This is a genomic window from Thermococcus sp. (genome assembly GCF_026988555.1).
Taxonomy (GTDB): domain Archaea; phylum Methanobacteriota_B; class Thermococci; order Thermococcales; family Thermococcaceae; genus Thermococcus.
On record NZ_JALSLB010000054.1, the window covers coordinates 108,453 to 158,716 of the forward strand.

The 50,264-nt window shown below is 53.7% G+C and carries 56 protein-coding genes, 1 tRNA gene and 1 pseudogene (1 of these 58 only partly in view); 29 read left to right on the plus strand and 29 right to left on the minus strand.

Going from position 1 to position 50,264, the window contains the following annotated elements:
- The 3 genes in view from MVK60_RS08395 to MVK60_RS08405 are tightly spaced (at most 42 nt apart) and all read right to left on the minus strand, a layout consistent with a single transcriptional unit that may run on beyond the window.
- On the minus strand, positions 1–453 hold the 5' portion of the coding sequence (locus tag MVK60_RS08395) for a site-2 protease family protein (protein WP_297438315.1). 813 nt of this gene lie to the left of the window's left edge; only the first 453 of its 1,266 coding nucleotides appear in the window; its start codon is at positions 451–453; the stop codon falls past the left edge of the window.
- Positions 454–495: 42 nt separating this feature from the next.
- Positions 496–897 (minus strand): DUF126 domain-containing protein, encoded by a 402-nt coding sequence (locus MVK60_RS08400; protein ID WP_297438317.1) that lies wholly within the window; start codon positions 895–897, stop codon positions 496–498.
- Between the two features lie 9 nt (positions 898–906).
- Positions 907–2,067, minus strand: coding sequence for an aconitase X catalytic domain-containing protein (locus tag MVK60_RS08405; RefSeq protein ID WP_297438319.1), 1,161 nt, complete (start codon positions 2,065–2,067; stop codon positions 907–909).
- A gap of 236 nt (positions 2,068–2,303) precedes the next feature.
- Here MVK60_RS08405 and MVK60_RS08410 point away from each other — a divergent pair, with 236 nt between their 5' ends.
- From MVK60_RS08410 to MVK60_RS08440, 7 genes are all read left to right on the plus strand, one after another.
- On the plus strand, positions 2,304–2,699 hold the full coding sequence (locus tag MVK60_RS08410) for a hypothetical protein (protein WP_297438321.1): 396 nt from the start codon (positions 2,304–2,306) through the stop codon (positions 2,697–2,699).
- 3 nt (positions 2,700–2,702) lie between these two features.
- Entirely contained in the window at positions 2,703–3,407 is a 705-nt protein-coding gene (locus MVK60_RS08415; RefSeq protein ID WP_297438322.1) for a hypothetical protein, read from the plus strand.
- Between the two features lie 93 nt (positions 3,408–3,500).
- Positions 3,501–3,578 (plus strand) — tRNA-Met (locus MVK60_RS08420).
- Between the two features lie 629 nt (positions 3,579–4,207).
- Complete coding sequence (locus MVK60_RS08425; RefSeq protein WP_297438324.1) at positions 4,208–4,663, plus strand: 30S ribosomal protein S15; 456 nt, start codon at positions 4,208–4,210, stop codon at positions 4,661–4,663.
- Positions 4,664–4,691: 28 nt separating this feature from the next.
- Positions 4,692–6,122, plus strand: coding sequence for a DHH family phosphoesterase (locus MVK60_RS08430; RefSeq protein ID WP_297438326.1), 1,431 nt, complete (start codon positions 4,692–4,694; stop codon positions 6,120–6,122).
- Positions 6,112–6,372, plus strand: a complete 261-nt coding sequence (locus MVK60_RS08435; protein ID WP_297438328.1) for a KEOPS complex subunit Pcc1 — start codon at positions 6,112–6,114, stop codon at positions 6,370–6,372. Before MVK60_RS08430 ends, MVK60_RS08435 begins: the two co-directional genes overlap by 11 nt.
- A gap of 18 nt (positions 6,373–6,390) precedes the next feature.
- A complete protein-coding gene (locus MVK60_RS08440; protein ID WP_297438330.1) occupies positions 6,391–6,993 on the plus strand; it encodes a 30S ribosomal protein S3ae in 603 nt (200 codons plus the stop codon).
- 38 nt (positions 6,994–7,031) lie between these two features.
- On the opposite strand, the gene MVK60_RS08445 is transcribed toward MVK60_RS08440, so the two are convergent.
- The 7 genes from MVK60_RS08445 to MVK60_RS08475 form a co-directional block, all read right to left on the minus strand.
- Positions 7,032–7,754, minus strand: a complete 723-nt coding sequence (locus MVK60_RS08445; protein WP_297438469.1) for a TIGR00297 family protein — start codon at positions 7,752–7,754, stop codon at positions 7,032–7,034.
- A gap of 84 nt (positions 7,755–7,838) precedes the next feature.
- Entirely contained in the window at positions 7,839–8,288 is a 450-nt protein-coding gene (locus MVK60_RS08450; RefSeq protein WP_297438471.1) for an Lrp/AsnC family transcriptional regulator, read from the minus strand.
- Between the two features lie 198 nt (positions 8,289–8,486).
- Positions 8,487–8,777 carry a MazG nucleotide pyrophosphohydrolase domain-containing protein gene (locus tag MVK60_RS08455; protein ID WP_297438332.1) on the minus strand — a complete coding sequence of 97 codons (291 nt, stop codon included), beginning with the start codon at positions 8,775–8,777 and terminating at the stop codon, positions 8,487–8,489.
- A gap of 10 nt (positions 8,778–8,787) precedes the next feature.
- On the minus strand, positions 8,788–9,165 hold the full coding sequence (locus MVK60_RS08460; protein WP_297438473.1) for a helix-turn-helix transcriptional regulator: 378 nt from the start codon (positions 9,163–9,165) through the stop codon (positions 8,788–8,790).
- Between the two features lie 123 nt (positions 9,166–9,288).
- Positions 9,289–9,663: a Mov34/MPN/PAD-1 family protein gene (locus tag MVK60_RS08465; RefSeq protein WP_297438475.1), complete on the minus strand. Its 375-nt coding sequence runs from the start codon at positions 9,661–9,663 to the stop codon at positions 9,289–9,291.
- A gap of 25 nt (positions 9,664–9,688) precedes the next feature.
- Positions 9,689–10,072 carry a Rid family detoxifying hydrolase gene (locus MVK60_RS08470; RefSeq protein WP_297438334.1) on the minus strand — a complete coding sequence of 128 codons (384 nt, stop codon included), beginning with the start codon at positions 10,070–10,072 and terminating at the stop codon, positions 9,689–9,691.
- Between the two features lie 24 nt (positions 10,073–10,096).
- On the minus strand, positions 10,097–10,888 hold the full coding sequence (locus MVK60_RS08475) for a DUF2666 family protein (protein WP_297438477.1): 792 nt from the start codon (positions 10,886–10,888) through the stop codon (positions 10,097–10,099).
- A gap of 112 nt (positions 10,889–11,000) precedes the next feature.
- On the opposite strand from MVK60_RS08475, the gene lonB reads away from it, so the two are divergent.
- From lonB to MVK60_RS08495, 4 genes are all read left to right on the plus strand, one after another.
- The gene (gene lonB / locus MVK60_RS08480; RefSeq protein WP_297438479.1) at positions 11,001–12,914 is read left to right on the plus strand and encodes an ATP-dependent protease LonB; all 1,914 of its coding nucleotides are present in this window, start codon (positions 11,001–11,003) and stop codon (positions 12,912–12,914) included.
- A 113-nt stretch (positions 12,915–13,027) separates the two neighbouring features.
- Positions 13,028–13,774 (plus strand): Fe-S cluster assembly ATPase SufC, encoded by a 747-nt coding sequence (gene sufC, locus MVK60_RS08485; protein ID WP_297438336.1) that lies wholly within the window; start codon positions 13,028–13,030, stop codon positions 13,772–13,774.
- Positions 13,767–15,107, plus strand: coding sequence for a SufD family Fe-S cluster assembly protein (locus MVK60_RS08490; protein WP_297438338.1), 1,341 nt, complete (start codon positions 13,767–13,769; stop codon positions 15,105–15,107). Before sufC ends, MVK60_RS08490 begins: the two co-directional genes overlap by 8 nt.
- Positions 15,108–15,124: 17 nt before the next feature.
- Positions 15,125–15,769 (plus strand): class I SAM-dependent methyltransferase, encoded by a 645-nt coding sequence (locus MVK60_RS08495; protein WP_297438340.1) that lies wholly within the window; start codon positions 15,125–15,127, stop codon positions 15,767–15,769.
- On the opposite strand, the gene MVK60_RS08500 is transcribed toward MVK60_RS08495, so the two are convergent.
- Positions 15,754–16,224, minus strand: coding sequence for a hydrogenase maturation protease (locus MVK60_RS08500; protein WP_297438342.1), 471 nt, complete (start codon positions 16,222–16,224; stop codon positions 15,754–15,756). The two genes, MVK60_RS08495 and MVK60_RS08500, sit on opposite strands and share 16 nt — an antisense overlap.
- Positions 16,225–16,333: 109 nt before the next feature.
- On the opposite strand from MVK60_RS08500, the gene MVK60_RS08505 reads away from it, so the two are divergent.
- Positions 16,334–17,056, plus strand: a complete 723-nt coding sequence (locus MVK60_RS08505; protein ID WP_297438344.1) for a hypothetical protein — start codon at positions 16,334–16,336, stop codon at positions 17,054–17,056.
- 76 nt (positions 17,057–17,132) lie between these two features.
- On the opposite strand, the gene hydA is transcribed toward MVK60_RS08505, so the two are convergent.
- Genes hydA through hydB form a run of 4 tightly spaced genes read right to left on the minus strand, consistent with a single transcriptional unit; the run spans position 17,133 to position 21,193 of the window.
- Positions 17,133–18,419 carry an NADPH-dependent hydrogenase/sulfhydrogenase 1 subunit alpha gene (gene hydA / locus MVK60_RS08510; protein ID WP_297438346.1) on the minus strand — a complete coding sequence of 429 codons (1,287 nt, stop codon included), beginning with the start codon at positions 18,417–18,419 and terminating at the stop codon, positions 17,133–17,135.
- The gene (hydD, locus tag MVK60_RS08515) at positions 18,416–19,207 is read right to left on the minus strand and encodes an NADPH-dependent hydrogenase/sulfhydrogenase 1 subunit delta (protein ID WP_297438348.1); all 792 of its coding nucleotides are present in this window, start codon (positions 19,205–19,207) and stop codon (positions 18,416–18,418) included. The genes hydA and hydD overlap by 4 nt, the downstream gene beginning before the upstream one ends.
- A gap of 10 nt (positions 19,208–19,217) precedes the next feature.
- The gene (gene hydG / locus MVK60_RS08520) at positions 19,218–20,093 is read right to left on the minus strand and encodes an NADPH-dependent hydrogenase/sulfhydrogenase 1 subunit gamma (protein ID WP_297438349.1); all 876 of its coding nucleotides are present in this window, start codon (positions 20,091–20,093) and stop codon (positions 19,218–19,220) included.
- Entirely contained in the window at positions 20,090–21,193 is a 1,104-nt protein-coding gene (hydB, locus tag MVK60_RS08525; RefSeq protein WP_297438351.1) for an NADPH-dependent hydrogenase/sulfhydrogenase 1 subunit beta, read from the minus strand. Before hydB ends, hydG begins: the two co-directional genes overlap by 4 nt.
- A 348-nt stretch (positions 21,194–21,541) precedes the next feature.
- Here hydB and MVK60_RS08530 point away from each other — a divergent pair, with 348 nt between their 5' ends.
- Genes MVK60_RS08530 through MVK60_RS08585 form a run of 12 tightly spaced genes read left to right on the plus strand, consistent with a single transcriptional unit; the run spans position 21,542 to position 32,748 of the window.
- Positions 21,542–23,413, plus strand: coding sequence for a molybdopterin-dependent oxidoreductase (locus tag MVK60_RS08530; RefSeq protein WP_297438353.1), 1,872 nt, complete (start codon positions 21,542–21,544; stop codon positions 23,411–23,413).
- Positions 23,394–23,888, plus strand: coding sequence for a 4Fe-4S dicluster domain-containing protein (locus tag MVK60_RS08535; RefSeq protein ID WP_297438355.1), 495 nt, complete (start codon positions 23,394–23,396; stop codon positions 23,886–23,888). The genes MVK60_RS08530 and MVK60_RS08535 overlap by 20 nt, the downstream gene beginning before the upstream one ends.
- Positions 23,885–25,156 (plus strand): hypothetical protein, encoded by a 1,272-nt coding sequence (locus MVK60_RS08540; RefSeq protein ID WP_297438357.1) that lies wholly within the window; start codon positions 23,885–23,887, stop codon positions 25,154–25,156. Before MVK60_RS08535 ends, MVK60_RS08540 begins: the two co-directional genes overlap by 4 nt.
- Positions 25,157–26,893, plus strand: coding sequence for a proton-conducting transporter membrane subunit (locus MVK60_RS08545; RefSeq protein WP_297438359.1), 1,737 nt, complete (start codon positions 25,157–25,159; stop codon positions 26,891–26,893). It begins immediately after the preceding gene.
- Positions 26,890–27,762 (plus strand): NADH-quinone oxidoreductase subunit H, encoded by an 873-nt coding sequence (locus MVK60_RS08550; RefSeq protein ID WP_297438361.1) that lies wholly within the window; start codon positions 26,890–26,892, stop codon positions 27,760–27,762. The genes MVK60_RS08545 and MVK60_RS08550 overlap by 4 nt, the downstream gene beginning before the upstream one ends.
- A gap of 2 nt (positions 27,763–27,764) precedes the next feature.
- Positions 27,765–29,399: an NADH-quinone oxidoreductase subunit C gene (locus MVK60_RS08555; protein ID WP_297438363.1), complete on the plus strand. Its 1,635-nt coding sequence runs from the start codon at positions 27,765–27,767 to the stop codon at positions 29,397–29,399.
- Positions 29,390–29,884 (plus strand): 4Fe-4S dicluster domain-containing protein, encoded by a 495-nt coding sequence (locus MVK60_RS08560; RefSeq protein WP_297438365.1) that lies wholly within the window; start codon positions 29,390–29,392, stop codon positions 29,882–29,884. Before MVK60_RS08555 ends, MVK60_RS08560 begins: the two co-directional genes overlap by 10 nt.
- Positions 29,881–30,651, plus strand: a complete 771-nt coding sequence (locus MVK60_RS08565) for an NADH-quinone oxidoreductase subunit B family protein (protein ID WP_297438367.1) — start codon at positions 29,881–29,883, stop codon at positions 30,649–30,651. The genes MVK60_RS08560 and MVK60_RS08565 overlap by 4 nt, the downstream gene beginning before the upstream one ends.
- Positions 30,602–30,856: a hypothetical protein gene (locus tag MVK60_RS08570; protein WP_297438369.1), complete on the plus strand. Its 255-nt coding sequence runs from the start codon at positions 30,602–30,604 to the stop codon at positions 30,854–30,856. Before MVK60_RS08565 ends, MVK60_RS08570 begins: the two co-directional genes overlap by 50 nt.
- A complete protein-coding gene (locus MVK60_RS08575; protein WP_297438371.1) occupies positions 30,849–31,181 on the plus strand; it encodes a hypothetical protein in 333 nt (110 codons plus the stop codon). The genes MVK60_RS08570 and MVK60_RS08575 overlap by 8 nt, the downstream gene beginning before the upstream one ends.
- On the plus strand, positions 31,178–32,239 hold the full coding sequence (locus MVK60_RS08580; protein ID WP_297438373.1) for an FAD-dependent oxidoreductase: 1,062 nt from the start codon (positions 31,178–31,180) through the stop codon (positions 32,237–32,239). Before MVK60_RS08575 ends, MVK60_RS08580 begins: the two co-directional genes overlap by 4 nt.
- 2 nt (positions 32,240–32,241) lie before the next feature.
- Entirely contained in the window at positions 32,242–32,748 is a 507-nt protein-coding gene (locus MVK60_RS08585; protein ID WP_297438375.1) for a 4Fe-4S dicluster domain-containing protein, read from the plus strand.
- Positions 32,749–32,784: 36 nt separating this feature from the next.
- Here the strand turns inward: MVK60_RS08585 and MVK60_RS08590 are convergent.
- A pseudogene (locus tag MVK60_RS08590) lies at positions 32,785–32,934 on the minus strand (hydrogenase); the annotation flags it as partial.
- Between the two features lie 259 nt (positions 32,935–33,193).
- On the opposite strand from MVK60_RS08590, the gene MVK60_RS08595 reads away from it, so the two are divergent.
- Genes MVK60_RS08595 through MVK60_RS08605 form a run of 3 tightly spaced genes read left to right on the plus strand, consistent with a single transcriptional unit; the run spans position 33,194 to position 35,972 of the window.
- Positions 33,194–34,339, plus strand: a complete 1,146-nt coding sequence (locus MVK60_RS08595; RefSeq protein WP_297438378.1) for a PQQ-binding-like beta-propeller repeat protein — start codon at positions 33,194–33,196, stop codon at positions 34,337–34,339.
- A complete protein-coding gene (locus MVK60_RS08600; RefSeq protein ID WP_297438380.1) occupies positions 34,336–35,265 on the plus strand; it encodes an ABC transporter ATP-binding protein in 930 nt (309 codons plus the stop codon). The genes MVK60_RS08595 and MVK60_RS08600 overlap by 4 nt, the downstream gene beginning before the upstream one ends.
- Positions 35,253–35,972, plus strand: coding sequence for an ABC transporter permease (locus MVK60_RS08605; RefSeq protein WP_297438382.1), 720 nt, complete (start codon positions 35,253–35,255; stop codon positions 35,970–35,972). The genes MVK60_RS08600 and MVK60_RS08605 overlap by 13 nt, the downstream gene beginning before the upstream one ends.
- A gap of 5 nt (positions 35,973–35,977) precedes the next feature.
- Here MVK60_RS08605 and MVK60_RS08610 read toward each other — a convergent pair whose 3' ends face one another.
- From MVK60_RS08610 to MVK60_RS08640, 7 genes are all read right to left on the minus strand, one after another.
- Positions 35,978–36,148, minus strand: a complete 171-nt coding sequence (locus MVK60_RS08610) for a hypothetical protein (protein ID WP_297438384.1) — start codon at positions 36,146–36,148, stop codon at positions 35,978–35,980.
- A gap of 49 nt (positions 36,149–36,197) precedes the next feature.
- Positions 36,198–37,220, minus strand: a complete 1,023-nt coding sequence (locus MVK60_RS08615; RefSeq protein WP_297438386.1) for a hypothetical protein — start codon at positions 37,218–37,220, stop codon at positions 36,198–36,200.
- A 94-nt stretch (positions 37,221–37,314) separates the two neighbouring features.
- Positions 37,315–39,180: an ABC transporter substrate-binding protein gene (locus tag MVK60_RS08620; protein ID WP_297438388.1), complete on the minus strand. Its 1,866-nt coding sequence runs from the start codon at positions 39,178–39,180 to the stop codon at positions 37,315–37,317.
- Positions 39,181–39,262: 82 nt separating this feature from the next.
- Positions 39,263–40,498 (minus strand): hypothetical protein, encoded by a 1,236-nt coding sequence (locus tag MVK60_RS08625; RefSeq protein WP_297438390.1) that lies wholly within the window; start codon positions 40,496–40,498, stop codon positions 39,263–39,265.
- Between the two features lie 81 nt (positions 40,499–40,579).
- Complete coding sequence (locus tag MVK60_RS08630) at positions 40,580–41,158, minus strand: CBS domain-containing protein (protein ID WP_297438392.1); 579 nt, start codon at positions 41,156–41,158, stop codon at positions 40,580–40,582.
- Between the two features lie 267 nt (positions 41,159–41,425).
- Entirely contained in the window at positions 41,426–42,295 is an 870-nt protein-coding gene (locus tag MVK60_RS08635; protein WP_297438394.1) for a DMT family transporter, read from the minus strand.
- Between the two features lie 188 nt (positions 42,296–42,483).
- Complete coding sequence (locus tag MVK60_RS08640; protein ID WP_297438396.1) at positions 42,484–44,196, minus strand: hypothetical protein; 1,713 nt, start codon at positions 44,194–44,196, stop codon at positions 42,484–42,486.
- 115 nt (positions 44,197–44,311) lie between these two features.
- On the opposite strand from MVK60_RS08640, the gene MVK60_RS08645 reads away from it, so the two are divergent.
- Complete coding sequence (locus MVK60_RS08645; RefSeq protein WP_297438398.1) at positions 44,312–45,772, plus strand: DHH family phosphoesterase; 1,461 nt, start codon at positions 44,312–44,314, stop codon at positions 45,770–45,772.
- Between the two features lie 4 nt (positions 45,773–45,776).
- On the opposite strand, the gene MVK60_RS08650 is transcribed toward MVK60_RS08645, so the two are convergent.
- The 5 genes from MVK60_RS08650 to MVK60_RS08670 form a co-directional block, all read right to left on the minus strand.
- Entirely contained in the window at positions 45,777–45,986 is a 210-nt protein-coding gene (locus tag MVK60_RS08650; protein ID WP_297438400.1) for a PRC-barrel domain-containing protein, read from the minus strand.
- A gap of 92 nt (positions 45,987–46,078) precedes the next feature.
- Complete coding sequence (locus tag MVK60_RS08655) at positions 46,079–46,603, minus strand: hypothetical protein (RefSeq protein ID WP_297438402.1); 525 nt, start codon at positions 46,601–46,603, stop codon at positions 46,079–46,081.
- Positions 46,604–46,607: 4 nt separating this feature from the next.
- Entirely contained in the window at positions 46,608–47,243 is a 636-nt protein-coding gene (locus tag MVK60_RS08660) for a CTP-dependent riboflavin kinase (RefSeq protein ID WP_297438403.1), read from the minus strand.
- Complete coding sequence (locus MVK60_RS08665; protein ID WP_297438481.1) at positions 47,240–47,806, minus strand: endonuclease V; 567 nt, start codon at positions 47,804–47,806, stop codon at positions 47,240–47,242. Before MVK60_RS08665 ends, MVK60_RS08660 begins: the two co-directional genes overlap by 4 nt.
- 27 nt (positions 47,807–47,833) lie before the next feature.
- Complete coding sequence (locus tag MVK60_RS08670) at positions 47,834–48,454, minus strand: haloacid dehalogenase (protein ID WP_297438405.1); 621 nt, start codon at positions 48,452–48,454, stop codon at positions 47,834–47,836.
- Positions 48,455–48,780: 326 nt separating this feature from the next.
- Here MVK60_RS08670 and MVK60_RS08675 point away from each other — a divergent pair, with 326 nt between their 5' ends.
- The gene (locus MVK60_RS08675) at positions 48,781–49,998 is read left to right on the plus strand and encodes a methionine adenosyltransferase (protein WP_297438407.1); all 1,218 of its coding nucleotides are present in this window, start codon (positions 48,781–48,783) and stop codon (positions 49,996–49,998) included.
- A gap of 64 nt (positions 49,999–50,062) precedes the next feature.
- Here the strand turns inward: MVK60_RS08675 and MVK60_RS08680 are convergent.
- A partial coding sequence (locus MVK60_RS08680) for a hypothetical protein (protein WP_297438409.1) occupies positions 50,063–50,264 on the minus strand: 202 nt, incomplete at its 5' end.

Here is a 50,264-nt window from a genome sequence, read left to right on the forward strand (position 1 = left end):
CGTTGTTGCTATAGTGGCCAAGAGGAAAGCGATCGGAAGCCAGAGGTTGTCCTTTTTAGGTGCCTGGGCTGGAAAAACGAAGAGAAGGGTCTTGCCTTCGCGTCTTTTGAGGGCCGCCCAGTAGCCCGTCTTCTCCAGTTCTCCAAGGATCATCTCAAAGTTCCGCTCAAATATCTCATGAACCTCATAGACAAACACGCTGCCGTCCGTCTTAATGAGTTCTGCATTGTAAAAGCGTTTGATTGTCTCCGCGACCTCCCGGGGAAGGACCGGAGGGCCGGCGGGTACCGGGAGCTCCAACGGCTGTACGGGCACTTTCTCCCCGTTCCTCGCATAACCCACCAGCACCATGTCCCCGCCGCACTTGGGACAGGCCCCCTCAAGCAGGGGTTCGTTTGAATCCACTTCCTCTCTGTGGCCGCAGTTTATGCACTCGTAAATTCCCCGGACCATTTTTGCCTCCCGATAAGGAAGAAGGTGGAGGGGTTAAAAACCCTACTCCCCAGAGTTGAGAACCTCCACCTCCCCCGAGTCTCCGTTTACCCTAACCCTCGCCCCGTTCTTAAGCTTCGAAACGTCTATTCCATCCACCATCGGAATCTCCGCTATTATTGCTCCGGTTGCGACTATGGTCTCAGCCTCACCAACTATTATCGCTCTGGGGGCCTTGCCGTTCTTTTTAAGCGCGTAGATGACGTAGGACCCAACGGTCGAACCCTTTCCCCGGGGAAACGCCAGAACCTTCCCGGCTATGTTCTGTCCTTTAATATCGCTCTCCGCGTCGGTCACCACCCCAGTCTCAGGGTCAACCCCACCCAGAAACGAGAGGGGTTTTTTAGAGACCACAAGCTCCCCCTCAGCAGTTCCTCCCACCACTCTTCTTCCCTTAAGTCTCATGCTCTCACCTCACGGGGATTCCATGATCAGCTTCTCGACATCGTCGAGTCTCACACTGAAGCCAAAGGAGCGGAAGTAGAATGCGCTCTTCCCGCTGTTGGTCGCTATGCCGTTATACCAGCCCCTGACGGGTGAAACCACAAAGCACGCATCAACTAGGATCCACCCGTTGTACCTCTCTATAACCTCCGTGTAACCAAGGGAATCCGCCAGGGCCTTCACCGCCCGACTAGCGGTTATGAAAAGGGGTATCCTGAGAGGTCTTCCACGCAGTCTCAGGAGTTCCGCGATCTCCTTAACCTCGGGAAGCGACGCGTGTGGACACCCAACGAGTACCATATCTATCTCGCTCCAGTCATCCGAGAAAGCTTCTTTTACGGCCCGTATGTCGCTCCTCTCCACTGATATCGTTTCAAGTTTATCGACAACGACCTGGCGATACTCCGGGGTCTCCCCCTCCACGTGGTAGAGCGCTATCGAACCGCTCGCTGCCATAGCCGCCCCCATCTCCTTGAGAAACTCGGTTCTCTCAGGCTTCAACCCTTTAAAGTAAGGCACATCGTTGCCGAGCGTCCTGCCCAGGTGATAGCCAAGGGCCGCGTAATCAACGAAGGTCCTAACTTCAGCCCCCACGTCCACGACCACGGTCGCCCGTCTGTTCTCATCAAGATGTAGACCGTAATTTGGGGTTTTACCGACTATTGCGGCGGCCAGACTCGATGGGCCACCCTCCCTGTTTGTTCTGGCCCCAATTATGGAGTTTGCGAAACTCACCGCGGAACTCTCACTCCACGCAAGATGATCGCCGAACTTTGGCAGGTTGGCACCGTAGTAGGGGGTGCAGGTGGAGGTTGTTTCTACACCCATTGATCTGTAGAGCTCAAGCACCCTTTTCTGCTTCTCCATAAATCCTTCGTCACCTATTCCGGCTGGATTCAATGTTGTGTAGACCGAGACCCTTGCCCCAGTGTTAACAAAATCCTCCAGAAACTCTATTCCTGCATCCCCGATGTTCTTATAGGAAACGCCGGCAACCTGAGCACTCTTGATGGGAATGAGGCGGTCGGCATCGTAGATCTCCCCAAGCGCCACGAGTATCTCCATCGCCTTCTGGAGGGCGTAGCCATACTCTCCCTCCAGAACCATCTCCTCCTCCTTGGTCAGGTACATCACACCACCTATATCCCTGAGATTTCAGGGTTTATAGGCATTTTCTTCCAAATATCGTGAACATTCAATTTGTGCCATATGCTCAATTTTGGGATTAACTAAAACTAATAGTTCAATGTCAATTTGTGTACTTATAAACTTCGAAAGGTTTTTATACTTTGAGCACAAAGAACAGGATGAGGGGGGCTCTATGAATATGTTGAAGTTGGGGACAATTGTTTTTTTTTGGAACAGTTATGATGTTGTTGGCTGATACCGCCGCCGTGGTAGCTTACGCTCCAACATACGATGTTGTTCTCTCAGACAACGGCCCCGATTTCTACGCAACTACCACCGTTGGGATATGGCCATTCCATTACGAATTCAAGATGCAGGGTACGTTAGGAACATACACAACATCCTGGTATCAAGGTTCTGGATGGAGTTCAATATTCATCCCGTTCTTGGGCACATTTTCCCTCGACGTTGCAACTGCCCATCTGACCAACACAGAAGGATTTGATATGTTCAAGACGTACTCAGCACCCGGATTCACGGAGAGCTTCTTCTATCCCTACCCTCGGGACGATGAGGGCGGTCCCAGCTCAAAGCTGGTTATTGGATGGCATTACGTTAACGTTCAGGAGGAATGAGGTATGAGAAAGATTCTGGTCGCGTTTGGGATTCTGCTCCTAGTGGGGAGCACCTTGGGGGTGGCTTACGCCCTCGCGGAGCCGCCGTCAAAGGAGGCCCTCCTCAGGGGCATTGAAGGAGTGAACCACTACTCATTCACCAGGGAGGTCACCTTTGAGCAGTTCCACGTTAAGGGCATATACAACGGAACCTCAGGGCACGTGGAGAAGAGGTTCGCGTACGCCGGGAAAGTCGTGGCTAGGGGTAAGGTTGATCTAACCAGCGGGACGGTGGAGGAATACGAGGAGTTCTACATGAATGGTACGCTCGTGATGAGCGGGAACGTTACGGTCAACCTCAGGACCGGAAACGTAGGCGGCAGGGTGAAGCTGGCCAACGGAACGGTGATGGACGTCGTTGACTTCTGGAAAGGATACTTCGGAATCTCTAGGGAAGAAGCCATGCTGATGTTTCAGGAAAACCTCCCTCTCGTGTCCCTCCGTGAGAGGCTCCAAGAAGGTGGGAAGATTGAGATAGTCGAGAACGATCCGGTTGGGAACAGAATTCTGAGGGGTCTCGGCCTTGAAGGAAAAACGTATTCATACGACATAAAAACGCCCTCCGGAACGACCTGGACCCTCACAGTGGACAACAGAGGAAGACCTGTGAGGTTCGCCTCCGAGGGGAGGAACGCAAAGGTCGCGGTGGTGATAGAACCCACCGGGTGAAAGTCTTTTCTGTTTGCCCTTATTTACCGGTGTCTCGGTGATCCTCCGCAAGATTTATAAACCCTGCACGGTTCACTACCTAACGGGTCGAGCAGCGGGGTGGGGCAGCTAGGAGTGCCCGCCGGGCTCATAACCCGGAGGTCGGAAGTTCAAATCTTCCCCCCGCTACCAGTTGTTTACCGGGATGATATTTTTCTGGTGTCCTGTACTAATAGCTCTCAAGATTACAATTGTGGAGCACAGTGATGATCTATGGGGCGGGCCAAGGTTTAATTGAGTACCCGTTTATGCTTACCGCTGCAATTGGCATAGTTGCCTTTACAATATTACGTAGTGATAGAGCTCTTGTCCACAAATTCCGAAAACTCCAAGGTCGTTATTTCCTATGTGGAGTACAACCCCCGGCAGCGACGTGAGCGGTGGATACATCCTTATAACGAACGAGGGATCCGCCGACGTTGGGATGGGTGGAGGGAGGCTGATGGACGAAAGCAATCATGTTTATATTTTCCCCGCAGGTTTTATTATAAAGACGGGGGCCGAGTGTTAAGGTTCACCCGGCGAGGGTACGGACACTGAAACGGATCTATACCGGGCAGGAAGCAAGCAGTATGGAACAACGACGGGGACACCGCCTGCCTGTACGATGTCGAGGGAAACCTTGTGGACAGTTGCAGCTGGAGTGGAAAGGAAGGAGGAGCCGTCAGCTGTCACTGACGGCAAACTTTTTAAACTCCTCCTTCTACGCCGATGCGAAGGGGCGGCTGGCGGGAGCTGGCCGTCACCAGGAGGGGTATGATATGGCAAGGATACACGCGAGAAAGAGGGGTAAGTCTGGTTCTAAGAGGCCACCGAGGACCGCTCCGCCGACCTGGGTCGAGTACACGGCGGAGGAGGTCGAGGGGCTCGTTATCAAGCTCAGGAAGGAAGGCTACAGCGCTGCCATGATAGGGACGATCCTCAGGGACCAGTACGGCATTCCGAGCGTCAAGCTTATCACCGGCAAGAAGATAACCAAGATCCTTGAGGAGAACGGCCTCGCTCCGAACATCCCCGAGGACCTCATGTCACTCATCAGGAAGGCCGTCAAGCTCAGGAAGCACCTTGAGATGCACCCGAAGGACAGGCACTCAAGGCGCGGATTACAGCTCACCGAGAGCAAGATCAGGAGGCTCGTCAAGTATTACAGGAGAACCGGCAAGCTGCCCGCCAAGTGGAGGTACGATCCGGAGCAGGCCAAGCTCTTGGTTCGCTGACCTCTCTCCTTTCTTATAAGGTGGTAAAATGGACAGGGGCGCTTTCTTAGAAAAGGCCCGTGAGGGAGCAGAGCTAATCAAAATGCACATCGAGTTAGGACACACTATCCGCCTCATCTCCCACCGCGACGCGGACGGTATAACAGCGGGTGCAGTGCTGGCGAAGGCCATAGCCAGGGAGGGAGGAAGCTTCCAGTTAAGTATCGTGAAGCAGGTCAGTGAGGGCCTTGTTAAAGAACTTGCACGCGAAAAACACCGAATCTACGTTTTCAGCGACCTGGGTAGCGGGGCGATGGGCTGGATAGAGTCATACCTGAACGATGCCACGGTCGTCGTTGCCGACCATCATCCGCCTGAGAGAGAGGAGTTCACGAATGACTCCCATCTACTCGTGAATCCAGTACCCTTTGGTGCCAACAGCGTCCGGGATCTCAGCGGTTCCGGTGTTGCCTACTTCGTCGCCAGGGAGATGAGTGATAAGAACCGTGATCTGGCGTATATTGCCCTCGTCGGTGCCGTTGGTGATATGCAGGAGATAGACGGAACCTTCCACGGGATGAACCTCGACATTATCGAAGACGGTAAAGGGCTTGACATCCTAGAGATCAGAAAAGAGCTCAGACTCTTCGGCAGAGAGAGCCGCCCTCTGAGACAGATGCTTGCCTACGCGACTAACCCGGAGATACCAGGGATAACTGGGGATGAGAGGAATGCGATCCAGTGGTTAAGGGCCAAGGGCTTTGACCCCGATGCCCACTACTGGCAGCTCCGTGAGGAGGAGAAGAGAAAGCTCCACGACGCCCTCATAATCCAGATGATAAAGTATGATGCGCCCAAGGAATCCATAGACCGCCTCATTGGAGACGTGGTCGTAAGTCCCCTGTATCCGGAGGGGGACGTGAGGCACGAGGCCAGGGAGTTCTCCACGCTGCTGAACGCCACCGGAAGGCTCAACGCTGGAACGCTAGGGGTTGCGATATGCCTCGGGGATGAGGAAGCCTACAGGAAAGCCCGGAAGATGTTAGACGATTACAAAAAGGAGCAGGTTGAGGCCAGAAGGTTCATAATCCAGAACTGGAACATGGCTGACGAGGGGGAGCACGCCTACGTGTTCTATGCGGGCAGGAACATCAGGGACACGCTGGTCGGGATAGCCGCCAACATGGCCATAAACTCCGGGCTGGTGAACCCCGAGAAACCGGTTGTGATCCTGGCCGACAGCGACGAGGATGAGAACCTGGTGAAAGGATCTGCAAGAACCACAGAGAGGGCCCTCGCGAAAGGCTACCATCTTGGGGAGGCCCTGAAATACGTTGCAGAGAGGCTGGGAGGAGAGGGAGGAGGACATGCAATAGCTGCTGGAATCCGCTTCCCGAAATCAAAGATCGACGAGTTCGCCAGGCTCCTCAACAGAATTCTAGGGGAGCAAGTGGACGGGGGAAAGACGAATGGAGATTGAGGCAAACGTGGAGATAACATGGCATTACGGGGGCGAGGAACTCGCAAGGGCAATAGCGGAGGCCATCCACGTTGACAACACCTCAATACCAGGCCGGCTAAAGAAAAGTTTAAATGTGAAAACCCTATGGGTTGATGGAGACGCCATAACAAAGGTTAAATACTCGGGTGAGATTGAAACCCTCATCAAAGCGCTGGATGATTTGGTGTTTTCGATCAAAATCGCTGAAGACGTCACTGAAAAGGTGTGAAGGATTGGAGGTGTTAAGATGGCAAAGACTAACCCAAGGAAAAAGGCTGCCGCAACCAAGGATAAGTGGAAGTCGAAGGAGTGGTTCGTGGTTTACGCTCCAGACTTTTTCGGAAGCAAGGAGATAGGTTTGACCCCGGCGGATGAACCGGAGAAGGTTGTGGGGAGGGTAATCGAGACAACACTCAAAGACCTCACCGGAGACTTCACCAAGGGACAGGTTAAGCTCTACTTCCAGGTTTACGACGTCAAGGGACAGAACGCATACACCAAGTTCAGGGGACACACCCTTGCGAGGAGCTACATAAGGAGTCTCGTCAGGAGAAGAAGCACGAGGATCGATGGCATCTACAACGTCACTACTAAAGACGGTTACAAGCTCCGCGTAATGGGTATGGTCATAGCCTACAGGCGCATCCAGACCAGCCAGGAGAGAGCCATACGTGACATCATACACGACATCATCTACAGGAAAGCCGAGGAACTTACATACAGGGATTTCGTAACCGAGGCCGTAACCGGCAAGATGGGCGCTGAGATGGCCAAAGAAGCCAAGAAGATATACCCAATAAAGCGCGCCGAGATCAGAAAGATAAAGGTTCTCGCCGAACCGGAGGCTTGACGCCTCCACCCTCTTCTAGGTTTGAAGTCTTGGTTCCATTATCCGCTGGGCATCAGGAGATAGTACACAACCGCCCCGGTAAGGCCGCCAAGGAAAGAGGCTAAAAAGTTCGTGGAGTTGTTATCAGTTATCCCCCGGTTCTCAAGGGTTGCACCTATCAAACTGTCCAGATTTACCCCGATGAAGCCTCCCACAACAACGGCCAGGAGCATCAGCATTTTATTTCCGGTTAGGGGAAGGGCAAAGATAGCAATTGCAAATGAGCCGGCAAGGGCAAACAACTCGCCGACAAGGGTGACGCCACCGTTGGTCCCCGCTTTCACGGGTTGGAGGTTCGTTATAAGGCGGGGCCTCCCACCAAATATCTTACCCAGTTCGCTTGCTAGGGTGTCCCCGTTGGCAGTGGCTATCGCCGCAAAGGACGCCGCCCAGAATACGTCCCTCCGGGAGACGTACTCAAACAGGATAAAGATGAGGGCACCAAGCCCGTTCCCCAGAACGTTGCCCCAGCCCCTGACCCCGTGGTTGTGTTGGGCTATACCAAGCCTGGATTTCTCATGAAAACGATACTTCGTGGCCATGACGCCAAGGATAACGAAGAACAGCAGTGCCAGGAATGGATAAACACCACCGAACTCCAGTATTAAAAGGCCCAAAAAGGCAGCGGCAAGACAGCCCTTTCTATCGAGGGCCCCCGATCTGTACGCAAGTGTAGCCAACAGGCCAACTATCACCGAGCTCTCTGCCAGTCCCTGGAGCACCAATACCACCTTGTCCTGATTCAAGCGATGCTTTATTACCTTTTCTGCAGACCATCGTTAAAAATAAAAACTGAGCCCGAACGCTCAGAGGGTCTCGAATTTAATCGTGTCAGTAACAAACGTTATGTCAAGGCAGTCTATCGCGTGCACTTTCTTAGTTATCTCAGAGAGTATTCTATCCATCTCCTTCATGTCCTTTGGACCCGCCACGTGGAGGATGAGGTTGTGTGACCCTATCGCCTTCTGGATCACCTTCACGTTCTCGTTTTCTTTCAGCACCTCGATGACACTATCTACATCCGTGCCGGGCTTTAGTGTTATGCCCAGGAGGGCGTACATGTACCCCAGGGAATCATAATCGGGGATAACGGTGTACTTCTTGATGATACCGTTCCTCTCGAGCCGGTCCATCCTGCGGGAGACCCTCTGCCTGGTAGTGTCAAGAAGCTCGGCCAGATCCTTATAGGTAAGCCTAGCGTTCTTTGCCAAGAGCTTCAAAATCCTGATATCGATGCCGGTTATTTTATCGGCCATCTCACCCACCTCGACCATCTTTAGTTTTCAATAATGCCGGAGCTATATAAAAGTTTTTCCGTTATCTTGTAAACTTTTCAACAACTTAACCTTTAGTTCACAACTTTTAATAAAATGCAACGTATCCCCTGACAGGAGCATGACATTACGTCACTATTTAGGACCTTGAAACGGGGGAAAGGGGGGCCAAATGTTACTTTAAGTTCCATTTCTCATATCCCGCCGCCTGTACTTCTCAATGCTCTCTCCAAGGGCCTCTTCCAGGTCAATCCCGTAGTGGTTGGCTATGCAGGAGAGGGCGAACATAACGTCACCCACCTCTTCCCGAAGCCTCACCAAATCCCCACCACTTTTTACGCCCTCCACCTTTAGCATCTCATCCGCCAGTTCTCCAACCTCCTCAACAAGCGCAGCTATCATCTTAAATGGTGTCCAGTACCCACCCAGTTCCTGGATCAGCTCATCAACCTTGACCTGCTCATTTTTCATAACGGCACCCTCAAACGATCTCGGTCGTTATTCGTTCAAGATAGTTCTTGATGGCCTCGGAGTTCGTTCTGTAAAAACGCATTTTTCCCTCTCTCCTCTCCTCCAGCAGCCCTGACTCCTTCAAAACACGCAGATGGTGGCTTATGAGAGTCTGGTCTTTTTCAAGTATCTGCGATATAAGACAGACGCACAGCCATGTGTCCTTAAGAAGCTTGAGCATCTGGAGGCGTGTAGGGTTTGAAACGGCCTTCAGGAAAGTAAGGGCATTGGGATTGACGTTGGGGTCTACCTCAGTGTCGAGGTCAAGGATATCGCATGATTCTGCACAGCGAAGCACGGTGCTCTTCTGACCGGCACTCAGTTTCTCAACGACTTCCGCAAGTCTCATCTTCCTCACCGTAACCAGTTAGTCCTCAAACCTTTAAGAATTTTTGCTCACATGAAAATAATTAGGGAGTACGGGACGATCAACATCTCGCTCTTTCAGGCCTCACCTTGTGGTGTGAGAGGATCAATCAACTATCAACACCTTCATAGGACCGCCATCACTTCCGTAGGCCACGATGCTCTCCTCGGTGAAGGGGTACGCGATTATTATATGGACTCCCCCAAACTTCGAGAAGAACTGGAGATCCGCCGTCGAAGGGCGTGCGTTTGGTACTGGATGTGAGTGCACGGTACCCTTGATGTTCTCGTCCATGGGAAGCATCCAAGTGTTGAAAAAGGCGGAGTTCCTCCCAAAGTGGCCCGCAGGGGCTATAAGGACTTCCTCAAACACCCCCTCCCTCTCCCGCAGGAACCCTGCAAACTCGTTGGGGTAGAAGTCCCTAGCGAGTTCAAGCAAGTACTCCAAGAGTTCTCTTCTTATCCTCACGCTCGTTTTCATGCCACTCACCTATTTAACCGCAACCTTAAAGAACGGCAATGGCGTCGATTTCAATTTTTGCCCCTTTTGGGAGATGCGACACCTCAACAACCGCTCTGGCTGGTCTGGAAGTGCCGAAGTACCCTTCGTACACATTGTTGAACTTCTCAAAGTCCCTCAAGTCGATCATGTACACGGTCACCTTCACGACGTTATCGGAGCTTCCACCGGCGGCCTTAACAGTAGCAAGGACGTTCTCTATAGTGATCCTCGCGGCCTCCTCTATGGGCCCCTGCACGAGCTCCCCCGTCCTAGGATCTATGGGTATCTGGCCGGAAACGAAGAGCAGCTGCCCTTCCCCCACTACTCCCTGGCTGTACGGGCCTATCGGTTGAGGGGACTCGTTCGTGGATATAAAGCTTTTACCCAATGGTATCACCCCGTTAGTGTGCCGTCACCCTGCCTTTTCAAGGTACTTCTCAAGGGACTTTGCCGGGATATCGAGGGGTAGTCCTATCTTTTCGAGGGCTTTTCTGAGTGCGTAAATCCTGGCGTGTTCCACAAACTCCCTCCCAGCGTAGTTGGAAGGGACAAAATGCCGGTACTTTTCAAGAACGAGCGGTATCTCAGACTTTCTCACCTTTTTAAACTCCCCAAACCATGCGTCTATGCCCTTCACATCGATCCCAGCGTAGGTGGGGAGCTTGAGGGTTACCGTCTCGTTTATACTTGCTAGTAGCCTCGCTACCTCCGCCATTGGGGTGTTCTCGTCTATCATGATTCTTTTAACCACTATCCATCCTCCATGTTTGGCCGTGAAGTTCACGTGATCCTCCGGAAACGGAAAGACGACACTGACATCGGTAATCGGCCTCTCAGGATACTGAACCGTCATCTTCCTGGAAAGGGTTTCCCTGACGAGCAGGGCCCTCGCCACGTCCACAAGATGCTTCCTTATCTTCTTGTTTTCCTCAAAGACCAGCGAGCCCAGTTTCCTGGAGATCCCCGGTGATTTCATGGCGACTACCGCGTCCGCAAAATCCTTCGTTGAGAGCTCCTCCGCCAAGCTCAGAATACCAGCGACGTTCATGATCCCAGTCAAATATTCGGGTATCTTGGGGTTTACCGTGTTGGCAACACTCGCCAAGAAATGGGCCACGTTTTCATCCCTTAAGTCCAGGAGCTTGTCTCCAGCCTTCCATTCTCCATGTCTAACCGTGAACATTACATGATCCTCTACCCTCATCGTCTCCACCATGAATACTTTCGGGTCCCCGTATTTTAGCTTTTCCTCTCATTGAAAAAAGTTATAAATCGCCCTGAGAATGCGGGTTCAGAGGGTGAGAGAGGGAGAGACTATGGGCGAGGACGAAAGTATCAATATGGAAGCTCAATCTCAGCCGGTATACGGGGAAACCCTTGATTTGGGACTCGATTTCAAAACCACCGAGGACATAGAGGTACCTGAGAAACTCATAGACCAGGTCATCGGTCAAGAGCACGCGGTTGAAGTGATAAAGACCGCCGCAAACCAAAAGAGGCATGTCCTTCTTATCGGTGAGCCGGGAACCGGAAAATCTATGCTTGGTCAGGCGATGGCCGAGCTCCTTCCTGTTGAAAGTCTGGAGGACATCCTCGTCTTTCCGAATCCAGAAGACGAGAACATGCCCAAAATAAAGACCGTACCAGCGTGTCAAGGAAAGCGTATAGTGGAGCGTTACCGCGAGAAAGCCAAGGGACAGGAGAACATCAAGTCGTACCTCCTTCTGATGGTGATATTCACCGTGATGATGGCCCTGTTTCTGCAGTTCAATGCAACGACGCTCCTCATGGGTATCTTCGTTATAATAATAACCATAATGGCTTTATCCAACATGCGCATGCGGACGTCCGTTCTGGTTCCAAAGCTCCTTATAGACAACTGTGGGAGGGGTAAAGCCCCATTCGTCGATGCAACAGGTGCCCATGCTGGGGCGCTCCTCGGCGATGTGCGCCATGATCCGTTCCAGAGCGGTGGTCTGGGTACACCCGCCCATGAGAGGGTTGAACCCGGTATGATACATCGCGCCCACAGGGGCGTCCTGTTCGTGGACGAGGTGGCAACGCTGAGTCTCAAAATGCAGCAGAACCTCCTCACCGCAATGCAGGAAAAAAGATTCCCAATAACCGGACAGAGCGAGATGTCCAGCGGCGCCATGGTCCGGACGGAACCGGTTCCCTGCGACTTCATCCTGGTGGCGGCCGGGAATCTCGATACCGTCGATAAGATGCATCCAGCACTGCGTTCCCGTATTCGCGGATACGGTTACGAGGTGTACATGAGGACCACGATGCCTGACACAATAGAGAACAGAAGAAAGCTCGTTCAATTCGTTGCACAGGAGGTCAAAAGGGACGGCAAGATACCTCACTTCACCAAGGAGGCCGTTGAAGAAATAGTCCGCGAAGCCCAGAAGCGCGCCGGCAGAAAAGGGCACCTCACGCTCCGCCTTCGTGATCTGGGCGGTATAGTAAGGGCCGCAGGGGATATAGCAATTAAGAAGGGCAGGAAGCACGTTGAACGCGAGGACGTCCTAGAGGCAATGAAAATGGCAAAACCGCTTGAGAAACAGCTCGCAGATTGGTACATAGAGATGAAGAAGGAGTACCAGGTCATCAAAGCGGAAGGGAACGAGATAGGCCGTGTCAATGGTCTGGCGGTCATAGGGGAGCAGAGCGGTATAGTCCTCCCCATAGAGGCGGTCGTTGCCCCGGCCGCGAGCAGGGAAGAGGGCAAGATTATAGTCACCGGGAAGCTTGGCGAGATAGCAAAGGAGGCCGTGCAGAACGTTTCGGCGATAATCAAGAGGTACAAAGGAGAGGACATCAGCAAGTACGACATCCACGTTCAGTTCCTGCAGACATACGAGGGTGTTGAGGGGGACAGTGCTAGCATAAGCGTTGCCACCGCAGTTATCTCGGCACTTGAGAACATCCCAATAAGACAGGATGTTGCGATGACCGGCTCCCTCAGTGTCAGGGGTGAGGTGTTACCGATAGGGGGCGCCACGCCGAAGATAGAAGCGGCGATCGAGGCGGGAGTAAAAACCGTCATAATCCCCAAGTCCAATGAAAAGGACGTTTTCCTGAGCAGGGACAGGGCAGAGAAGGTGGAGATAATCCCCGTTGAGACGATAGATCAGGTTCTTGAGATAGCGCTGGAAGAAGGGGGGAGAAAGGAGACCTTGCTCCACCGCATAAAAGATGCCCTCCCACTCAAAGGGGCGGATTGATCCCCCCTTTCCCTTTTCACAGTCGACCACCTATTGGGTTCTGCGGCTGGTTCACAAATGTGGCCAGAAATTCTTAAAAACGTCCTATCAACGTTACCCACGGAGGTGAGATAATGCTCAAAGTTGAGAACCTTCACGTCACCGTAGAGAACAGGGAGATTCTTAGGGGAGTTAACCTCGAAGTTAAGTCAGGAGAGTTTCATGTTGTCATGGGACCAAACGGGAGCGGAAAATCAACTTTGGCCCTCACGGTAGCCGGTCACCCGAAATATTGGGTTACGGGGGGCAGGATACTCCTCGGGGAGGAGGATATAACTGCCCTAAGCCCCGACGAAAGGGCAAGGCGTGGGGTGATGCTGGCATTTCAGAACCCTCATGAGGTGGAGGGCGTTAGGATCATTGATTTCCTTCAGCAGGTCCTCGTTGAACTTAAGGGTATGGATCCGGTCCGGGCTTATGACGTTATACTCGAAAAAGTTAGGGACCTGTGGTTCAAAGAGGGGGACATCTACCGCTACGTCAACGTCGGATTCTCAGGAGGGGAGAGGAAAAGACTTGAACTTCTGCAGGCCCTTCTTATGGAGCCAAAGCTGCTCATCCTGGACGAGCCGGACAGCGGCGTCGACGTTGATTCACTCAGCATCATCAGCCGGAAGATAGACGAGCTCCACAGGAACGGAACTGCGATCCTGCTAATAACGCACTACGGAAGGATACTCAGGCACCTCGACCCCAGCAGTTTCACCGTGCACGTGATGAGGAACGGCAGGATAGTCCTTGAACGGGGTGGGGAGTTCGTTGACGAGATAGAGAAGAAGGGTTTCCAGACCATATTTGAGGAGTGTGGTTGCGATGAGTGAGACCATAACGGTTAAAGACGCCAAAGGCATCATTGAGGGCGAAATAGAGAATCTTGCGAAGAGAAACGGCGAACCGGAGTGGATGACGCGGATAAGATACAGGGCCGTAGAAGCCTTCGAGAAAGCCCCTCACAACGATCCAATGATAAGTGAGGAAGAGTTGCTCAAGTTCATCGCAAAGCCGGAGATAGCAGGCATCCCAGAAAAAGTTGAGAGCCTTGAGGACCTGCCACCGGAGATGAAGGCCCTCCTTGACAGGCTAGGGATAAACGAGGTCGAGCAGAAGTACGTTGCCGGCCTCGCAGTCCAGACAGATACGGGCATAGTTTACAATCAGTTCCTTCAGGAGTGGGCAAAAAAAGGGCTGATAGTCCTTCCGATGGAAGAAGCCGTTAGGAAGTACCCCGATGTCGTTAAGAAGCATTTCCTTCGGATGTTCCGGGCGGAGGAAAGCAAGCTAGCGGCATACCATACGGCCGTTTGGAACGGGGGGATATTCCTCTACGTCAAAGAGGGGTTGAAGGTGCCTTTCCCTCTTCATCTGTTTTTCCTCATTCAGGAAAGCGCACTTGCGCAGGCGCCCCATATAATGATAATCGCGGAACCGAAAAGTGAGTTCCATCTTATAGAGGGGTGCACGGCGCCGATACTCGTAAGACACTCACTCCATCTTGACATGACGGAGGCCTACATCCGTGATGGGGCAAGGGCCCAGCTCACCGTGCTCCAGAACTGGCCTGAGTACGTTCACACGAGGCCGATGACGAGGGCGGAGCTCGGTAAAGGGGCCCGTTTCATAAACACCACCGTGGGCCTCGGAACGGGCAGGAGCAACGTGGCCAATCCAAAGTACTGGGTCGATTCTGGTGGTTACGTTGAGCTCAACGGGATTCTTCTAGGCCAAAAGGACTGGTACGTTGACCTGGGTGGGGAAATGTACCTCCGGGGCGAGGGCGCGGCAGGGATAAACGCCAGCAAATCCGTTATAATGGACGAGAGCACCATCATAACTAGGGGCAAGATAGTGGCCGAGGCGCCGAAAACGAAGGGACACATAAGCTGCGACGCGCTCCTCATGAGCGACGGGGCGACGATGGAGACCTACCCCGGCCTGGTCAGCAGGGTTGACGACGCCGAGCTGAGCCACGAGGCCGCGATAGGCAAGATACGTGAGGAGGAGCTGTTCTACCTGATGTCGCGCGGTCTCAGCGAGGAGAAGGCGACGCAGCTCATAGTCAAGGGTTTCCTTGAGCCCATGCTCAAGGACATCCCAATGGAGTTCCTCGTGGAGATAAGGCGGATAATTGAACTTGCAGTGAGCGGGGGCATGTGAGCCCCCCGGTGATCCTCATGTATCGGGAAAAGTACAACAGGCTAGGGCGGCAGTACGACATCCTGGAGAGGCCGCTTGAGGGATTCTTTGAACCCCTCAGGGAGAGGGCCCTCTCGTTTGCCCGGGGTAGAACCCTTGAGGTGGGCGTTGGGACGGGTAAAACACTCCCCCATTATCCCCAAGGAGTGGAGATTTACGCCATCGACGGTAGTGAGAAGATGCTCGAAGTTGCCAAAAGAAGGGCTAAGGAGCTCAGGATTGACGTGAAGTTCTACCTCACGGAAGCTGAGAATCTCCCGTTTCCGGACGCGTATTTTGAGACCGTTGTCTCCTCGTTCACCTTCTGCACGGTTCCTCATCCGGAGAGGGCTATGAAAGAACTTCACAGGGTTTTAAAGCCTGGAGGACGGGCCATCTTCCTCGAACACACAAAAAGTGACAGCACCACCATTAACGTCCTCTTCCTTTTGCCCCTGAATCTCTTCCTGAAGTTCCTTGTCGAGGACAGCACTTTGAGGGAAACTCACGTCCTTGTGAGGCGGTTCTTTGAAGTCGAGCTGGAGGAGACCCATCACCACGGGATTGTACGCCTTATACTTGCCAGGAAAGCGAGCAAAAGAACCTTCCGTGAGAAACCTTTCGATCGTTACATGTCTTTTTGATCGGTGGTTAACCCACACAATCTTTCAACGAGCTCAACCACCTCGGGGATGGCCCCCTCAACCTCATCGCTCAGGTCCATCCCGAGGTCTATCTCCTTGGCAACGACGCCGATGAAGTGAATATCTGCTTTGGCAAGGCGTTCGTCCATCGCCATCAGGAGTTTGAGGCCGTCGATGGCTCCCATAAAGTGGGCACTCCTTATCTCGCCCTTGAGCTTCTCAAAAACTTCCTTTCCTCGCAGATGCACTATCTCCCCCGACGGGAATTCCCCGCTCAGAATGGCATCGATGATTATCAGCCTTTCCTCGCCGTTGTAGTGGTTTGAAAGCTTGAGGATGTCGGTGCCGACTTCTAAGACGTTGCAACCCCTCCCGACGAGCCTCCTTCCAACCTCAAGGCCAACGCCGTCGTCCTTCATTAGCTCGTTGCCGAGGGCGAGGATGATGGTTCCCATCTTGCTTCCCTTCAGAAGTTCTCCCCGGTGTTTATAAGTCTTGTCGGAACCTTTATATACTATGATTAATAGTTATAACTACCCCGGATTCAAAAGGAGGTATGTTCCAATGCTGAAGAAGGTTGCACCCCTAGTGCTGGTGCTCGTCGTTTTTTCTGCTGGATGTCTCATTCATGTGGAACGGGAAACGACTGCCCCCGGTTTCTCCCTTAACGTCACCTACGCTCCTTTCAAGGCCCCCGTTAATGTGACCGCCCTCACCGTTAACATAAGCGCGAACTTCATTGGGTATCGCCATATCGTCGTCAACTACTCCTATCCTGTGATTCTAATAAAGGCTGGCCCGGGCGTCCGCAACGTCTCGGCCTTCAGGCTCTCGAAGGATGTCTACCTCGTTCCCTACTACACCTTCAATAACACCGAAGGAATGACGTCGGTGACCCTGCAGTTGGAGAACGGCTCGATGACATTTGCAAACATCAAGGTTTTCGGAACGCCGGCGAAAGTCGTTGACATTACCGTTAACTACGAGGTTGAAAAGAACGGAACGCACCACATCGTTAGGCCCCTGGGCTGGTCGGTGAATACCCTGAGGCTCTGGAACGAGACGTTCAACGCCACGGTGGAACTGGGGGAGCCAATCCAGATTGCCAACGCTCCAAGGGTGGAGTTCAAAAACGGCACCTACGTCCTCCCAACGGTCTGCAAATCCACTGACGGAGGTCTCACGGTCATCTACAGGTACTCCGTTGCCTCGGTCTACATCGTTGGACCCGCTGGAGACGGCTTCGTCGGGAAAGTCTACTTCCCCTGCGAAGAGACAACCGGGTGACTTATGAAACCAGCCCTACATTTTCATTTCTGCCGGCTCAGTGTGAAATAATGACAAAAATTGAGAGGCGAAAAACTCAGAGCCTCGCCACGTGAACAGAACAGGAGATGCACGGGTCGTAGGCCCTTACTACCATCTCGGTGAGGTACTTGAGCCTTTCTGGGTCGTCGTTGTAGTGCTTCTCCGCCATCATCCTGACGTGGACCTCCATCATGGCGAGGTTAAACGCTGTGGGAGTTATGATGTCCGCGTAAGCTACCCTTCTGTCCTTGATTCCGAGGGCGTAAACGAGGATTCCGCGCGGGGCCTCGGTCGTGCTAACGCCGAAGCCATCCCTTATCTCGACCTCGTCCTTCGGCCTTATCAGCCACTTCGCGAGGGCCTCGTCTATGAGATCTATGCCACGCTCGATGAAGTAAACCAGCTCAAGGGCCTGAGCCAGGTTGTTGGCGAAGGGGTTGGTTGACCTGAGCAGGTCTCTGTGGCTCTCGTAGAGCTCCTTCGCCCTTCCGTAGAGTGTCTCCGCGTTGTTAACCAGCCTCGGAAGTGCACCGACCATGAAAGGCTTCTCGCGATAGAAAGAGTGCTTGGCGAAGCTGTGCTCCACAACGCGCTCGACGATGTGCTTCTTGTAGTCCTCGCTCGGGAACTCGAAGCCATCGCTGACGCTTATGGCGTCGCCGTATATGCCGTAGACGCCTCCCCTCGGCTTCACAGCCATGTGAATTATCGGGCCCTCGACTTCAGCGTACTGCTCAAGCTTTGCGAAGAGCTCGAAGGTGTACTCGGCCTTGGGGAGTGCCTCGCTGAGGCGCTTCTTCATGAGCTCAAGGGTGGCCTTGTCCGGAAGTTTTCCAAATCCTCCGAGTACCGCGTTCTCCTGATGTATCGCCCTGCTTCCGAGCTCGTCCATCATCCAGCTTCCGAGGTTTTTAAGCTCCAAGGCTATGCCTATCTCCTTCTTGTACTCGTCCACCATCTTGAGCGGGCTGGAGTAGCCGAGGTAGTCCGGGAGGACGAGAAGGTAGAGGTGGAGCGCGTGGCTCTCTATCATGTCTCCGATGTAGAGAACCTCCCTGAGGGCCTGGATTTCCTCGCGCGGAGTGAAGCCTATCGCCTTCTCAGCGGCTTCCACCGCGGTGAGCTTGTGCGCCGCCGAACAGAAGGAGCATATCCTTGGATAGACCGCCAAAGCCTCGTCAAGCTTCTTGCCTATGGTTATCGCCTCGAAGAACCTCGGCCCCTCGATGATGTTGAGCTTGACTTCCTTGACGCCGTCCTCACCGACGATTATTTCAACGCCACCTTTGCCCTCTACGCGAGCTATGTGATCGACGGTGATTGGAAGATAGAGATTCTTCATTCTTTCACCTCCCGGAAGACTTTCTCGACCATCTCTTCCAGCTTCGGGTTGTGGGCATTGAATATCTTCATGCGCTCGAGGATTTCTTCCTTGGTCAGGCCCTTCTCCTTGAAAACTCTCGCCAATGAGTCGAACCAGGCAACGTCGTAGCCTATCGCTCCGCGGCAGCCAATGCACGCCATGCCGTAGGCGGGACAGCGGGCGTTACAGCCGGCCCTTGTTATCGGGCCGAGGCACGGCTCGCCTTTCTCGATGAGGATGCATGGGTTGCCGTTTAAGCGACACTCAAGGCAGACCGGGTAGTCGATGTCCTCGGGCCAGAAGCCTATTAGAAGGGTTCCGAGGGTGTATATGAAGTCGCGCTTCTCCGGGGGACAGCCGTAGATGTTGTAGTCAACCTTGATGTACTTCTCGAGGGGTTCGGCCTTCTTGGGCTTGAACTTGACCTTTCCGTCGCCATAGACGGTTTTCCACAGCTCCTCAAGGGACTTTTCAGTCCAGCTCTGCACACCGCCTTGTACCGCACAGGAACCGACGGCTACAACGATCTCTGCGTTCTCACGTATCTTCTTCACCAGCTCGACCTCTTCCTCCGTTGAAACGCTTCCCTCAATGAGGGCTATATCAACGGGTTCATCCTCAAAGCTGTCCCTTTCAAGCATGTACCAGCAAACCACCTCAACGTTCGGAAGGAGCTGGAGGAGTTCGTCCATCATTGCGAACTGGAGCTGACAGCCGTAGCATGACGTTAAGGCGTAAAACCCAATCCTCAGTTTCTTCTTCTCCATCGCAACCACCTCAGTCCAGTAGGCCGGGCGTTGATACTATGTCGAAGTACGTGAAAACGGGTCCATCCCTACAGACGTACTTCCAGCTCGTACTTGTTCCGACGTTGCAGTGGCCGCACTTGCCTATTCCGCATTTCATCTTCCTTTCGAGTGTGACGAAGATGTTCTCTGGCCTATATCCATAGTTGATGAGGTATTCAAAGACTGCCTTGTACATCCTCGGCGGGCCGCAGACCGCTATGGCCGTGTTCTTTGGATTTGTGTTTGCCTCAACTATGAAGTTCTGGGGCCTTCCGTGGAGGCCGGGCCAGTCAGGGTCTCTGGTTACGCTCTGGATTATCTTGACGTTCTCGGCCTCAGCCAAATCCTTCATCGCTTCAAGCTCCTTGTAGAAGAGGAGGTCTTTGCCGTAGCGGGCGGTGTTGATGAAGGTCATGTTTCCGTACTTCCAGCGGTTGTCCATTGCGTAGAGAAAGACGCTCCTGAGCGGTGCCGTTCCCAAACCAGCGGCGATGAGGAGTATGTCCATTCCCTCCCAGTCGTCGACCGGGAAGCCGTTTCCGTAGGGGCCGCGGACGAGTACGGTATCGCCGGGCTTGAGCTTGTGGATGACGGTGGTTACCCTCCCAGCTTTCCTGATACAGAGCTCGAAGAAGCCCCTCCTCATCGGCGAGGAACAGATGCTTATCGGCACCTCCCCAACTCCAGGGATGGTGAGCTGGACGAACTGTCCGGGCTTGAATGTCCATTTCTCAGCTATCTCTGGGTCTTCAAACCTGAACAGGAAGAGCTTCTCCCTTTCTGTCAGCTGATACACCTTGAGAACCTTGACTCTGTCGAGGGCGTAGGGGTTGTCGTGGCAGGTGCAGACGTGGGTCTCGCTCATATGTCCCCACCCCTAATGTTAGTGGCATACGCAAAACCTTTCTTTGGAATTTCCTTGCTCAGCTTCGACGGACAGGATGGGTCTTCCAATCCGGCTATAATCCTAAGGTTCTTCACAAAATCAATGCCCGCCGGACAGAAGGCAGTGCACCTCCCACAGCCGACACAGAAGTTGATTCCAAGCTTCCAGTGGAAGGACATCTTGCAGAGGTAGCGGTTTATGAAGCGGTCCTTCTTCGTCGGCCTGAAGTTGTGACCGCCCGCGACCAGTCCGTGGCTCCTGAACTTACACGAGTCCCAGCGCCTCTCCCTGTATCCCGTGTCCCCGTCGAGGTTGACGATGTCCTGAACTTCATAGCAGCGGCAGGTCGGGCACACCGTGCTGCAGTTGCCGCAGGCAAAGCACTTCTCGGCCTCCCTCTCCCAGAGCGGGTGCTCCATCTCCAGCTCGAGGAGGTAGTGGATGTTGTCCCACTCCTCATGATACTTGAAGGCCTGGGCGCGCTTCCTCTCGAACTCCCTGAAGTTGCAGATGTCCTCCTGTGTGACTTCAGTGAAGAGTTTGATGTTCTTATCAACTATCCTATGGCCTGTGGGGGTTCCTATCCTAATCAGCCAGCCGTCGGGGAGCTCGTGGAAGAACAGGTCGAAGCCATCATGCTCGAAGTCCGTCCTGAGCAGGTTGCAGAAGCAGTACTCGTCGGGCATACAGCTTATTCCGATGATTATGCCTTTTTCACGCCTGACTTTGTAGTACTTGTCGGGGTACTCATCCAAGTACACGCTGTCGAGTATCTTCAGGCCGTATATGTCACAGGCGTGGAGACCGAAGAGGACGAAGGGCTCGACTTCGGGGATTACTTCCTTATACTCTGCCTTTGAGATGCTGAACTCGAACATCTTCTCCCTTGGTGCGAAGAAGAACTTCTTCGGCGGCATTAGGGTTCTGGTATAGTTGAATTCAATCTTTCTGACATCATCGATTTCCCTGAAGTCATAGAACTTGTCAGAGATTTTCACCGGAGCATACAGTTTTCCGAAGTTCTTTAGCCTTTCTAAAAATTCGTATGTATTTTCTTTTGGAAGCTTGACGTATCTCATATTACCGCCCCCCAATGGACATAAACTTACGCGTGCTCACATTTGTCCCCTCGATCTTGGCTTGGTTAGATAGATAAAAAAGCGTTTTTAAACCCGGAAATTGTAAACCAAAGGTTAAAACTCTTTTGTTTTCATATCCCAAAAAGAATAACAAAATTGTTGTAGCGTTGAATGGAGGGCGTAAAACCGAGAATGAACCAAAATAGATTTTAATGGCCACTTAAAAGCATAACCAAAGGTTCTGTATGTTCGGTTTGAGAAATGAATTTAAGATAGGAAAATTCACCCATTACTGAAGATGAACAAAACTAGTCATATGTACTTAAATGATCCTCCGGAGGGGAACCGATGAGGCCTGTCATAACATGCCCCCACTGCAGTATGGGATGCAGGGTGGATGTAAAAAAGGCAATTTCTCGCCCCTTTAGTCTGGAATACCTTCTCCTTGAAGACATTCCTAACCCCCAGGGGAAACTCTGCGCGAGGGGAAACTTGCTCAGGGAGTTCCTTTTCTCAAAAGGGCGCTTAAAAAAACCATTAAAAGTCACTGAGAGCGGTAACTTCATTGAAATCAGCTGGCAGAGGGCGGTTGGAGAGGTCGTCTTAAGGATTTCAGAGCTTTCAAAGGATGACCCTGAGAAGGTAGGGTTCATATCAGGGGAGATGGTCTCGAACGAATCGGCGTACCTCTTCCAGAAACTCGCTCGGCTTCTCGGAACGAACAACGTTGACAGCACGGCGGCCGTATCGCACGCCGTCTCCATCAGGGCACTAAACGAGACAAACGCCTGGAAAATGTGGGCGCCTTTTTCAGCCATAGAGCAGAGCGATTTGGTTATTGTCTGGGGGTTCAACCCCGTTGGAACGGCCCCGGTTCTGCTCACATGGCTGGTGGGGGCAAAGGAAAAAGGTGCCCGGATAATCGTCGTTAATCCAAGGCTAACGTCAGTTGAAAAGCTCGTGGATTCGGTAGTTCAGCCCCTTCCCGGAACGGACGTTTTCTTAGCGCTCTCCATCCTTAACGTCGTTGTGAATATGGATCCGGATGCCAGCTCCAGACTTTCACCGGAAGCGTTGAGGCTAATTTCGCTCTATCCCCCCGAAAAGGCAGAGAAAATTACAGGGGTGTCGGCTGACACGATAATCTCCATTGCGGGGGAAACAGAGCTCAGCTCCAGCGGTGTGCTCCTGTGGGGTTCGGGGGTTACAATGACCGCCAACGGGTATCCAGCCGTTCTGGCCCTGATAACCCTTGCAACACTCACGGGACTCTCGATAATACCAATGGGAAGATACGGTAACTCCCAGGGAGTCATAGACATGGGGATAACCCCCTATCATCTTCCTGGGTATACGGATTACAAGGACGCCGAGCCGTTCCTAAAGGCCTGGCTTGTTGGATATATCAACAGGAAAGAGGGTCTGAGTCTCGTTGAGATGCTCTCCCGAGGTCTCTCGGCGTTCTATATCCTCGATACTGACATCGTGGCATTCATGCCCCACGCGGAGAGAGCCCTCAAAAGGGCGGAGTTTGTGGTGTTTCAGAGTGCTTTCCAGGGGGAAACAATGGAATTCGCCGACATAGTTTTACCGTCGGCACTCCTGCTGGAGAGTGGGGGGACGACGACAAATTCAGAGGGTAGGGTCCAGTGGTGTGAGAGGGTAAAACGTCCCCCGGGAGAGGCGAGATCGGACTTTGAAATAATAGCCCAACTCGGAAGGGGGATGAAGCTTCCGGGATTTTCGTACGCGTTTCCTGAAGAGATTTTGAGGGAGATAAGCCTTCTCGTTCCTGGTTACCCGGAGCCAAAGGACGTGAAGAATAAAACCGGTGGAGTCCTTATTCCAAGGCGTAAAATGGCCGTAAGGCCAAAAATCGAGCCTCCCTTGAACTTCGAAGGCAAATTCAGACTTTTAATAACGGATCAGTCCATGCGCTTTCTCCCGGAGGTAATTCAAAGGGAGAGTGTTGCAAAAATAAACAGAGAAGACGCCTCACTGCTTGGTCTTGAAGATGGGGGCAGGGTTACCGTCGAAACCGAGGCTGGAACGGCCACCTTCAGGGTTGATGTCTCATCTTCAATACCGCGGAATACAATCGTCGCTCCATGGTCCGATGAATTGAGAAGGATTATCCCGCTGAAGATTTCGAAATGGGGCTGCCTTGAGCTGAAGTCCCTTCCATGTGTGGTGAGAAAGCATGAGGAAGATATTCATTGACTTCCGGAAGTGCGTTGGCTGCGGCTCCTGCGTTGCAGCATGCGCGCGGGAGCACAACGGAGAGCCAAACATAACGCTCATCGAGGCATCTGAGATAATGATGATGTCCCTGAACTGCAGGCACTGTGAGAACTCCCCCTGCATGCTCGTCTGCTCCGCTAGGGCAATCTACCGGGACGAGGACGGAGCGGTGAGAGTGAGGCATCAGGACTGCGTGGGGTGCATGCTCTGCGAGATAGCCTGTCCCTTCGGAATGCCCCGCTTCGATGAGAGGAGGAAGGTCATGGTGAAGTGCGACCTCTGCGCCCACAGGAGAAAGGAGGGTAAGCTCCCGGCGTGTGTTTCAACGTGCCCCACCGGTGCCCTCGTGTTCGCAACGGAGGATGAGATAACCCGGATAAAGGTAACCCAGAGCCTCATGAGGAGAGAGGAGCTCCTGAAGAAGGTTGAGAGGATAATGGGGGGGTTTAGGTGATCGAGCTTGTCCTCATGGCGATAATCATGGTCTACGCGGCGGCTTTCTTCCTTCTCGAAAATCTCGAGAGGGCCGCACTTTCGCTGGTATGGAGCTCCCTGCTCTTACAGGCGGCTCTTTACCCCCATGTCTCGCACAATCCCTGTGCTATCCTATGGGGTGGAAACCTCGGCCTTCGAGTCGATTCCACGGCGGTACTCACGGCGCTCGTCCTGACGGCTCTCGGCGCGATTTTTCTGACCTACGCCCTAGAAAGCGGTAGGAGGGATAGTTATCTTCCTTGGGCGGCCGTTCTTTTGGGTTCAGAACTGGTTGTAGTGTACTCCCCAAGCCTGCTCCAGATGTTGATTTTCCTCGAGCTGGTGGCTCTCTCATGCTGGCGTCTCGCGGGGCCTGAAAAGAAAGCCGGAACCAAAGCCCTCGCAACGTTGAGCCTTGGAATAGCAATCGGCGTCTGTGGCGTCCTCACCAAGAACGCCCCCGGAGACACTCGCTTCCTCTGCATCGCCTTCACGTCACTCGTTATAGGGGCCCAGTTTCCGCTCTACTCATGGTTTATGGATGCCGCCGCGACGTTTCCAGCATCGGCCTTCATAGGCACGGGAACCACTGTTATGGGACCGTACCTGCTTATGAGGTCGCTTTCAGCCCTCAACCCTTCTGAGCGGGCCTTTGCGCCGGTTGCGGTTGCCGTGGCCGTGACCCTCGTGCTTACGGGATTGGCATACCTCGGACAGAGGGAGGGCAGGAAGCTCCTCATGTACGCGGTTATTGCGAACACAAGCACGGTGTACGTCGCCCTGCTCGTAATCCTGCTCGGCGGCCAAGGAAACGAAATCGCGAGGCACCTAGTTATAATCTCCACCCCCGTCGTTGGGTTGGCCTTTCTGACGACAGACGCCATAAAGAGGTGCCACGGAACCACCGACATTGACCGCGTGAGGGGCCTTCGTGAGACGCCCCCGCTCGCCTATTCATGGGCAATCTCGGTGTTCGGCCTCGCGGGGCTTCCCCCCTTCGGCAAGTCACACCTCCTCATAGAGGCCGCTTCCCTGTACTCGAACCCGCTGGGAACATTACTCGCCCTTCTCCTGCTTGCGAACTCCGTGGCCTTCCTGTATTCGGGAATCCGGAGCATCAACCTGATGGTGTTCAGCGACGGGAGGGAGGAGCCCTTGAAGAGAACGGTCGGCGTTCCTCTAGCCCTCTTGGCTACACTCTCATTCGGGCTCGCGGTTGCCCTCAACTACCTCATGGGGGTACCCTGAATGCTCTCGGCATACCTGTTCCTGCTCGCGGTTATGGTTGGACTGGTCAAAAGGAATGGGAAGGTAGTGAGTGCAATCTCTGCCATTGCGTCAGCGGCCGTTCTGCTTGAGGCCACCGGGAGCATCCCCCAGCTGTCCCTCCAAGCGGACGAGCTCTCAAGGTTCTTCCTCTTGCTCCTCGGCACGGCGGGGGTGGCTGTTTCAATCTACTCCTACTCGTACATGCGGCCCAAGCACCTCGTAACGGCCGCTTACCCCCTGTTTCTCCTCTCCATGGAGCTCATCCTCCTGAGCAGGGACTTTCTGCAGTTTATAGCGTTCTGGGAGCTGATGACGCTAACGTCCTACGTTCTAATCGTCGCTAACTACACCGAGAGCGCAACGAAGAGGGCGAGCCTGATATACCTCGTTACAATGCAGGCCCTGAACACCGCACCCCTCCTGCTAGCTCTTGGATACACGTATGCACTCTTCAACACCCTGAGTTTCGAGACCCTGAAGGGTAACATTCCACCAGCGTGGGTCCTCTGGCTGTTCCTCGTGGGCTTCATGACGAAGGCGGGCATCTTCCCGCTCCACTTCTGGCTCCCCGAAGCCCATCCAGTCGCTCCGAGCAACGTTTCGGCGTTGCTGAGCGGGGTAATGCTAAAGATGGCAGTTTACGGAATGCTAAGGGTCGCCAGTATCTTCCCGAATACTTCAACGCTCGCCACACCGATTATAATTCTCTCAATGGCAACCATAGCCATAGGAGCGTTGCTGATGCTGGTTCAGAGAGACCTGAAGCGGATGATAGCCTATTCCAGCGTTGACAACCTCGGGTACATCTTCCTCGCCTTCGGGGCGTACCTTGCCCTACACGGAACACTTAAAACCGTGGCCCTCGCGGCGTTGCTCCTACACAGCTTCAACCACATGCTCTTCAAAAACCTCCTTTTCATGGTCTCCGGCAACGTCCTGCACGCCACGGGGCGGAAGGACCTCGGATTGAGGGGACTTGGAAGAAACATGCCCTTCACCTTTGCGCTCTCGATAATCGGGATTCTCGCGGTTTCAGGAGTCCCACCGCTCAACGGCTTCGTCAGCAAGTGGCTGATATACCAGGCAACGTTCCTGTCGAGGAGTCCAGTCCTCATCGCAGGAGGTGTAATAGCACTCTTTGGAAGTGCCGTGACCCTCGCGGCGTACCTAAAGATGTACCGCATCTTCACGGGAGAGCCCGAGGGAGAGGTTCACGAGGTCGAAGCGCCAATGCTCGTCGGTGAGGGCATGTTAGCCCTTCTCTGCGTCCTCCTAGGGGTGTTCCCGTGGCTCGGAATAAAACTGACCGGAACCGATATCGGGTTCGAAATTGACATGCCCCTTCTAACGATAGTCCTCGCCCTCTTCAGTGGGATGCTGTTCATCGCGCTGCCCCCAAGGGGAAGAAGGGACGCCGTGTGGACGAACGGAGAGAGAGTTGAGGACTTTGACATACTACCGGAGCACATGTACTATCCCCTCAACCACATCTCCGAGGGCCTCTCGAAGGTGGGCTCCTCCGCGGGAAAGGTTCTCACCCGGGTCGGGGGAGCGGTGACCTCGGTGGAGGTTGACTACATAGACGAGGCGCTCTTTCTCCCGCCGGCGCGGCTGCTTCGAGGCATGATAGCCCTCTTGAGGGAATGCCCCCTCGGCGTGATGATTGTAGTGCTCCTACTGATTGCCTCGGCGCTAATCTGGGGGTGGCTTGGATGAGGGAGCTCTTCCCGCTCACGGTTTCACTGATTACGCCCCTGCTGGATGGTGTTGCGAGGAAAATCCGGGCGCGGATACAGGACAGGATAGGGCCCCCGGTGCTCCAGACTTGGTACGATTTGTTAAGCCTCCTCGAGATGGAGAGCATCCGGCCTGTGGAGTCCGCCACGTTTAGGATTGCCCCCTACCTCGCATTTGGGAGCGCCCTCACGATGCTGTTTCTCATCCCTTGGGGAGAAGAGACACCCCTTAGAACCCCGGCCAACGTCATAGCGTTCCTATACTTCTTCACCCTCTTTTCAGCCTCGGTAGTGATGGGTGGTCTAAGCGTGAGAAGCTCCTACACTGCCTCGGGTGCAAGCAGGGAGATAAGTCTCTCGATGGTCTTTAAGCCGGCCTTCGCAGTTGTGATAGCGGTGTTAGCCCTCAAGACGGGCTCCCTTGACATAGCCTCAATCGCCCGCTCCGTGGACTTCTCGCCTTCAGTCGTCGGGGCTTACATCCTGCTCATTTACCTGACCTATGTTGAAGCGGGATTCATACCCTACGACATAGCTGAGGCGGAAACCGAGATACTCGGCGGTGTGCTCTCGGAATACAGCGGAAGGGCACTGGCCGTGTTCCTGTGGGCGTTTCAGGTTAAGAGGTTCGCGATGCTCTGGTTGTTGTCAGCGATGCTCGTACTGCCGTTTGCAAGCGGAATCGGAGCACTAATCCTTCAGTCCCTGGCGGTACTCACAATATTCGTCCTGATGGTGGTCTATGAGTCCATGAACGCCCGTTACCGCGTTGATCAGGCCCTGAGAAAAGGTGCCAAAGCCCTTGCGGCTGGTTCCATTCTGTTGGTTCTTGCCTTCGCAGGGTGGTGAAGATGATAGAGGGATTCGAAAGAAAGTTTGGGGCCGTGCTCGAAAAGAAAACGCTGGGCGAGAAGAAGGTCGTTTATGCCCCCATGATCAGTCAAGAGGACTTTCCGGAGATGGTGAAGTTCCTCCTATCGATGCCCACGGTGAGACTGTTCACGATGGTTGGAACGGATGAGAGGCCTTTTGAGGACGCCTTCAGCGTGACGTACTGGTTCGCCGACTGGAAGAAGGGAGAAATCCTGGGGATAAGGCTCTACGTTCCAGAGGATAACCCAGAGTATCCGAGCGTTGCGAGCTTCCACAAGGGTGCCCTCTGGTTTGAGAGAGAAGTTAAGGACCTGCTCGGGCTCAGGGCAAAAGGACTCCCCGACCCCAGGAGGCTGGTTCTCCCCGACGACTGGCCTGAAAACGATTTTCCCCTGAGGGAGGATTTTGAATACCACAGCTCTCCGCCGGGGGAAAGGGGGCCCCAGCACCTTCCCAAGATGGAGGGAACCTCAGTCCACGCCATAGGGCCGTACCACATAGCCCTCGACGAGCCGGCGCACTTCAGGCTGTTTGTCAGGGGAGAGGAAATAGTTGGTATCGATTACCGCGGCTTCTATTCCCACAGGGGCATAGAAAAGCTCGCCCGCGGGAGGATGAACTACAACCAAGTGTGCTTCATAGCTGAAAGAGTTTGCGGCATCTGCGGCTTCTGCCACTCCACTGCCTATGCCCAGGCCCTGGAGGAGGCCGGAAAAATCGAGGTTCCCGACAGGGCGAGGTACATAAGGACGATACTCCTTGAGTTCGAGAGGCTTCACAGCCACCTCCTCTGGATTGGCGTCGCCGCCCATCTGACGGGCTTTGACACCGCGTTCATGAAGGTATGGGCGGTCAGGGAGAAGGTTATGCAACTCGCGGAGAGGCTCACCGGAAACAGAAAGACCTACGGGCTGGTCGTCGTTGGCGGGGTTAGAAGGGACCTTCTGGACTACCGCGTCTCCATGATTGAGAAGTTCATAGACGAGATGAGGGAAAAGTTCGATGAGGTGGTTAATTTTCTGCTTTCTGCCAGGAGCTTCGTTGACAGGTGCAGGGACGTTGGGGTTCTCACCAAAGAGCTGGCTAGGGAGTGGGACGCGAACGGGCCGGTGGCAAGGGCGTCGGGAATCGACTACGACGTCAGGAGGGACTTTCCGTACGCGGCTTATCCCGAGCTAAGCTTTGACGTCCCAGTTTACACCGAGGGAGATGTCCTCGCAAGGGCCATGGTCAGAATAGACGAAGTCAGGGAGAGCCTTTCGCTGATAGAGCAGGCAATTGACGCCATGCCGTCCGGACCTATAATGGCGGAGTTCGACGAGATTCCAGGTGGAGTTGAGGGCATCTCCGCGGTTGAGGCACCGAGGGGTGAGAACGTCCACTACGTGATGACGGAGGACTCGAACGTAATCTACAGGTGGCGCATAAAGGCTGCAACTTACAACAACCTCCAAGCGGCACCGGACATGCTCAGGGGGTACACGATAGCAGATGCCCCGCTCATCATTGCAAGCATAGACCCGTGCTATTCCTGTACAGAGAGGGTTCAGGTCGTGGACGTTAAGACAGGAAAGGTCAGTGTGGTAAACCTGGGGGTGGGACTTTGCCCGTAACAAAGGCCTACCCATTCGAGCCGGAGGAGGCGCCGCCCGAGTACAGGGGACTGCCGAGGATAAACCCCCTGCTCTGCATAGGATGCGGTGCCTGCGCTAACGTCTGTCCCCCAAACGCCGTGATAAGGATTGACGACTACTCGACCGGAACGAGGAAGATAGTCCTCGACGTTGGGAGATGCATAAGGTGTGCGCGGTGTGAGGAGGCCTGCCCGACCGGGGCCATAAAGCTCACGAGGGAGTTTGAAGCCGCAACCGACGATAGAAACGACCACATTGAGGTCGTTGAGATGAGACTCGCGAGGTGCAGGAACTGCGGGAACTTCACGGACTACACGGAGAGGCAGGTGCAGAAGGTGCTCTCAGTTATACCCCCTGGGATACTCGACTTCGAGAGGGTTAGGGACAAGCTGCCGCTTTGCTCGAAGTGCAAGAAGAGCTTAACCATCATAAACGCCTCCCGGGTCGGAGGGGAGTGGAGATGAAGCTACGCTCCCTCTGGGTCTTCCACCTCAACACTGGAGCTTGCAACGGCTGCGACATAGAGATACTTGACGTTCTAACGCCATACCACGACATCGAAAGGCTCGGTGTAAAACTCGTCCCAACCCCGAGGCACGCGCATGCCCTCCTCGTCACAGGACCATTAACGAGACAGGCATACTACGCAGCCAAGAAAGCTTACGACGCAATGCCTTCAAAACCGCGCATAGTTATAGCCGTCGGCACCTGCGCCTGTTCCGGTGGGATATTCTACGACAGCTACGCCATCAGGAGAGAATCAGACAGGTTGTCCCTCGAATATCCACGGAAAGGAGGGGCATCGGAGTTCCTGCCCGTGGACATCTATATCCCCGGCTGTCCCCCGAGGCCGGAGGAAATACTCTACGGCATCGCACTGCTCAAGGGACTCGTTGAGAAGAAGGTGAAGGGTGAGCACTACACCCTTAAGGAACTCGTACTTCCAAGGAGCCAGTTCAACGCCTGGATCGAGCTCCTCCTCAGGGAGAGGATAAGGAAGGAGATAGGCTACTTCGACGGCTACGCGCTGTTGGAGGAATTCATGAGACTGGTCGAAAAGTCGAACGACCCAGGGGAGTTCAAAGAACTCGTGGAGCGGATGAAAGACGAGGTGAAAGACTCCCGCCTGAGGTACGGGCTCGATATGCTGTACAAACACTACATCGAAGTGGTGAGGATGTATGAGGGCATACTTGCTGAGAAGAAGGTCGTACTTGGAGTTTCAAAATGAGGTTTCAAGGGTGCTCGACCACTTTGAGGGTAACGCCCTGGTTGAGGAAGTGATATGCGAGATAAGCCCTGAGACTGCGAGGTTGATAGAGCGGGGAACCCTCGACCTTGAGCTGTTTCCTGAAGAGGATAAGAAGCTCGTAGGCCCGCTCCTCGACGAGATAAAGAAAGGTAAAGTTACCGTGGGGTGGCTTCCAGATGAGTGAGGGTCTCCTGGAGAAGTTCAAGCGGCACTACGGGGAAAACCTCCTCGGAGTTGCCCTCCTCGAAGACACCTGGCTCGTTGTGGTTAAAGAGGGGGACAAAGTTGAGCTGTTGATTGAAGCTTCACAGCTCTGGGAGGGAATTGATGTTATAGTCTATCCCAAAAACGCCCTGATAAACTTTCACACGGAGTTTTTTGGGAAGTTTAAGGTTCTTTACGACCCCTCTAGATACCTGAGAAAGACCCTCTCGGAGATTGAGAGTATGAAAGGCCTCTATTCAACGATAAAGAACCTTGAGTTTGAGGTCGTGGAGGTGAAAAAATGAGTGGGATGAGATTTGCCTTTCTCTGCAGGGAAAAACCCGCCCCAACTGGAAAGAAGATAGCCATTGTAGGGGCAGGACCTGCAGGGTTAAGCGCTGCAGGCTACCTCGTCTGCCAGGGACACGAGGTGCACGTCTACGACAAGCTTCCCGAACCTGGTGGGCTAATGCTTTTTGGTATCCCGGAGTTCAGAATACCCGTGTACAGAGTGAGGGAAGGCTGCAATGAGCTCGAAAGTGCCTTTGAGGTGAAGTTTTTCCCAAGGACAAAAGTTACCTGTGGGACAGAAAAGAAGGAAGCCGGAGACGAGTTTGTCGAGAGAACGGTCAGCCTGAAAGAGCTCGCCGAGAACTATGATGCTGTCATCATAGCCACCGGCACCTGGGAGTCCTGGATACCAAGCATTGAAGGTGCAGACCTTGATGGCGTTTATCCCGCCCTCGAATACCTCTTCAGGATAAAGAGCGCCAAGCTCGGTCACATGGACTGGAAGGACATAATCTCTCCGGAGGGCAAAAAAGTCGTGGTAGTGGGGGCAGGGCACACCGCGGTTGATGCCGCCCTCGAGAGCCTCCTCCTCGGTGCCGAGAAGGTCTATATGAGCTACCGCAGGACGATAAAGGAGGCTCCAGCCGGAGCGTATGAGACAAACCTCCTTAAGCAGAGGGGAGTCCAGTGGCTTGAACTCACAATGCCGGTGAAAATAATCGGAAAAGGTGGAAAGGTAAGGGGGATAGAGCTTGTGAGAACAAGGCTCAGTGAACCCGACGAGAGCGGCAGAAGAAGGCCCGTGCCCATTGAGGGATCCAACTTCACACTTGATGTTGACTACGTCATCTTTGCAGTTGGACAGACGCCCACCCCCCCAGCGGGGGAAGAGCTCAACATAGCGGTTGACAAAAAAGGCAGGATTGTTGTGGATGAGAGGCACATGACGAGCGTTGAAGGGATATTTGCCGCAGGAGACGTTGTTACCGGTCCATCCAAGGTCGGTCAGGCCGTGAGGGACGGCCTCTACGCGGCAAGAAGCATGCACGTCTGGCTTATGGGGGGTGAGTGAGTATGGAGAAGAAGATACTCCACGTTGATTACAGCCTGTGCATAGGGTGTGAGACCTGCCAGAGCGTCTGCGACTTCCTCCACGACGGCAAGCCCAACATCAGGATATACTACACCGTCTCTAGCCTTCCGGTTCCGATAAACTGCCGCCACTGCGAGAGGGCCCCGTGCCTTGAGATATGTCCCGTTGGAGCGATATCCAAGGACGAGGACGGGGCGGTTATAATAGACCCGAAGAAGTGCATAGGCTGTTTGATGTGTCTCGCCGTCTGCCCCTTTGGAGCCCCCAGCTTCGATGCAAAGATAAAGGTTATGACCAAGTGCGATATGTGTGCCAACAGGAGGAAAGAAGGCATGAACCCCGCGTGCAGTGAGATGTGCCCCGCTGAAGCAATATTCTTTGGAAGGCCGGAAGAAGTTGAAGACAGGATAAGGGCAAGAACAGCTGAAAAGATAGCCAAGGAGAGAATTTCCTCTATGGGTATGGAGGGTGTTGGGAGGTTACTTTAGTTGCCTCCTGGTTGACTCTTTTTATCATCCTCTTGTGTAGTTGAACTCGACCTTCTTGACGTCGTCTATCTCCCTGAAGTCATAGAACTTCTCCGAGATTTTCACGGGGGCGTAGAGTTTGCCCCACTCCTTGAGCCTTTCAAGGAAGGCATAGGTGTTCTCCATGGGAAGTTTAACGTACCTCAACCCAACCACCTCCAGTGAACATAATTATACGCATGCTCACATTTATCCCTCAACTAAAACTTTGAAGGGGCCTAAAAAAGCGTTTTTAAACCCGAAACTTCTAAACCAAAGGTTGGGAAGGGTTCGTTAAGTCTAATGCGCAATCTTTTGGAAAATCCAGGGCAGTGACTGTTGGCACGTCCTGAACAGTCCATCACTGTATTAGGCTTCTGAACCACTAACCCTTTAAACTGAATGTTGAAATTGGCTGGGGAAAGGTATGAAGGGGACTGCGCTAGCTATCCTCCTGCTCATTTCGATACTGCCACTTGTTGGCGCCCAGGTGAACTGGAGCTGGACCTACAGTGACCAGTGTATAGTCTTTGGGATGGCCCTCAACGAGAAGGGGTACATCGGACTCGCCTTTGGTTACTACGCTGAGCTTCTTGGCCCGGATGGAAAACTGATTTTTAAGGAGCCCACGAGGGGGATAGCCTACACTGTTGGAGTAAGCGGGAACAACGACGTCGTCATAGGGACGGAGGGGGACTGGTTGCAGTACTTCGATGCTAACGGTTCCCTGGGGTGGGAGTATAAGGCGGCCGGGGCGGTAGTCTCCGTGGATATCTCCAAGGACGGGGAGACCGTGGTGGCCGGGGATAGCTCCGGATACATCTACCTCTTCAGGAACGGGAAGTTGATATGGAGAAAAAAGGTCGGTGGATACGTTTGGAGTGTTGACCTGTTTGGAGACAGGATAGCGGCTGGCGTGGATTACAGTGTTGTGGTCCTGGATCTATCCGGGGGAGTTGTCGTTTCCAGGGAGTACAGGGGCTACGTGAGGAAGGTGATCGCAAGCGACGACGGCATATACGTTTTAATCGCCGCAAAGGGCGGGAGCTGGGGAGAGGTAAGGAAGATAAGCTGGAGCGGCAAGGAGCTCTGGAGCAGGCACTTCAACAACCTGATCCGTTCTATTGATTCCGATGGAAAGAACGTGGCGGTGGGGGGGGATATAGGGTACCTCGTCCTCCTTTCGTCAAACGGGAGCACCGTCTATAAGGTTCCGTTCTTGGTGTCAACCCTTCAGGTCTCCACGGCCAGGGGCTACCTTTTGGCAGGCGGTGCGAGGGAAGCCATCTTCGTCGCGCCCAACGGGAGCGTGCTCTGGAACGAGAGGTTCAACTGGAGTGTCAGGAACGTTGCTATCTCCAGGGACGCGAGCTTTCTCGTTGTCGGCTACGGGTACCACTCCATTGAGAACTGCCAGGAGAAGATAAACGTCCTGAGGCTCAGGGGCACTGTAACCCCAACCAGAGCAGCGACGAGGCCGTCCTTCCACCTGCCGGGTCTGCCGCTCCTGGTGGTCGTAACGGCAGGTTTGGTGATCGTGGGATTCTTCTTGATGAAGGAGTTGAGAGAATGATAGAGGCTGTAGGGCTGACGAAGAGGTACGGGGACTTCACGGCTGTTGACCACATCAGTTTCAAAGTAAAGAAAGGCGAGATATTTGGGTTCTTGGGACCGAACGGTGCCGGTAAAACAACGACCGTTAGGATGCTCTCAACCCTGACGAGCATAACGGAGGGGGAAGCTTACGTTAACGGCTACGATGTCAGACGGGAGAAGGTCGGGGTAAAGAAGAGTATAGGCGTCGTCCAGGACGTGTCCAACCTCTACGATGAGCTAACCGTTGAGGAGAACCTACGGTTCCTCGCAAGGTTGTATGAAGCACCCCTCGAAAACGTCTCGAAACTTGTAAGGGATTTCAACCTGCCGGCCAAGAAAAAGTTTGGGAAGCTCAGCTCGGGGTACAAGAGGAGGGCCTCGATAGTGGCCGCATTGATCCACGACCCCCCGGTTATCTTCCTGGACGAGCCCACGATAGCCCTCGATGTGAAGTCGGCCAGAATGGTCAGGGAGATGATACGGGCCCTGAACGTGGCGGGCAGGACAATTTTTCTCACGACCCACAACATGGTGGAGGCAGAGACCCTCCCCCACAGGATAGCGATAATCAACCGGGGTAGGATAGTGGCAATGGGGGGAAGGAGTGAGATAAGAAGGTTGCTGGGCAGTGAAATACGGGTGAGACTGAAAGTTGAACCCCTGAAAACCAGCCTCATCCATGCCCTTGAGGGATACTCACCTGTGTTCGACGAGGACGCCTTGGTTCTGAAGGTTGATGACATCGATGCATTTATGGAGGAACTTGCCGGGATTAAGGGGAAGCTTGGCTTTAGAATCGTCCATCTGTCTACTGAGCTCCCCAGTATCGAGGACGTGTTCCTTGAACTCACCGAGGAGGAGGGCGAGGAGAGGGGCTGTGCCTGTGGGGGATGTCCAATATGAAGGTCTGGGCAATAATAGTAAAGGAACTTAGGGAGTACATGCTGAAGCCGGGTTCAATAAGCTGGGGGCTGGTATTCCCCCTCGTTTTCAGTCTCGCGTTCATCGCTAGGTTCGGGGACATCGACCACCTCGTACCGGGACTGCTGAGTATCTCCGCCCTCTTCGGGACGACGTCCTTCGTGGCCTCTTCGATAATCTTTGAGAGAAGGCTCAGGACCTTTGAACGACTTCTCCTTGCTCCTGTGAGCTATGGGGAGGTAATACTGGCAAAGGTACTCGTTGGGGCCATTTTTGGCCTCTTGGTCAGTTTGGTGACCCTGGTTCTGGTCTCCCACTTCATGGCTTACTCCATCTGGAGCCTTCCGCTCGTGTTGCTCTACCTTGTCCTCTCAAACCTAGCTTTCTCGGCGCTTGGGGTTTATATCTCCCTCGCCATCTCGAACCCGATAAACGTCATGACATGGCTCAACCTCATACGGCTTCCCATGATGTTCACCAGCGGTGCGATAGCCTCCCTCACGCTATTTCCGAGGTGGTTCCTCATCGTGGGCTTGATAACGCCGATGACGTACTCAGTGGATGGCCTGCGATACGGTTTGCTCTACTACTACGACGTGATCCCGCCGCTGGAATCGATGCTGGCCCTCGTCATGATGTTCCTTCTCTTCATGCTCCTGTCCATACGGGCACTCAAAAAGCTGTACTGAGCCTGCTAATTCCTTGAGTGGTACTCAATGCGGAGGATAACGAAGAGCACGAGCATGAAGAGTGTGATGTAGTAGCTTACCCTGAAGGGAATGATACCAAAAAGGCCGAGGGTGTAAAAGAACGCCAGTACTAAGACGATGCTCAGCATCAGCCTGTAAGCGTGTTTTCTTTCCATGCTCCCACCTTTGAAGGATAGAGGGAGGAGTTTTTAACGTTATTGAATTTTAGTAGACGTCATCCTCCAGTACCAAAAACGCCGAGGAGACTTTGAACGGTAACCCCCTGACCCTTCCCTCGCTCTCAGCGGCGGTTAGGCTTCTTCCAATCTCCCCAACGATCTCCACGTCACTTCTCGATCTTGACTTCCTGGATGTGCCAATGGCGACTTTGAACTCACCGCTTCCTACCGGGGAGACCCGAATCCAGTTCACTTCAACCTCATCGAACCTGGAGAGCTTTTCCAGCAGGAACGCCTCCAAGGTTCTTGCTGAAACTCCCTTTCCGCCTCCGTCTCGGAGTTTTCCAGCGAGCTCCCCGATCCCCGCCTCACGAAAGATCTTCTCCACCTCTTCCTCGACTTTTTTCCGGTTTATTGGTGCAGTACCTCTTTCTCTGAGGGGCACCTCAAGAATCCGCCCTCCCTTAACATGGGTCCACGGTGCGGGCACCTTCAGCAGGGGTTTTTCGGAGGTTCTGGCCAGGTTGAACTCGTTGATCACGATCTTGGCGTCGAAGCCAGTCTCCATTGAGATAACATCCGACAAGAATCGTGCCAGCTCGGCTTTTTTCACTTCACCGGCCGAGAACGCCTCCAGGTTTCCCCTGATGAGCAGTATGTCCCTGCCGGTTGCACCGTACCTCACGGAAGCCTTTAGTCTGGCCGTTCCAATGGCAACACCGAGGGTGGTGTAAGCCCTCGAAGCGGCCTTCAGGATTGCCTCCTCGAGGTGCAGGTAGATGTCATCCGGCGCATCGAGGGAGTATGATAATTCAACGGCCTTCGGAACATTTTGAAATTCCATCGTTCCCTGGAGGTACTCAAGGAATTCAAACTTGTCCAGTTCCACCATCTCGACGTTTCTCAGTTCCTCAGGGGGTTCGGCGTATTTCCTCACGATTCTGCCGCTCCCGTATAGGAGGATCTTCTCTTCGGAAGTTCTGACGAGGAGGAGCCTGTTTTCCATGCTTTTGAGTCTCTCGGCCAGTTCGTCGAAGGTAATGGAGTCAAAGGATTCTATTACCCGCATGGTATCACCGCGAGTGTTATATGCATCCAAGTATAAAACAGTTACCTGAAGTATATGTTATAACATTCAATGAACAAAAGAGAAAGTGGAAGGTTCAGCTCCCTGTTGAGGCCGTTGCGTTGCAGGCGAGGGGCTGTGGCTGGAACTTGAACGCCCCTGGATGTAAGAGCTCAGCTATTTCCTCAAGGCCCAGGACGATCCTCGGGCCAGGACGCACCACAAGGTTCTCGTCGCTCAGAACGTAAACATGCCCGGTTTTCACCGCCGTGGTCGTGGAGAGGGGTCCGTGACACAGGTCACTCGGTTTCAGCCCGGCGTTCGGTGAGATTATTATGACCTGCGGGTCCCTGTTGATTATCTGTTCCTCGCTTGCCACGCCCCAACCTCTGACGTCGTCGAATATGTTTTTTCCTCCGGCCAGGCTCAGCAGTTCGTTGACGAATGTGCCCTTTCCGGCCGTCCAGTAACCGTTGTAGTAGCTGAGGATGAAGAACACCCTGAGTCTGCTCGTGTTCCCGATGACTGAGATAACGTAGCTCACCTTTGCCCTCATCTCGGCGACTACGAGTTTCGCCTGCTCTTCATGGTTGGTAATACTGCCCAGCAACTCCAGGTTTCTGTATATGTCACTTAAATTATTGGCGGAAAGGATGACTACGGGGGCTATCTTCGTTAGGGAGGGGAGGATTGACTTGGAGAAGTCATCGGCAACTATAAGGTCCGGGTGGAGCGCGGCTATCTTCTCAAGGTTCGCGTACTTCCCATAGCCTCCAATGCGGCTTATGTTCTTTACCGCTGGCGGGTAGTCAGCGTAGTTTGTCACACCCACTATCTCGTCGCCGGCACCGATGTAGAACAGACTCTCGGTCAGGCTTGGGGCCAAAGAGACTATCCTTTTCGGTTCGGGGGAGAGCGTAATCTTCCGCCCCGTTGAGTCGGTTAAAGTCAGCGGGTACCTGCTCCTGAACGCCTCTGGATGCAGAATCCGGGCGAGTACCTCGAGACCCTTGAGGAGGCGTGGGCTTGGATGTATTATACCCGCCTCGTCAGAGGAGTTCAACATTATGACGTGTCCGTCCTTCGCCGCGGGGGTGTTTGCAAGGGCACCACCGTAAACGTCCTCAGGGCTCATCCCGCAGTGGGGGGTGAGTATTATGTAGTCAGGTTTTCTGGCCAGGACCTGCTCCGCGCTCACCTGGGGCCATCCGGTGGTGTCGTTGAAGATGTTTATACCCCCAGCGAGCTTTATTATATCACTGATGAACGTGTCGCCCCCGATGCTCATCAGGGGTTTGTTCCAGACGACGTAAAAAACCCTGACTTTGGTCTTATTTGTCACTAAGGAAGATATCTCTTTGATCTGACGGGTGAAGAGAGCGCTCTCGTACTCCGCGAGGGACTCCCTGTTGAAGATCCTTCCGAGTAGTTTTAGGGCCCTCGGCACGTCCCCAACCCGATGCGGGTCTATGATGACCACCGGGGCTATCTCCTCAAGTTTGCTAAGGATTTCAGTGGACATGCTGTCCGCGAGTATCAGATCCGGGTGAAGCGCGGCTATCTTCTCAAGGTTCGCGTACTTCCCGTACCCGCCGATCCGTGTCGCGTTGGCGACCTGTGGGGTGTCGTCGTAGATGGTCACTCCCACTATCACGGGACTCAGGTTCAGGTACTCCAGATCCTCGGTTATGCTGGGGGCAAGGGTCACAACCCTCCGTGGCTCCTTTTTGATCTCAACCGTGCGGTTCATGAAATCCGTGACCTCTATCGGGTAGTAGGGTCTTTCGGTGGTGGTCGTCTGCGATGGGGTCGCTGACGTCAAGCCCGGTGCCGTCGATGAGCTGGAAAACGTCGTTGAAGTCTGGGAAGGTTGAGTTTGGGTGGTTGAGGAGCCTATGCATCCGGCGGCCAAGACCGCGCCCAGTAGAAGAACCAACAACACTGCAGTTTCCGCCTTCTTCATGACGCTCACCTGGATTATTTGTCCAGTAGCTGATAAGGGGGAGGGTATATAAAATTGTTGGATAAAAGTGCCAGGAGGTATATCATCCATTCCTCCTGATGAAGAGCACTGCTAAACCCGCCAGGATAAAGATCAGTCCCGCCAGCCCCAAAAGTAGCTTCCAGCCAAAAACAGAGCCTTTTTTCGCGGGGGTTGAGGTCGTTGATGGAGTTGTGTGGTTGGGGGATGGTGCATTTCCAGTCGTGGCTGGGGTGTGAGGGAGGGATGAGCTGGGGGTGGTGAAGGTTGAAGTTGTGCTGGGGGTGGCCGTGGTCGAGGTCGGCGAGGGACTGGAGGTCGTTGTGGGTGTGAAGCTCTTCGCTTCCTGGAACGCCCAGGCTATCAGGTTTTCCACGAAGCGTTCACCGTCGAACACGTAGGGGCCGAACTGGTTAATGGACAGCGGGACGGGACTACCGTACGGACTTTCACCGCTCACGATTAACACACCGGTCCTTCCGTTGGGCAGCTTAACGAACTCCACGGCAAGGAGGGTGAACACACCCGATTCCCAGACCTTGTACGTCATGGGCTCTGGGGCGGAGTTGTCCTCTATGACACCGTCCCCACTGGTGGTCACTATCCTATAAACCCCTTTGGGGATCTCCCCCACCGTGAGGGGGTGCCACTTACCGGAATCGTCTACCCACGCGAGGACCCCTGTGGTGTAGAATAGAACCTTGCCGACTTCCGAGGTGTAACCCTTGAGCAGTGTTTCCGAATTGGGTGTGCCGAGATCTGGACGAACGTAGCCGGCCACGTAGAGGTCCTTCCCAGCGTTGCTGAAGGTGTCTGTGGCTGTTGCATAGTCCAGCCGCAGATGAGCATTGGGAATCTTATCTAGGAGGTCATCGACGTTCTTCTGTACGTACGCACCTTCCCCGATATCGGCGTCACCAGAGACCCACAGTATTCTCCCGCCTTCTGAGAACCAGCCGGTTATGGCGCTGACCTCCTCGGGGGATAGTGGCTGTTTAAGCTGCCCTATGATCAGCATGTTAACACCTTTGAGCGATTCGGGGGTTATAGTCCTGCCGAGGCATTTCATCTTTCCGTTCAGTTCCGGGGCGGGGCCTATGTACCCCCAGTTGTACCAGGACAGAACGTTCACAATACCGTGGTATACCAGTTTTCCGGTCGTTGGGTCCACCACGGGCGTTACCAGGGCCACCGTGCCCTCACTGTGAGAGACGTCGACCGCTATGGTGGCGGCGCTACTTACTCCAGCAATCATCCCGATGGTGATCAGCGGGAACAACGCAAGGATCAGCACCCTCATGCTCGTCCCCCTCCATGCCTATCTAAACATGCGTTAGCGCCGGCAGATAAAAAGAAATTTTGGTGCAGTGGAAAGCGAGATTCACCCCGATTTGGCTTCTCTTCCCACTTTAAAGAGATCTACACGGGTTATTATACCCACAGTTTTTCCCTCTTTGTCCTGAACCAACACCGCGGGATGCTCCTCAAGGAGGTATTTGACGACCTCTATATCCTCGTCCTTGTTAACTATTGGAAAAGGCTCGTCCATTAGCTCCATGACCTTGTGATCGTAGATGTTGTCGTACTCAAGGCTCTGTCGTACGAGGGTTCTCTCGGTGATGGAGCCGACGATCTTGCTGCCGGCCACCACGGGAATCTGGGAGATGTTGTGCTCGTTCATGATCTTTATCACGTTCTCTACGGTCTCGTAGGGTTTTATGGATATCACGGGTGAGGACATCACATCTCTTGCCTTCAGCTGGGCGTGTTTACATTCGAGAAGGGCCTGAAGAATTCTGTTGAAAGTGGAGAGCCTCGGGTCAACCTTTCCCGCCTCAAGCTTGGCAATGTAGGCTTGGGTCACTCCTGCCCGCCTAGCCAGTTCTTCCTGGGTTATGTCGAGCTCCTTTCGGATTCTTCGTATCTCCCTTGGGTCTATGGGGCGGGGGATTATCACCATACATAACCACCGGTTATCTCCTCGGGGGTATCGGGTTATAAGTCTTCCGTAGAGCAGGGACTAAAGGTTCAGAAGAGGGTGGAATGTGGGCCGGGTACAGAGACCCGCGTTCACCCATCGCACGGGTGGATGCTCCCGGTCCTGTGGGCCCGGCGTGAGCACTCCCCGCTCATCGTTCACGGGGGCGGATTTACCGAGCCCATGAGGAGACTGTTGTCCCCTCACTGTCGGCGGTCTGTGTTGGGAGTCGGACCTTAAAAACATAGCTCATGCAGTTGATATCAGCACAACCCCAAGCACTGCCAAGAGTAGGCCCTCCATTATCCTCCTGTTGGGTGATTCTCCCAGGAAGTTCACAGCTAGGAGGGAGGCTATGACGGGGTTTATGGAGGATACTGGGGCGGCTATCTGGGAGCCCACCGTACCCACTGAGTAGACGAAGAAGTACTGGCCGAGTAATAGGCCGCTTACAGCGGCCCCCGTGAGAACCATCGCTTCCCTACCCGTGATCCTCCTCAACTCCGAGGAGTACTTCGGAAGGAAGAGGGAAACACCCACCGCTGCGAACATCATCCTCAGGCCTGCCAGGGTGAGGACGTCCAGACTTCTGGTCAGCCAGTCCATGGTGAGGATGGCGAGACTCCAGGAGATGGGTGCAATCATGGCGAAGATGAAACCCTTTGGATTAATCCGCTCCTTCTCCTCGGCCCTGCGCACGATTATTATAGCTAAAACTACCAGAATGGCCCCAATAACTACCTGGGGACGGATTCTCCTGCCAAGAAATAGAAAGGCCCAGAGTATGGCCCATAGAGGATAAGTGGATGTTATCGGGACGGTTCTGGAGACGCCCATCATCTTGAGGGCATGGAAATAGAAGTAGTCCCCCACCACAAAGCCCAGGATCCCAGAGATAAAGGCCACACCCAGCACTCCTGGGGACAGCGAGGCGAGCTTCGGAAAGGTGCCCCTGGCAAGGAATATAACGGAGTACATCACCGAAACAACGTAGAGCCGGAATATATTGACGACTACCGCGCTTTTGTTATTCATCCCGAGTTTTATGAATATGGTCGAGGCTGCCCAGGAGAACGCGGATATCAGAGCCGCCAGGATTCCGAGGAGGAGGCCATGCATACTGAAGAACAGATAATTCAGTTTAAAAGTTTAACGTTTAGATATTTAACGAAATGTCGTGAGGGTTATAAGGACCCGTGATGTTTAAGGTGGTGATGATGACCTCGGCAGAACTGACGTCAGGATGATGACGATCTTGAGTGCTGAACTTTGGGAGAATTCAAAGGGTAGGAAAGTGAAACGAAAAGTCAGCGAAGGGAGACGTTGAGCTTCCGGAGCCGGATGCCAACACCGTACTCCTTTCCTACTTCCCGTACAATGTGCTCTATAGTGTCTTTTATGTCCTTTTTAACTCTCTCGTCTGAGACTCCTGAGAATGAGCCAAAGAGGCCTCCAACGTCCTCCTTAACGAAGCTGGTCTCTATGTCCAGGTACACCGTGGAACCGCTGACTTCATGGTTCATCTTCATCCATTTGAACGTGACCCGTGGAATAAGCTTCAGCTCGCTGTGAACCCTGGCCTTGAGCGTTTCAAGGGCGGGTTCAATCCGGCTTTTGAGCATTATCTCCTGGCTCTCCTGTTTTTTCTCCTCGGTTAGTGGGGAGAGTTCTTCGATGCCCGCCTGCTTGAGGAGGGCCTCAACTTCCTTCTCCAGGTCAGCCTTCTTTGCAAGAACTTCAGCGGCTTTTCCAGGAGTTACGGCTGGGGTGGGCGCCGTCCTTGGAGTTTTAGGGGTCCTGGGAACTTCTAACTCGATCTTATGGACCGTTATGTAGTGGTTTATACTCCTGCTGAGCTCCCTGGCGTGTCTTGAAACTACGTCTTTGACTATGCTCTCAATTTGCTCCTTAGGGATGTTGCTCTCCACGACGGCGGAGAGGTTTATCTCAAATTCTCGCCTCCCTCTTACATCGAAGAACACCTTGTTGACCCTGATGCCAGCCCCCTCGATCTCACCCACCACGGTTCTGGCATAGGCGCTGAAGTAGGGCCACACCTCTTCAAGGACTGCAAGGGTAATACGGCCGTCCTTGGTGACATTGGCCGTTTTTTTCTTGTCTTTCTCGACGATCTCCTGTGGCTTGACTTCTTCCCCGTTTATTATGATGCTCGTGTCCCGTATTATGGGTTTTATGTCCGCTTCTCTCAGGATAACCGGGGCGTACTTACTGACGGCATGAAGCATGCGCTTCTCCGCGATCTCTATGTCCCTCGCGTTTCCGGTGGAGGATCCATACACGCGAACGTTTAGGTATACGACCCCTCCCTCCACCTCGGCGTCGAATTCAATCCTGCTCACGGAGAGCCCTTTGATCCTCTTTGCCTCCTTGAGGATGTCCTCGGCGTAGATCTGGAAGGCCTTCTCCGGGAGCTCTCCTCCCCTGAAGTTCACCGTAACCTTGGGCTTTCCCTGGGCGGCCGGCTTCGGTGCCGAAGGTCTGGGTTTTTCGGCGGGTGCTTCTTCCACCGTTTTGGCCTTTTCAGCTTTTTTTACTTTTTTGGGCTGTTCCTCAGCCTTCTTTTCTTCCCTTGGGGGGGTGGGGGATTTAACCGGTGGTTTGGGCTCCTCCCTGACTTCGGCCTTGAAAATGCTGTCTATCGCGATTTTAGGGGTCTGAGCATAGATATCAACGTTATCGGCGATTGAGAGCTTGAGCTCTATCTCGTCGAGGGCGTAGACATCGACCACCATCGGTCTGCCGGCAAACGATCTGAGCACGCTGAGGGCTTCCCCACCGGTTAATGTCCTCTTTTCGTCCACCAGGAGGCATTCCACCGCGAGAAGCTTTGTCTTGTCGAACAGAATTGTCACATAATACTTCCCGCTTTTATCCTTGGCGAATATTTTGAGGAAAGTACCGCTGGCCTCGGCAAGGGCCTCACGTACGAGATCCTCCAATTCCCCCGTAGAGGTTATCAGTACGTTTTCTTTTAGGGGGCTCTTATTTGGCAGCTCCATTTCCACCACCATTAGCTATATATATCCCTAGTTATTCTAAAGAATCCAAGGAGATTTATCGTGTTAGTATATCAACGCTTGTATTTAAACATTATTGTGCACAAAGGTGAGAGTCATGAAGGTGCTGGTACTCGGAGGAGGAGTCTTGGGCCGTTCGGTTGCTGAGTCGTTGAAGGGGGAATTTGACGTAACCATCATCGAAAAGGATGAAGTGCGGGCAAAAGCTCTTGAGGAAGGCGGCTTTCGTGTTGTTCCGGGTGACTTTTCATACACGGCCACGCTCCTCAAAGCGGGGGTTGATAAGGCCGATCTCGCTATAATAACAACCCATAACTCAGATACAATCAAGAGAACAGTCTACGTTATTAAAACTAACAACAAAGAAATCCCGGTGATCACGGTTCTTCCAGATGGCATGAGCATTGATGAGCTGATAAAACAGGTAAATGATGAGTTTGAGGCAGAGGTAACCGTTGAACATGCGATCTCCCCGCTTGGAGCCCTGAAAGATGCTCTCGTTAGGATCGTGGAGATGATAGGCGAGCAGAAGAATGCGAACATACTGGTTAAGAAGCTCAAGGAGCTGAGGAATTCGGGTGATTCCCTCTTAATAGTCATGCACGACAACCCCGATCCGGACTCGATATCCAGCGCGACCGCCCTTAGCGTGATCGCCCAGACCCTTGGCCTCAAGACCCAGATCGTCTACGGCGGTGACATCACCCACCACGAGAACAGGGCCTTCGTAAACCTTCTGGGAGTCGACCTCAGAAAGCTTTCCCGGGGGAGCTACGAGCTGAAACGCTACCCGTTCATCGCGGTTGTCGACTGTCAGCCCAACGGGAACCTCACCCTTTTGGAGGGGGAGGACTACAAGAAGATAAAGATAGTCATAGACCACCACCAAGTGCTTCAGCACCTGCGGGATCTTCTTCCCAAGGACGCGTTCATAGATATAAGGCCGGAGGTAAACGCCGCCGCTTCCATACTCGCGGAGTACATCCGCACCCTGGGGATACCGGTTGATACCCGCCTCGCAACGGCCCTCTTCTACGGAATCTACGTGGACACAAAGAAGTTCTCGAAGCTCAGCCACATTGAACTAAAGGCCATAGAGTTCCTGGCAGGTAAGGTGGACTACGAGCTCTTGGATAAGATAGAACACCCCGACATCTCAACGGAAACCGCTGAGATACTCGCAAAGGCCATCATAAACCGGCGCATATACAAGAACGTGGTTGTCTCAAACGTTGGCTTCATAACCAACAGGGATGCCGTGGCGGAATCGGCCGACTTCCTGCTGCGCCTTGAGGGGATAACAACCGTGCTGGTGTTCGGTATCGTCGATGACAGGATAGAGATGTCGGCCAGGACACGCGATGTCCGCGTTAACATCGGCACGGTGATGAGGGAGGCCTTCGGTGACATTGGAACAGGGGGCGGCCACAGTCAGTCTGGCGGTGCAAGGATACCCCTGGGGATATTCAGGCTCGCCAAGGACAAAAACTCCCTCCTCAGGCTGGCAGAGGAGGCGATAACGGAGAAGTTCCTTGAGGCGTTAAAAGTTAAAGAGTAGTCCTCTACCCTTCTTTTGCTTCCACGAGGATTATGTCACCTATCGCTGTCACCCTGTTGTAGGGAACGCCGACCTTTTCACCGGGAAGTCCGAGCGCAAGAACCCTCCCTCCACCCCGGTCGATTTCGATGAGAATCTCATCGACGTAGCCGACGTAGTTCCCCTTGGTGTTGTAGATCTGCTTCCCGTAAAGCCTTGAGAGTCTCATCACCATTTTAACCACCTGAATAAGTTATCCCGGTTGTATTTAAGGTTTACTTTGTTTTCCTCTGAAAGCCCGTCCTTCTGGGTGGGGGGGAGGTCAGTTCATCGGTTCATCCTTTGGGGGAAACCAACCAAGAATCTGAACATCACCACAAAGAAGGCTAGGACGGCCCCAAAGATCCCGGAGAGGTTTATGCTCAGAAGCGCACCCGGGGTTTCCCAAAGGGATTCAACACTGCCGAGGATCATAAGCGCCGTCAGCATCCCCCCGAAGTAGGTTATCGGTGTGAGGGCAGCGTCCGTAAAGCCCAAGGGCGCCGTTAGATAGAGGGCTCCAACAGCGGCCGCGGTTATGGTCAACGTAGCCGTCAGGGTGGCGTTGCCCGTGAACCAGAGTGCCCCCAGTACAAACGCCACAAGAATGCCGAGCGGATACGCAAAGGCCGATGCGTTAGTGACGGGCTTCGATGTCCAGCCCACCAGTGCCCCAAGGGTTATCCCAGCGAGGAAGAACGGAAGACTTCCCCTTATCCCCGCGCTCGTACTCAGAAATTTCACAACAACCAGAAACGCGAGGGTCATTCCTGCACCGGCACCACTCATAACCTGCTTCAGCTTGGGGTCCATTTTATCACTCCCTAACGGTCACTTTTATCAGGTCCCCGTCTCTGATGTTCAGCTCCTCCCTCAGGTAAGCGGGCGCAACTATCTCGGCGATCTTCGGCGGGTGAATGGTTCTGGATGGGACGACGATTGCTCCCTCCAGCCCTCTGATCCTGACCGGATATGCCCTCACGTCGCCAAAGGTCCGTCCCTCCTTAGTGAATCCGGGCAGTATCACTGGCCTCACGTTGCAGAGGGCATCAAATATGGTCTTTGGGAAGATTACCCGGATGTTGAGGGTCCCAGGATACGGATCAAACCCCAGATACTCCCGTATCAGGGGAGCGTATTGCTTGACGTAGTACGCACCCTCTCCGATCCCGGATACAACTTCCCCAAGGATAACGCCGTTGTACAGGACGCTGGAGATCCTGTCACAGACGTCTTCCAGAAAACGAAGTCCCTCCGGCGTTAGCTCCATGTACGTTTTCTTACCTTCCGTTTCCCGCTTGAGGAGCCCTTCCACCTCCATAGCCTCAAGAAGTCTAAGGACCGATTGGGGGGAGGTTTTAAGGCCATCTGCGAGCTCCCTAATGGTTATCCTGACCTTCTCACCAACGGCGCCCTTCTTTACCAGGATCAACAGGAGATTGAGCTTCTTCATAGCCACCGCCTCTTCGAAAGTCTGTCCGCAAGCCTGAGCGGTTTGGGGTAGCCCCCCTCAAGCACCGCTCCCACTATATTGACCGCGGACTCCAGGTCCACCAGATGACCGACGCTTACATAAGCTTTTCCCACGCGTCTGTAAGAACCTTTGGGACTTCCTCGAAGGGGACGCTTTGCAACCCCAATGGTCGGGCTTCCAAGCAGTAGACCTATGTGGCTGGCCAGCCCGTAACCGCGTGGGTGGGCCCTTCCGTGCCCCTCCACAAGGAGGACGTCAAACTTCTCCCCTTTAAGAACCAGCAGTAGAGGTCTTGTCTCCTTGAGGAAGAAAAACGTAGACATGTACGGTACTGGGACCTCGGTTTCCACAACCTTTTCTCTTAGAGGGGCACAGTCCGGAAATGAACAGAGAACGAAAGCGGCCCTTGCCTTACCCTCACGGTACGAAACATCGACGGCCCCCACCGTTTCGGTCTCTTCGGGTCTGAGACCTCTTTCAACGATCCTCTCCGAAAGCTTTTTCTGAACCTCCGCGAGCCGGTTCAGCTTCAATTCACTAATCACATAATCACCTAATTATGTAATTGCTCAATCCTTTAAAATACCCCGTTCAATTTTCTCTTCAAGGCCCCTGTTGAGCTTGGCCCGAGTAAGGTCTTCTAGTGTTCTTTCAAGGACGTGCCTGGCCTGATCCTGCTTCTGGCGGACGTTCACTAACCCCTTGGGGTACTCCAGCGTCATCAGCTCCTCATAAACCTCCTCCATGAAGCGATAAGTTTCCTCTGCCCCTTCAAGGTTTCCTTCGAGGAGGAGCAGAAGGAAGTGTCTCCTGAGCTCACCGATGAAATCGCCGATTCCAAGGGCGTAGTCCGCGTAGGGCACCCCAAGTTCTTGGGGAGACGGGAAATCCCTGCCGGTCATATATGCGAAGAACAGGCTGGCCTCAACGAACTCCTGATGAGCACTCTGGACGTAGCCGGTGTGGTAAAGGTCTGGATGGTCATTCAGCCTCTTCCTTAACTCCTCAACCTTTTCACGGGTGAGTTTCAGCCTCCCCACCGCTTTCTCAACCTCTCCTCTGTGAAGGGCCTTTATCGTGTCCCCGCTCATCCGGACTATCTCCCTCGTCAGCCTCAGCGCCTCCTCCCTGAGCGAATCCTTCCCATCGAGAACCTCTCTAATCTCGGCTATTATTTCCTTCAGCTCCATGATCTCACCGGAAGAAGTTTGACAAAGGGGTTAAAAATGTGGGCTCGGCCCATCTCCATCCCTCATCGGTGGCCGAACGGCGTCCTCCGGTGATCCGGAGGGCGAGCCCTGTCCGCCCGGCATCGTTGCACCCGTTCATCGCTGCCCGAACGCTCCCGGGCCCGGGCCGCCGGGCGTCGTCGGATGCTTATACGAATGATTTTCAGGGGAAATTTTAAGGATTTCGGAATAAATAACTGATGGGAATATTAAACCCTTAAATTCATGCCGAAAATTATATAAAGCGATGAACAGACCCGCTCATACAGACGTTTGAGGTGACGGTCATGGCCGAGAAGGTTAGGAACATAGTGGTTGAGGAACTCATGAGAACCCCAGTTGAAATGCAGCAGGTTGAGCTCGTTGAGAGGAAGGGTATAGGGCACCCGGACAGCATAGCGGATGGCCTCGCCGAGGCCGTCAGCAGAGCCCTCAGCAGAGAGTACGTTAAGAGGTACGGAATCATCCTCCACCACAATACCGATCAGGTTGAGGTCGTCGGCGGAAGGGCCTACCCCCAGTTCGGTGGCGGTGAGGTTATCAAGCCGATATACATCCTCCTCTCAGGAAGGGCCGTTGAGATGATCGACCGCGAGTTCTTCCCGGTTCATGAGGTCGCCATAAAGGCGGCGAGGGACTACCTCAGGAAGGCCGTCAGGCACCTAAACCTCGAGAACCACGTCGTTATCGATTCCCGTATCGGGCAGGGGAGCGTTGACCTCGTTGGAGTCTTCAACAAGGCCAAGGAGAACCCGATCCCCCTCGCAAACGATACCAGTTTCGGAGTCGGCTACGCCCCACTTAGTGAGACCGAGAGGATAGTTTATGAGACAGAGAAGCTCCTCAACAGCGACGAATTCAAGAAGAAGTGGCCTGCAGTCGGTGAGGACATCAAGGTCATGGGCCTCAGGAAAGGTGACGAGATTGACCTCACAATAGCAGCCGCCATAGTGGACAGCGAGGTTCAGACTCCGGACGACTACATGGCCGTCAAGGAAGCCATTCACAACGCGGCGTGGGAGATAGTCGAGGCCCACACCGAGAGACCCACGAAGGTCTACGTTAACACAGCAGACGATCCGAAAAAGGACATATATTACATCACCGTCACGGGAACAAGCGCTGAGGCAGGGGATGATGGTAGCGTCGGAAGAGGCAACCGCGTCAACGGACTCATCGCTCCCAACAGGCACATGAGCATGGAGGCGGCCGCCGGAAAGAACCCGGTCAGCCACGTTGGTAAGATATATAACCTCCTCTCTATGCTCATAGCCAACGACATAGCCGAGCAGGTCGAAGGAGTGGAAGAGGTCTACGTCAGAATCCTAAGCCAGATAGGCAAGCCCATTGACGAGCCGCTCGTCGCGAGCGTCCAGGTCATCCCTAAGAAGGGCCACAACCTTGAGACCATCCAGAAGCCGGCCTATGAGATAGCGGATGCATGGCTCGCTGACATAACCAAGATACAGAAGATGATACTGGAAGACAAACTTAGCGTCTTCTGATTCTTTTCTTCACATGTTTTTAACGTTCGGAGGTTCACGAAAACTGAAGAAAAGGAAACCACCCTCAAATCGACGGGTAGCCGTTCTGCTTGAGAACCCTTACGAGTTTCGCTTCCTCAAACATTAAACGTGCCTTCTCTTCCTTGACTTTTGTGAGCTGTTTAACGGTGGCGCCCTTCTGGCGGGCCAGCCTTACAAGCCTCGCCTCCTCAAGCATTAGGAGTTTCTTCTGCTCCTTTACAACGTGGAGCTTCTTCCTGAGAAGC

Bases quoted from the DNA above. Each gene is read 5' to 3' on its own strand.
- MVK60_RS08495 (WP_297438340.1), top strand. From the start codon at position 15,125: ATGTATCGGGAAAAGTACAACAGGCTAGGGCGGCAGTACGACATCCTG.
- MVK60_RS08450 (WP_297438471.1), bottom strand. From the start codon at position 8,288: ATGGCCGATAAAATAACCGGCATCGATATCAGGATTTTGAAGCTCTTG.
- MVK60_RS08645 (WP_297438398.1), top strand. From the start codon at position 44,312: ATGAAGGTGCTGGTACTCGGAGGAGGAGTCTTGGGCCGTTCGGTTGCT.
- MVK60_RS08455 (WP_297438332.1), bottom strand. From the start codon at position 8,777: ATGAAAAATGAGCAGGTCAAGGTTGATGAGCTGATCCAGGAACTGGGT.
- MVK60_RS08530 (WP_297438353.1), top strand. From the start codon at position 21,542: ATGAGGCCTGTCATAACATGCCCCCACTGCAGTATGGGATGCAGGGTG.
- MVK60_RS08535 (WP_297438355.1), top strand. From the start codon at position 23,394: ATGAGGAAGATATTCATTGACTTCCGGAAGTGCGTTGGCTGCGGCTCC.
- MVK60_RS08600 (WP_297438380.1), top strand. From the start codon at position 34,336: ATGATAGAGGCTGTAGGGCTGACGAAGAGGTACGGGGACTTCACGGCT.
- lonB (WP_297438479.1), top strand. From the start codon at position 11,001: ATGGGCGAGGACGAAAGTATCAATATGGAAGCTCAATCTCAGCCGGTA.
- MVK60_RS08570 (WP_297438369.1), top strand. From the start codon at position 30,602: ATGAGGGCATACTTGCTGAGAAGAAGGTCGTACTTGGAGTTTCAAAAT.
- MVK60_RS08605 (WP_297438382.1), top strand. From the start codon at position 35,253: ATGTCCAATATGAAGGTCTGGGCAATAATAGTAAAGGAACTTAGGGAG.
- MVK60_RS08610 (WP_297438384.1), bottom strand. From the start codon at position 36,148: ATGGAAAGAAAACACGCTTACAGGCTGATGCTGAGCATCGTCTTAGTA.
- hydB (WP_297438351.1), bottom strand. From the start codon at position 21,193: ATGAGATACGTCAAGCTTCCAAAAGAAAATACATACGAATTTTTAGAA.
- MVK60_RS08415 (WP_297438322.1), top strand. From the start codon at position 2,703: ATGAGAAAGATTCTGGTCGCGTTTGGGATTCTGCTCCTAGTGGGGAGC.
- hydG (WP_297438349.1), bottom strand. From the start codon at position 20,093: ATGAGCGAGACCCACGTCTGCACCTGCCACGACAACCCCTACGCCCTC.
- MVK60_RS08555 (WP_297438363.1), top strand. From the start codon at position 27,765: ATGATAGAGGGATTCGAAAGAAAGTTTGGGGCCGTGCTCGAAAAGAAA.
- MVK60_RS08545 (WP_297438359.1), top strand. From the start codon at position 25,157: ATGCTCTCGGCATACCTGTTCCTGCTCGCGGTTATGGTTGGACTGGTC.
- MVK60_RS08565 (WP_297438367.1), top strand. From the start codon at position 29,881: ATGAAGCTACGCTCCCTCTGGGTCTTCCACCTCAACACTGGAGCTTGC.
- MVK60_RS08440 (WP_297438330.1), top strand. From the start codon at position 6,391: ATGGCAAAGACTAACCCAAGGAAAAAGGCTGCCGCAACCAAGGATAAG.
- MVK60_RS08625 (WP_297438390.1), bottom strand. From the start codon at position 40,498: ATGAGGGTGCTGATCCTTGCGTTGTTCCCGCTGATCACCATCGGGATG.
- MVK60_RS08460 (WP_297438473.1), bottom strand. From the start codon at position 9,165: ATGAGACTTGCGGAAGTCGTTGAGAAACTGAGTGCCGGTCAGAAGAGC.
- MVK60_RS08635 (WP_297438394.1), bottom strand. From the start codon at position 42,295: ATGCATGGCCTCCTCCTCGGAATCCTGGCGGCTCTGATATCCGCGTTC.
- MVK60_RS08490 (WP_297438338.1), top strand. From the start codon at position 13,767: ATGAGTGAGACCATAACGGTTAAAGACGCCAAAGGCATCATTGAGGGC.
- MVK60_RS08675 (WP_297438407.1), top strand. From the start codon at position 48,781: ATGGCCGAGAAGGTTAGGAACATAGTGGTTGAGGAACTCATGAGAACC.
- MVK60_RS08500 (WP_297438342.1), bottom strand. From the start codon at position 16,224: ATGGGAACCATCATCCTCGCCCTCGGCAACGAGCTAATGAAGGACGAC.
- MVK60_RS08595 (WP_297438378.1), top strand. From the start codon at position 33,194: ATGAAGGGGACTGCGCTAGCTATCCTCCTGCTCATTTCGATACTGCCA.
- MVK60_RS08430 (WP_297438326.1), top strand. From the start codon at position 4,692: ATGGACAGGGGCGCTTTCTTAGAAAAGGCCCGTGAGGGAGCAGAGCTA.
- MVK60_RS08505 (WP_297438344.1), top strand. From the start codon at position 16,334: ATGCTGAAGAAGGTTGCACCCCTAGTGCTGGTGCTCGTCGTTTTTTCT.
- MVK60_RS08550 (WP_297438361.1), top strand. From the start codon at position 26,890: ATGAGGGAGCTCTTCCCGCTCACGGTTTCACTGATTACGCCCCTGCTG.
- MVK60_RS08410 (WP_297438321.1), top strand. From the start codon at position 2,304: ATGATGTTGTTGGCTGATACCGCCGCCGTGGTAGCTTACGCTCCAACA.
- MVK60_RS08400 (WP_297438317.1), bottom strand. From the start codon at position 897: ATGAGACTTAAGGGAAGAAGAGTGGTGGGAGGAACTGCTGAGGGGGAG.
- MVK60_RS08580 (WP_297438373.1), top strand. From the start codon at position 31,178: ATGAGTGGGATGAGATTTGCCTTTCTCTGCAGGGAAAAACCCGCCCCA.
- MVK60_RS08640 (WP_297438396.1), bottom strand. From the start codon at position 44,196: ATGGAGCTGCCAAATAAGAGCCCCCTAAAAGAAAACGTACTGATAACC.
- MVK60_RS08585 (WP_297438375.1), top strand. From the start codon at position 32,242: ATGGAGAAGAAGATACTCCACGTTGATTACAGCCTGTGCATAGGGTGT.
- hydA (WP_297438346.1), bottom strand. From the start codon at position 18,419: ATGAAGAATCTCTATCTTCCAATCACCGTCGATCACATAGCTCGCGTA.
- hydD (WP_297438348.1), bottom strand. From the start codon at position 19,207: ATGGAGAAGAAGAAACTGAGGATTGGGTTTTACGCCTTAACGTCATGC.
- MVK60_RS08615 (WP_297438386.1), bottom strand. From the start codon at position 37,220: ATGCGGGTAATAGAATCCTTTGACTCCATTACCTTCGACGAACTGGCC.
- MVK60_RS08630 (WP_297438392.1), bottom strand. From the start codon at position 41,158: ATGGTGATAATCCCCCGCCCCATAGACCCAAGGGAGATACGAAGAATC.
- MVK60_RS08435 (WP_297438328.1), top strand. From the start codon at position 6,112: ATGGAGATTGAGGCAAACGTGGAGATAACATGGCATTACGGGGGCGAG.
- MVK60_RS08405 (WP_297438319.1), bottom strand. From the start codon at position 2,067: ATGTACCTGACCAAGGAGGAGGAGATGGTTCTGGAGGGAGAGTATGGC.
- MVK60_RS08425 (WP_297438324.1), top strand. From the start codon at position 4,208: ATGGCAAGGATACACGCGAGAAAGAGGGGTAAGTCTGGTTCTAAGAGG.
- MVK60_RS08655 (WP_297438402.1), bottom strand. From the start codon at position 46,603: ATGGACCCCAAGCTGAAGCAGGTTATGAGTGGTGCCGGTGCAGGAATG.
- MVK60_RS08575 (WP_297438371.1), top strand. From the start codon at position 30,849: ATGAGTGAGGGTCTCCTGGAGAAGTTCAAGCGGCACTACGGGGAAAAC.
- sufC (WP_297438336.1), top strand. From the start codon at position 13,028: ATGCTCAAAGTTGAGAACCTTCACGTCACCGTAGAGAACAGGGAGATT.
- MVK60_RS08670 (WP_297438405.1), bottom strand. From the start codon at position 48,454: ATGGAGCTGAAGGAAATAATAGCCGAGATTAGAGAGGTTCTCGATGGG.
- MVK60_RS08650 (WP_297438400.1), bottom strand. From the start codon at position 45,986: ATGGTGATGAGACTCTCAAGGCTTTACGGGAAGCAGATCTACAACACC.
- MVK60_RS08475 (WP_297438477.1), bottom strand. From the start codon at position 10,888: ATGAGGGTAGAGGATCATGTAATGTTCACGGTTAGACATGGAGAATGG.
- MVK60_RS08660 (WP_297438403.1), bottom strand. From the start codon at position 47,243: ATGAAGAAGCTCAATCTCCTGTTGATCCTGGTAAAGAAGGGCGCCGTT.
- MVK60_RS08620 (WP_297438388.1), bottom strand. From the start codon at position 39,180: ATGAAGAAGGCGGAAACTGCAGTGTTGTTGGTTCTTCTACTGGGCGCG.
- MVK60_RS08465 (WP_297438475.1), bottom strand. From the start codon at position 9,663: ATGAAAACGAGCGTGAGGATAAGAAGAGAACTCTTGGAGTACTTGCTT.